Source organism: Desulfocicer vacuolatum DSM 3385 (assembly GCF_900176365.1).
GTDB lineage: Bacteria > Desulfobacterota > Desulfobacteria > Desulfobacterales > Desulfobacteraceae > Desulfocicer > Desulfocicer vacuolatum.
Genome location: NZ_FWXY01000028.1, coordinates 1 through 48,224 on the forward strand (window position 1 = coordinate 1; position 48,224 = coordinate 48,224).

30 protein-coding genes and 2 riboswitches are annotated in these 48,224 nt (G+C 47.8%); of the genes, 17 read left to right on the forward strand and 13 right to left on the reverse strand.

Annotated features, from left to right (window positions below; translation table 11 throughout):
• Positions 1 to 174 precede the first annotated feature (174 nt).
• Together B9A32_RS18335 and B9A32_RS18340 are read left to right on the forward strand one after the other, a co-directional pair.
• The gene (locus tag B9A32_RS18335) at positions 175 to 417 is read left to right on the forward strand and encodes a type II toxin-antitoxin system Phd/YefM family antitoxin (RefSeq protein ID WP_084071417.1); all 243 of its coding nucleotides are present in this window, start codon (positions 175 to 177) and stop codon (positions 415 to 417) included.
• Positions 414 to 677 carry a Txe/YoeB family addiction module toxin gene (locus B9A32_RS18340; RefSeq protein ID WP_084071418.1) on the forward strand — a complete coding sequence of 88 codons (264 nt, stop codon included), beginning with the start codon at positions 414 to 416 and terminating at the stop codon, positions 675 to 677. Before B9A32_RS18335 ends, B9A32_RS18340 begins: the two co-directional genes overlap by 4 nt.
• A 127-nt stretch (positions 678 to 804) precedes the next feature.
• Here B9A32_RS18340 and B9A32_RS18345 read toward each other — a convergent pair whose 3' ends face one another.
• Positions 805 to 2,178: an alanine/glycine:cation symporter family protein gene (locus B9A32_RS18345; RefSeq protein ID WP_084071419.1), complete on the reverse strand. Its 1,374-nt coding sequence runs from the start codon at positions 2,176 to 2,178 to the stop codon at positions 805 to 807.
• Between the two features lie 161 nt (positions 2,179 to 2,339).
• A riboswitch (glycine riboswitch) is annotated at positions 2,340 to 2,419 on the reverse strand.
• A 3-nt stretch (positions 2,420 to 2,422) separates the two neighbouring features.
• A riboswitch (glycine riboswitch) is annotated at positions 2,423 to 2,516 on the reverse strand.
• Between the two features lie 308 nt (positions 2,517 to 2,824).
• On the opposite strand from B9A32_RS18345, the gene aspS reads away from it, so the two are divergent.
• The 6 genes from aspS to zupT all read left to right on the forward strand — a co-directional run bounded on the left by aspS (position 2,825) and on the right by zupT (position 10,406).
• Entirely contained in the window at positions 2,825 to 4,945 is a 2,121-nt protein-coding gene (gene aspS, locus B9A32_RS18355; RefSeq protein WP_084071421.1) for an aspartate--tRNA ligase, read from the forward strand.
• 25 nt (positions 4,946 to 4,970) lie between these two features.
• Positions 4,971 to 6,215 (forward strand): amidase family protein, encoded by a 1,245-nt coding sequence (locus B9A32_RS18360; protein ID WP_084071422.1) that lies wholly within the window; start codon positions 4,971 to 4,973, stop codon positions 6,213 to 6,215.
• A gap of 2 nt (positions 6,216 to 6,217) precedes the next feature.
• Positions 6,218 to 7,645 (forward strand): Asp-tRNA(Asn)/Glu-tRNA(Gln) amidotransferase subunit GatB, encoded by a 1,428-nt coding sequence (gene gatB, locus B9A32_RS18365; RefSeq protein ID WP_084071423.1) that lies wholly within the window; start codon positions 6,218 to 6,220, stop codon positions 7,643 to 7,645.
• A 224-nt stretch (positions 7,646 to 7,869) separates the two neighbouring features.
• The gene (locus tag B9A32_RS18370) at positions 7,870 to 8,820 is read left to right on the forward strand and encodes a patatin-like phospholipase family protein (protein ID WP_084071424.1); all 951 of its coding nucleotides are present in this window, start codon (positions 7,870 to 7,872) and stop codon (positions 8,818 to 8,820) included.
• A 131-nt stretch (positions 8,821 to 8,951) separates the two neighbouring features.
• Positions 8,952 to 9,314, forward strand: coding sequence for a cytoplasmic protein (locus tag B9A32_RS18375; protein WP_084071425.1), 363 nt, complete (start codon positions 8,952 to 8,954; stop codon positions 9,312 to 9,314).
• A 267-nt stretch (positions 9,315 to 9,581) separates the two neighbouring features.
• Positions 9,582 to 10,406 (forward strand): zinc transporter ZupT, encoded by an 825-nt coding sequence (gene zupT, locus B9A32_RS18380; RefSeq protein WP_084071426.1) that lies wholly within the window; start codon positions 9,582 to 9,584, stop codon positions 10,404 to 10,406.
• Positions 10,407 to 10,702: 296 nt separating this feature from the next.
• Here zupT and B9A32_RS18385 read toward each other — a convergent pair whose 3' ends face one another.
• Positions 10,703 to 11,647 carry a ribose-phosphate diphosphokinase gene (locus tag B9A32_RS18385; RefSeq protein ID WP_084071427.1) on the reverse strand — a complete coding sequence of 315 codons (945 nt, stop codon included), beginning with the start codon at positions 11,645 to 11,647 and terminating at the stop codon, positions 10,703 to 10,705.
• Positions 11,648 to 11,854: 207 nt separating this feature from the next.
• Positions 11,855 to 12,358 (reverse strand): DUF2058 domain-containing protein, encoded by a 504-nt coding sequence (locus B9A32_RS18390; protein ID WP_084071428.1) that lies wholly within the window; start codon positions 12,356 to 12,358, stop codon positions 11,855 to 11,857.
• 509 nt (positions 12,359 to 12,867) lie between these two features.
• Between B9A32_RS18390 and B9A32_RS18395 the strand changes: the two genes are divergently transcribed.
• Together B9A32_RS18395 and B9A32_RS18400 are read left to right on the forward strand one after the other, a co-directional pair.
• Entirely contained in the window at positions 12,868 to 13,476 is a 609-nt protein-coding gene (locus tag B9A32_RS18395; RefSeq protein WP_084071429.1) for a DUF134 domain-containing protein, read from the forward strand.
• A gap of 190 nt (positions 13,477 to 13,666) precedes the next feature.
• The gene (locus tag B9A32_RS18400; RefSeq protein ID WP_084071430.1) at positions 13,667 to 13,999 is read left to right on the forward strand and encodes a DUF5320 domain-containing protein; all 333 of its coding nucleotides are present in this window, start codon (positions 13,667 to 13,669) and stop codon (positions 13,997 to 13,999) included.
• Between the two features lie 73 nt (positions 14,000 to 14,072).
• Here the strand turns inward: B9A32_RS18400 and B9A32_RS18405 are convergent, their stop codons facing one another.
• Positions 14,073 to 17,015, reverse strand: coding sequence for a PAS domain S-box protein (locus tag B9A32_RS18405; protein ID WP_084071431.1), 2,943 nt, complete (start codon positions 17,013 to 17,015; stop codon positions 14,073 to 14,075).
• An 883-nt stretch (positions 17,016 to 17,898) separates the two neighbouring features.
• On the opposite strand from B9A32_RS18405, the gene fdhF reads away from it, so the two are divergent.
• Positions 17,899 to 20,664 carry a formate dehydrogenase subunit alpha gene (fdhF, locus tag B9A32_RS18410; RefSeq protein ID WP_212638009.1) on the forward strand — a complete coding sequence of 922 codons (2,766 nt, stop codon included), beginning with the start codon at positions 17,899 to 17,901 and terminating at the stop codon, positions 20,662 to 20,664.
• A 244-nt stretch (positions 20,665 to 20,908) separates the two neighbouring features.
• On the opposite strand, the gene B9A32_RS18415 is transcribed toward fdhF, so the two are convergent.
• Both B9A32_RS18415 and B9A32_RS18420 read right to left on the reverse strand, forming a co-directional pair.
• Positions 20,909 to 21,817 carry an SDR family oxidoreductase gene (locus tag B9A32_RS18415; protein WP_084071433.1) on the reverse strand — a complete coding sequence of 303 codons (909 nt, stop codon included), beginning with the start codon at positions 21,815 to 21,817 and terminating at the stop codon, positions 20,909 to 20,911.
• 459 nt (positions 21,818 to 22,276) lie between these two features.
• Complete coding sequence (locus B9A32_RS18420) at positions 22,277 to 23,983, reverse strand: aldehyde ferredoxin oxidoreductase C-terminal domain-containing protein (RefSeq protein ID WP_084071434.1); 1,707 nt, start codon at positions 23,981 to 23,983, stop codon at positions 22,277 to 22,279.
• 422 nt (positions 23,984 to 24,405) lie between these two features.
• On the opposite strand from B9A32_RS18420, the gene B9A32_RS18430 reads away from it, so the two are divergent.
• The 4 genes from B9A32_RS18430 to B9A32_RS18445 are packed head-to-tail and all read left to right on the forward strand — an operon-like array spanning position 24,406 to position 31,564.
• The gene (locus B9A32_RS18430) at positions 24,406 to 25,674 is read left to right on the forward strand and encodes an ABC transporter substrate-binding protein (RefSeq protein WP_232367230.1); all 1,269 of its coding nucleotides are present in this window, start codon (positions 24,406 to 24,408) and stop codon (positions 25,672 to 25,674) included.
• Positions 25,671 to 27,560 (forward strand): ATP-binding protein, encoded by a 1,890-nt coding sequence (locus tag B9A32_RS18435; RefSeq protein ID WP_084071436.1) that lies wholly within the window; start codon positions 25,671 to 25,673, stop codon positions 27,558 to 27,560. The genes B9A32_RS18430 and B9A32_RS18435 overlap by 4 nt, the downstream gene beginning before the upstream one ends.
• Entirely contained in the window at positions 27,561 to 28,259 is a 699-nt protein-coding gene (locus tag B9A32_RS18440) for a response regulator (RefSeq protein ID WP_084071437.1), read from the forward strand. It abuts the gene before it with no gap.
• Between the two features lie 14 nt (positions 28,260 to 28,273).
• Positions 28,274 to 31,564 (forward strand): AfsR/SARP family transcriptional regulator, encoded by a 3,291-nt coding sequence (locus B9A32_RS18445; protein ID WP_084071438.1) that lies wholly within the window; start codon positions 28,274 to 28,276, stop codon positions 31,562 to 31,564.
• A 29-nt stretch (positions 31,565 to 31,593) separates the two neighbouring features.
• On the opposite strand, the gene B9A32_RS18450 is transcribed toward B9A32_RS18445, so the two are convergent.
• The 6 genes from B9A32_RS18450 to B9A32_RS21430 form a co-directional block, all read right to left on the reverse strand.
• The gene (locus tag B9A32_RS18450) at positions 31,594 to 32,454 is read right to left on the reverse strand and encodes a formate dehydrogenase accessory protein FdhE (RefSeq protein ID WP_212638010.1); all 861 of its coding nucleotides are present in this window, start codon (positions 32,452 to 32,454) and stop codon (positions 31,594 to 31,596) included.
• A 237-nt stretch (positions 32,455 to 32,691) separates the two neighbouring features.
• On the reverse strand, positions 32,692 to 33,408 hold the full coding sequence (locus B9A32_RS18455; protein WP_084071440.1) for a 4Fe-4S dicluster domain-containing protein: 717 nt from the start codon (positions 33,406 to 33,408) through the stop codon (positions 32,692 to 32,694).
• A 13-nt stretch (positions 33,409 to 33,421) separates the two neighbouring features.
• Positions 33,422 to 36,517, reverse strand: a complete 3,096-nt coding sequence (fdnG, locus tag B9A32_RS18460) for a formate dehydrogenase-N subunit alpha (RefSeq protein WP_084071441.1) — start codon at positions 36,515 to 36,517, stop codon at positions 33,422 to 33,424.
• Between the two features lie 506 nt (positions 36,518 to 37,023).
• Positions 37,024 to 38,637: a BCCT family transporter gene (locus B9A32_RS18470; protein WP_084071443.1), complete on the reverse strand. Its 1,614-nt coding sequence runs from the start codon at positions 38,635 to 38,637 to the stop codon at positions 37,024 to 37,026.
• An 876-nt stretch (positions 38,638 to 39,513) separates the two neighbouring features.
• Complete coding sequence (locus tag B9A32_RS18480) at positions 39,514 to 40,935, reverse strand: trimethylamine methyltransferase family protein (RefSeq protein WP_232367231.1); 1,422 nt, start codon at positions 40,933 to 40,935, stop codon at positions 39,514 to 39,516.
• A 157-nt stretch (positions 40,936 to 41,092) separates the two neighbouring features.
• A complete protein-coding gene (locus B9A32_RS21430) occupies positions 41,093 to 41,266 on the reverse strand; it encodes a hypothetical protein (protein ID WP_212638011.1) in 174 nt (57 codons plus the stop codon).
• Positions 41,267 to 41,454: 188 nt separating this feature from the next.
• On the opposite strand from B9A32_RS21430, the gene B9A32_RS18485 reads away from it, so the two are divergent.
• A complete protein-coding gene (locus tag B9A32_RS18485) occupies positions 41,455 to 45,651 on the forward strand; it encodes a PEP/pyruvate-binding domain-containing protein (protein WP_084071446.1) in 4,197 nt (1,398 codons plus the stop codon).
• Positions 45,652 to 45,796: 145 nt separating this feature from the next.
• Positions 45,797 to 47,065, forward strand: a complete 1,269-nt coding sequence (locus B9A32_RS18490; RefSeq protein WP_084071447.1) for a type I glyceraldehyde-3-phosphate dehydrogenase — start codon at positions 45,797 to 45,799, stop codon at positions 47,063 to 47,065.
• Positions 47,066 to 47,540: 475 nt separating this feature from the next.
• On the opposite strand, the gene B9A32_RS18495 is transcribed toward B9A32_RS18490, so the two are convergent.
• Positions 47,541 to 48,224: FumA C-terminus/TtdB family hydratase beta subunit (locus B9A32_RS18495; protein WP_170923902.1), on the reverse strand; the 684-nt coding region annotated here is incomplete at its 5' end.

A 48,224-nucleotide genomic window follows, 5' to 3' on the forward strand; every position in this document is an offset into this window, starting at 1 on the left:
CCATTGTTTAAGAGATTATTCAATCGTAAATCGACTGTTCCAACAATGCAAATGCAGCGGATCGCAAAAAGCCGCGCCCGCTGATTTGCGGCGTTTTCTCTCCTAAAATCACCACCTTGACAAAACGTACGCCATGACGTACTATTGTTTAAATTAAGATTCAAGGAGGTACCTATGACTATATTATCTGTTACAGAAGCCCGCTCCAATCTTTACAGGCTTATTGATCAGACATCCTCATCCCATGAACCAATTATTATTACAGGTAAAAGAGGAAACGCCGTCCTTCTTTCTGAAGAAGACTGGAAATCAATTCAAGAAACTATGTTTTTATTAAATATTCCTGGAATGCGAGAATCTATACAGAAAGGACTGTCAACTTCAGTAGAAGAATGCAGCGAGGATCTTGACTGGTGATTTGGAAGGTTGTTTACACAAAACAAGCGCAGAAGGATGCGAAGAAACTTTCTTCATCAGGGTTAAAGTTAAAAGCAAATGGAATCATAGAGATTTTAAAAGAAAATCCATATCAAACTCCACCGCCTTATGAAAAACTCATAGGGGATTTGTCAGGTGCATATTCAAGAAGAATAAATATTCAGCATAGAATCGTGTACCAAATTATAGATGCTGATAAAATTGTGAAAGTCCTTCGTCTGTGGACGCATTATGAATGACAGATCGGGATAGGACTCCCCATCACTGAGGAGCCCTCCACACCACCCCACAAGCCGGTCCGCATGGGGCGGTTCATTAAGATCACCTGGCCGTGGCCGGGAAAGAAACTTATTTCCACCCGTTGCCTCAGGCCGCCGGGTTCAAGGCTTTTTTACCTCCCAGCCCGGCAAAATACTCCCTGGTTTCACAGGAGACAACCCGGCTCAGGCCCAAAAGGCCGATGAGATTAGGTACGGCCATGAGTCCGTTAACAATATCTGCCAGGGTCCAGATCAGGTCCAGATGCAAAAAGGCCCCTGAGGCCACAAGGCAGATATAGATGATTTTATAGGGCTTGATTCCCTTGATTCCAAAAAGGTATTCAATGCACCGCTCCCCGTAATAATTCCATCCCAGGATCGTGGTAAAGGCAAAGAAAATCAGTCCGGTGGTCACCAGATACTGCCCAATGGCCGATCCCAGTCCCGAGTTGAAGGCGGCATTGGTCATGGCGGCTCCGGCAAGGACAGGGTCGTTCCAGGTACCGGTGAGAACAATAACAAGGCCGGTCATGGTGCAGATGATAATGGAATCAAAAAAGGTGCCGGTCATGGCAATGAGACCCTGGCGGACGCAGGAATCGGTTTTGGCTGCAGCAGCGGCAATGGGGGCGCTGCCCAGGCCGGATTCATTGGAAAACACCCCCCGGGCAATCCCGCTTCTCATGACCATGATGATGGAAATACCGGCAGCCCCGCCAAATGCGGCACCGGGGTTAAATGCACTCTCGATAATCAGAGCCGCAGCCCCGGGGATTTTTTCCAGGTTAAGCAAAACAACCGCAGCCGAGGCCAGGATGAAAAAAACCGCCATAAAAGGGACGATGCGCGAGGCCACCCTGGCAATACTCTTGATTCCACCCAGAGTAACCATGGCCACCAGAATGGTGATCACCGCCGCCGTGACCGGCACGGGGATGTGGAAGGTCAGCAGGGCGGCGTCCTTAATGGCGTTGACCTGGGCAAAGGTGCCGATGCCGAAAAAGGCCACCCCGACACCGAAGAAGGCGAACATCTTGGCCAGCCACTTGTTTTTCAGCCCCTTCTCTATGTAGTACATGGGGCCGCCGGACATCTGGCCGTTGTCATCCACCGTCCTGTATTTCACAGCCAGCAGGGCCTCGGCATACTTGGTGGCCATACCGAAAAAGGCTGCCACCCACATCCAGAAAATGGCGCCGGGTCCGCCGGCCTTAACGGCTGTTGCCACCCCCACAATATTACCGGTGCCGATGGTGGCGCTCAGGGCTGTACACAGGGCGGCAAAGCTTGAAACATCGCCCTTAAGGCCGTTATCGTCTTGTTTTGAAAAGACATATTTTAATGCCAGGGGAAGCCGGACCACCTGGATCAGTCCCAGGCTTAAGGTCAGATAGACCCCGGTTCCCACAAGAAGGATCAACAGGGGCGGGCCCCAGACAAAGGAATTCACCTGTGCCAGTATTGATGCTAAGGTTTCCAATCTATTCTCCTTTTTAAAAACACATTAAATAAAAAAAGGAAACCGGATAGGTTGCGGCCTGAAAGAGAAAAACGAGTTTTACGGGGGGGATGGGGGTCTTGCAAATAGACTACCGGGATATGGGAGAAAACTTAACCGGCATTCTCGTCATATCTTTTCCACTCTGTCCCTTGTACCTGAGAGTTTCACCGACCCTTGGCCGGTTTTCTCCTTCGGCGCTCATTACTGAGACTCTCCAGAGGCTCGTCCCATAGCAGTCCTGGTCCCTGAAAGATTTACTTCTTCGGTGCCTTTCCCATCGGTATCATCCATGGAAAGAACTCTCCTGCTATGTTCATCCGAGTTTCATCAAGACGGCATAGATATACCTTTGCCCTGAAAAATTCAACCCCCTTTTTTCTTAAGGCTGCAGATGAAATAAGACAAACAAAAAATAACCCGAACCCGGGTTCATTCATTAAAAGGCATTTGAAATGCCAAATTCTCCATCCTTAAATTCAATCTGTTACAACCAAAATCATACTAAAATCATAATGTTTACGGTTGCCTCGTTTTTTCTTTACAAAAAATGAGTTTTTTCCTATAGCAAGCTGGAACATATCGGTTTGAATAATTATTACTCCCACAGAAAAAGGAGTCTGGCGTTATGCAGTATAATGATAGATCCAATTGCGGCCGACTGGGACCGGCCGATATCGGTAAAACCGTTCACCTTGCGGGCTGGGTCGATGCGCTTCGTGACCACGGCGAAGTCCTTTTTGTCCATCTCAGGGACAAAAGCGGGATTGCCCAACTGGTTTTCAGCCCGGAATTTGCCCCGGAAGACGTCTACCGGCAATCCACGACACTTCGAAACGAATATTGCATAAATGCTGTCGGCCGGGTCGTAAAAAGGGACAAAGGAACGGAAAATCCAAACATTGAAACCGGAGACATTGAAGTTGTCATTACAGAGATGACAATCCTCAGCCGATCCAAAACCCTTCCGTTTCCCGTTTCTGAAAAAGCCATGGTGGACAATGAAGAGGAGACCATAAGCCGGGAAACGGTTTCCGAAGATTTAAGACTTCAGTACCGCTACCTTGACCTGAGACGTCCGGGCATGCAGCAATTTCTCATCAAGCGCCATAAAATCAACTCTTGTGTTCGCGCATTTCTGGAACAAAATGAATTTATTGAAGTTGAAACCCCTGTGTTAACCCGGAGCACCCCGGAAGGCGCAAGGGATTACCTGGTTCCCAGCAGGGTGAATCCAAAACATTTTTATGCGCTTCCCCAGTCTCCCCAGCTCTTTAAACAGCTCCTCATGGTGGCGGGGTTTGAACGGTACTACCAGATCACCCGGTGCTTCAGAGATGAAGACTTAAGAGCCAACCGCCAGCCCGAGTTTACCCAGCTGGACCTTGAAGCCTCCTTTATTGATGAATCGTTTATATTTGGGCTTATCGAAGAGTTGTTATGCCGGATGTTTGAAGTCGGCGGCACAACCCTGCCACGGCCCTTTCCCCACATGACCTGGCAGGAAGCCATGGACAAGACCGGTTCGGATCGGCCCGATCTTCGCTTTGAGATGTATTTTGTCGAGGCCACCGATATTTTTACCCACACCCAATATAGCATCTTTAAACAGATCCTTCAGCGGGGCGGTGTGATCAAGGGCATCAATGTTAAACAGGCCTCCGACAGCCTGAGTAAAAACGTTCTCCAGAACGAATATGCAAAACAGATCGTTCCCAGCTTCGGCGCCAAGGGTATGACCTGGATGCGCGTGACCGGAGACCGCCTTGATTCCAACATTGTCCAGTTTTTCAGCGACCGGGAACAGCGGGTCATTATTGACCGGTTCAATGCCGTGGATGGCGACGTGATTCTCATCATCGCCGATCCTTCCCTGGAAGTGGTCAATTCCGCCCTGGGGCGCCTCCGGCTTCATGTGGCGGATCGTCTTGATATGATCCCAAAAGACCTGTTTAAGCCGGTCTGGGTCACTGATTTTCCATTGTTTGAATATACAGAAAATGGGGTTACCTCCAGCCATCATCCATTTACAGCACCGGACCGGACCGACTTTGATCCTGCAGATACCGAAGACCTGTTGTCTCTTTTGTCCCGGTCATACGATATCGTTGTCAACGGGGAGGAGTTAGGCGGCGGCAGTATTCGTATCCATGATCCTGCCACCCAGCAAAAAGTATTCTCGGCCCTGGGGCTCTCACCTGAAGAGGCAAAAGAAAAATTCGGCTTTTTCCTCCAGGCCCTGGATTTTGGACCGCCTCCCCATGGCGGGCTTGCCCTTGGCATGGACCGGGTGGTGGCCATGATCCTTAAGACACCTTCCATCCGTGAGGTAACGGCCTTCCCCAAAAACAGGAGTGCTTTTTGCCCCCTTACCGAAGCACCTTCCCAGGTTGCCCAGGAACAACTGGAAGAGCTGGGCCTGCTGGACCTTGTAAAATCCGAGGCCCTGCCCGGCTCAAACCGGGAACAGGAAGATATTGATTATCTGTCCTGGGTTTCCAGACTGGGATTTGAGGAAGAAGAACGCCCCATGATTGAAAGCGCGCTTAAAAATGCGGCCCAAATGGCCCAAGCCGTTTCCGGCATTGCACCTGACTTTGAGCCTGCCATTTCCGTGGTCCAGGGCCAAAACTGTTTCAGACAAGGCACGTCAGCGGCAAGGTCTTCCTTTGTTAAAACCGGGGATCTGTTTAAAAATGCGCCTTCTGTAAAGGGTGATTACTTCAAGGTCGCAAGCATACTTGATTAATTGGGACACACAAAAGGATTTTCTTATGGAATCTGAAATTTTTACCTATATAAATGCCTCAGCCCGGCCTGGGACCGGCCCCATGGAAGATACCCGTGTGGCTGTGGAATCCGGCATATCTGTGGAGAACTGGCCCACCGATGCCCAGTCACGGGCCCTTGAAAATTATGTTGCGCTGGAAGATGCCACGTTGATCACGCGCCTGCGGGATGCAGGTGCCGCGCTCAAAGGAAGAACCGCCATGGGAGAGCTGGGCCTTGGCCTTGACGGGGATACCTGTGGAGATGCCCTGACCAAAGGGCTTTCCGATGTTGCACTGAAAATCGACACCACCGGGGAAGCAAGGATGGCAGCAGCAATTTCCGGCTGCTTCGGGTTTAAGCCGACCTACGGTCTTATCCCCCGTGCAGGCCTTATCAGCCTTATCCCCTCCATGGAATGCTGCGGCATTCTTTCCAACTCCCTTGAGGCAATTTCAACAACGACCCGAACCATGGGCGGGGTGGATGAACGGGATCCATCCATGGACCCTGACGGCATTGATCAGGCCATGGCCGGATTTGATCAGTCGGGCCCATCCCAGGACGACCCGCTCATCGTGGGCGTGATCCGGGATTGGCATACCGCCATGGGCCTTGAAGACAAAGAATTTAAAGCGGCTGTAAAAAAAATCAACACCGCCGCCGGGATTGAGATCAAGACCGTGGACATCAAAGATTTCTCCCTTGCCCGCACCGTTCACAACATCATCGGCACCGTGGAGGCATCCTCCAGTGCTGGCCGGTTCGACAGCGTCCGCTACGGCCACAGGACAGGCGCATCGGTAAAGAACTGGAACGAGATGTACATCCATTCCAGAGGCGAATCCTTTGGCCCGCTGGTCAAAGCCTATCTTTTCCAGGGGGGGTATTTCCAATACAGGGATTACAATGCGTTCCTGGATGCCTGCCGCATCCGGGCCCGGCTTATGGCCTCCCTTGAAAAAGCACTTGAAAGCGTGGACCTGATTGTCCTGCCCGTGGCTGCCGGGGCAGTGGTGGAATCGGAAGCTTCAAACACAGTATCCGGTTTTTACGACACGTTCTCATTGACACTTCTGGCAAATCTCACTGGAAATCCATCGGTGTCAATTCCCGGGGCTGTCAGTCCCGGAACCACCAATGGCGATGCTGCAAGAAAAGCCCTTCAGCTCATCGGCCCGCGGTTTGACGATGCTGGACTGCTTGCCCGGGCCAGCCGCATATCCGATATTCTTACAGGGGAGGTGTAACCATGAAATATGAAGCGGTAATCGGTCTTGAGATTCATATACAGCTGAACTCAGCCACCAAAATATTTTGCGACTGCGCCAACACCCCCGGTGATGATCCAAACACCAATGTCTGTCCTGTCTGCCTCTGGCTGCCGGGCGCCCTGCCCGTCCTGAGCCGGGAGGTTCTGGAAAAGGCCACCATTGCCTGTCTTTCCCTCAATTGCGAAATACAAAGTGAAAGTGCCTTTGACCAAAAGGTGTATTACTACCCGGATCTTCCCAAGGGATTCCAGCTCTCCCAGGCCCATAAGCCCCTTGCCAAAAAAGGATGGGTGGAAATCCAGGACGAACAGGGCCGGCCCAAAAGACTTCGGCTGCACCACGTTCATATGGAGGAAGATGTTGCAAAACTGGTCCATGAAACCGAAGGCCGGGTCCCCATAAGCCTGGTGGACTTCAACCGTGCCGGTACGCCCCTGATTGAAGTTGTTACAGAGCCCGATTTTCGAAGTCCCCACGATGCCATGGAGTTTTTAAAGGCCATCAGAAACCAGGTCCGGTATACCGGCTGTGCAGAGTGCAGCATGGAGTCAGGGACCATGCGGTGCGATGCCAATATTTCCATTCGGCCGGAGGGCAGCGACCAGCTCAATACCAAGGTGGAAGTCAAAAACATGAACTCCATCCACCATGTGGGTGATGCCATTGCCTATGAAATCAAACGACAGATCGATGCCGTGAACAATAATGAACCCATTATTTTGCACACCCGGCTGTGGGATCCTGAAAAACGCGTCACCACGGCCATGCGGGCCAAGTTCGAGGGACCCTGCATTCCCGATCCTTCTGTCCCGACCATCGTCCTGGACGACGCCTGGCTTGAAACAATGAAATCCCGACTTCCGGAAATGCCGGCCCAGAAAGTCAAACGGTTTGTCCAGGATTATTCATTGACCCACGACGAAGCCGTGCTCATGAGTTCAGAGCGGGGGCTTTCCGAGTTCTTTGAATCGGTTGTAACCCATGGCGCACCGCCCCGCATGACGGCCGGATGGATCGCGACCCAGTTGCTTCCCGCATTAAAGGCCCACCAACAGACCCTGGCAGAGACCCGTGTTACGCCCCAACGGTTTGCGAGCCTGATTCAACTGCTTGAAAAGGATGAAATCAATTCAAATTCGGCCAAGTCCGTACTGGAAAAACTTTTTGAAATGGACGGTACACCCGAAGAGATTGTTGAAAAATTCGGTTTCAGACAGGTGTCTGATGCGGCGGACCTTGCAAAACTTGTTGACCAAGTCCTTTCCGATAATGCATCTGCGGTGGAGAATTATAAAAACGGCAATAAAAAATCCATGGGCTTCCTTGTGGGGCAGGCCATGAAAGCCTCCCGGGGCAAGGCCAATCCAAAGCTTGTCCAGAAAATGATCAAGGACCTGCTGGCCTGATTAACATATTAAATTTTCCCATTTTGTCCCTTTCGGCACCCTGCATTTCATTCCAGAACGCCGGGTGCCGGAACCGGGGCAAACAAGACAGGAATAATCCAAAGGAAAGGAACTATTTATTTGGCAGGACCGGTTTCATAGACTTTTAGCATATTGGACCCTTTTATAAGCATATAAATAGATCCCTGATATAAGTACCTACGAGGAGGCTATATAATACAATCATGACCACCTGTAAAATAGGATTAGCCCTGGGAAGCGGTGCCTCCCGGGGATGGGCACATATCGGGGTGATTGAGGCCCTTCAGGATGCCAATATTCCCATCCATTTTGTCACCGGCTGCAGTGTTGGCGCATTTGTCGGAGCCATTTATGCCAGTGGCGGCCTGGAACATCTGAAACGTTTTGTCATAGACATGGACGGTGAAAGCATGTTTTCTTTTTCAGATCTCAGCCTGATCCGCTCAGGACTTTTAAATGGCGATAAAAAAGTCAAGGAACTTTTCTGCATGCACACGGATAAAAAGGAGTTTGAAGCCCTTGAAATTCCTTTAAAAGTGGTTGCCGCAGATATGCACTCCGGTGATCAGGTGGTCCTGGATACCGGAGATCTGCTCAAGGCCCTCCGGGCAAGCATGGCGTACCCCGGTCTTTTTGCCCCTGTTTTTCACAAGGGGAGATGGTTGATAGATGGCGGGGTGGTGGATCCGGTGCCCGTGGGGGTTACCCGGGCCATGGGGGCAGACATTGTCATTGCTGTTAACCTGGATTCCCAGTTGATTTCCCACAGGCGACAACAAAAATCATATAAAGATAAAACAAAATCAGAAATTACACCCCCCGGGGTGCGTAACGAGTTCCTAAAAAACCTGGCAAATCGTTATGAAGCTGCTGAAAAAATAATTCGGAAGCGCCTGGAGTTACAAAAAAAAGAAAAACAAAAGCCCCCCAGTACCCGCAAGGTGATAAATGGTGCCATACAACTCATGCAGGACAGGATCACAAGGGTTAATTTTGCGGTTAATCCTCCGGATATTCTCATTAACCCTCGTCTGGGGGATCTTAAAATGCTTGATTATGATCAGGTGGAACATTCCATTGAGGAGGGATACATTGCCACCCGTAATAAAATAAGCGATATTCAGATGCTCATGGCGCTGCAGGCATCAGATTAATTGGAAGCTGGGCGTTGATTTTGCATTTCTTAAAATTTTCATGGCTCTTATTCCCTGAACAGGGTAATAAAAGGGAACAGATCTGACATGTGGTCAGATCTTTTAAACACAAAATCAATGGAGACAAACGCATGGCTGATAACGGCGGAGCACCCAATAGCCTGGATTTTCAGGTGGACAAAACAAATCTTTATAGAGAAATATCAATAACAGATCTTAAAATTGCCAATATCCGGCAATTGATCCCGGTGAATGCCGATGGTTCCGACGACGCCAACAGGGAGACTATTTTCATTGGCAATACCCAACTTGGCACCCCCCAGGGACCCATCCCCATGCAGGCAGTGCTTGAAGCTGGCACCATAGAAGAAGCCATGGATCTTTTTCCCAAGGCCATGGAACTGGAAACCCAAAAGGTGATTGAAAATTTCAAACGCATGGAAGCCCAGCAGAAAAAAGAAAAATCCAATATTATTGTTCCGGGGATGAATTAATCATCAGTCTGATGAGCACCCGGGAAAACACCTAATTTTCCCGGTTTGCCTCAGGGGGTGTTTTTTACAGAGCAGTAAAACAGAAAACCGTCCCTGCTTTCCTGGACACCCTCCAAAACAACGATGGCTTTTTTTTTAACCAACAAACACCCATTGCTTCCCGGATAACAGATTCTGATCCATTTTTCGTCGTCTTGGTCCCAAGCTGATTTTGCACGACTGGGCCTATTATTTTACAGTTAACATTAAAATGAATAAGGCAGACCAATGACTTATACTTTAAACGAAATTTTGTTTGCTTTTTCCCTTACTTTGTTTGCCGGACTTGCAACAGGTGTCGGCAGTGCACTTGCTTTTTTTGCAAAACAGACCAACACCCGTTTTTTGACCGCTTCCCTGGGTTTTTCAGCCGGGGTGATGATTTATGTTTCAATGGTGGAAATCTTTGTCAAAGGTAGAGACGCTCTGGAGTCAGTAGCCGGGCCGTCCCTGGGATATTTATATACAACACTTGCGTTTTTCTGCGGTATTTTAATTATCGCACTTATTGACAAACTCGTCCCATCTTTTGAGAACCCCCACGAAATCCGTGATTCAAGTGAGATGCTGGCAGTTGATGATGAAGAATCAAAAAAACGGAGAAATCTTCACAGAATGGGATTGTTCTCTGCCCTGGCAATTGGCATACATAATTTTCCGGAAGGCTTGGCAACTTTTGTCGGTGGGCTACAGGACCCGGCACTTGGTATCAGCATTGCTGTTGCAATTGCCATACACAACATACCGGAAGGGATTGCCGTTTCCGTACCCCTTTATTACGCAACAGGCAGCAGAAAAAAAGCATTTTTCTACTCCTTTTTATCGGGGCTTTCGGAGCCCATAGGTGCATTGCTTGGCTATTTTTTTCTGTTACGCTACTTCAACGATTTTGTCTTTGGGCTGTTGTTTGCTTTTGTGGCCGGTATTATGGTTTTTATATCATTGGATGAACTCCTGCCAACAGCAGAAAAATATGGCGAACATCATGTGGCAATGTATGGCGTTATTGCAGGCATGGCTATCATGGCAACAAGCTTGTTGCTTTTTGTTTAAGTTCTTACTGCCTATTACATATTCGGTTCCATGATGGTAAAGGGTAAACTTAAAGGTATGGTCACCGTTATTCCGTTACAAGGCAGGATAGAAGTTCAACGGCTTAAAGAAACCCTGAGGGGGGCTCTGAGAGCTATGATCTACCATTCATTCTGGCAAAGGCTCTGCTAATCTAAGGCTATTTGAAGATAAGAATAGCCTTTAGATTAAAGTAGGGTGCTGTGGTCCAATCAGCCCCACCAACATCATACAACCAGATCCTTTGCCTCATATTTAGATTGGGTTTTACCCGTGAATCAGTCTGGAAAAAGCTCCCCAACACTTTCACCGGTGTGAATACGGCGGATGGCTTCGGCCAGAATCGGTGCCACAGAGAGACAGGAAATCATATCAATCTGTTTTTCCCGGGGGATATCAACAGTATTGGTCACCACCACCTCTTTAACAGACGATTTCCCAAGATTTTCAACTGCCTGTCCACACAGCACCGGGTGGGTGGCGCCCACATAGATATTACCCACCCCTGCCTCTTTAAGTGTATCAACGGTGGTTAAAAGGGTACCGCCGGTGGATATTTCATCGTCATAGATAATAACATCCTTTCCAACCACATCCCCCACCACCAGTCCCTGCTTTACCTCGGTGTCGCTGACCCTTCTTTTATCAATGATGGCCATGGGAACGTTGAGGCGGGTGGCAAAATGCCCCACCCGTTTGGCACCACCGGCATCCGTTGCCACAGCCACCACATTGTCAAGATCAAGATTTTTTCTGAAATAATCCATGATAAGAGGGCTGGCAGTGAGATGATCCACAGGCACACTGAAAAAACCGTGCACGGCAGCGGCATGGAGATCCATGGTCAAGACCCGATCGGCCCCGGCGGTTTTCAACAAGTCCGCCATGAGGCGGCCCACAATGGAAATACGGGAGGCATCCTTTTTATCTGACCTGGCATAGGAAAAATAGGGAATCACAGCAGTTACCCGCCTTGCAGATGCACTTCTCAGGGCATCCAGGGTGACCAGAAGCTCCATGATATGATCGCTCACCGGATGGGTAAAGGATTGAATGACAAACACATCCCTTTCCCGGACATTGTCCTGGACCTGGACATGCATATTATCATTGGAAAATTTAGATATGGCAAGATGGCTCAAAGGACGATCCATGGCATCACATATTTTTTGGGCAAGGGGGATATTGGAATTTCCTGAAAAAATTTTAAGATCATCTTTCATAGTTAGTTTCTCCTGAATTTTTGTAAATATTCGGCATGGTAATGCAAAGGTTTGGGCAGTGCTCCATATTTGCCTGTTTGGGAGTGCGTGGCATACTATTGTTCGGTGAACAAGCCAAAAGATGGGGTCCTGACCGAATATTTACAATTTTTTCCTGATAAGCACGAATATTCAAATAGATGCAAAATTGAAAACTTTCCTTTTCCTTTAGTACTCTTCCTTGTCTGGTCCCCCTTCATTAAAAACCAGTATAGTTTTTGGGTTACGCTCAAGAATCTGTTTTGCAGCATCTGCCGGCACAATCTCAAATTTACCTTCAAGCTTGACAATGGCCAGTTGCCCGGAAGTGAGCTGTTTAATGATCTTTTCAGATAAAAACAACTTTTTAATCCGCCTTCCCACAACAAAGTTATAAGGCTCATCATCATCACGTTCTTCCAGAGTCAAGCGGTTGGTCAAAATAAGCTGGCGTACCTGGGCTGCATTTTCGCGCCTTTTTCTCTCCTCATTGCGCTTTTTGTTCAGTTCCCGGTTACGTTCTTCATAGGCCAGACGTTCTTCCCTGGCAATGCTGCTTTCTTTTGATTCAGGGGAAGATTTTTTTCCCTTTTTCTTATGTTTGGTAATGCGTTGTTCATGTTTGACTTTTTTTACCTGTTTTTTGTTGACCAGTCCGGCCTTAAGAAGCTGGTCCCTAAGCGAGTCACCCATACAATTCCCTCATATAAACTGCCACAGGCAGACCGTATTCTGATCCGGATCTGCCCACAACGAAGATTCAAATACTCCCTTGATTTGCGGAGTATTCCATATAACTGCCACGGGTAGACCTTATTCTGATCCGGATCTGCCCACAACGAAGCATGAAATACGCCCCTGATCTGTAGAGTATTTCATATCAAAAAGCATCATGGCAACGCCATTGCCACAACACGGTTTTTAAACGCCATGATCACAATGTCTGAATCGACGTTTCATTTCAAATATCATTTTAATGTCATTTTCCCCAATTCCAATGCCTCTTCTTACACTATTTTATTTATTTTGTGAAATTGTATGTCCCAATGAAAGGGGAACGCTCCTGAGCACCCCATGAGAACATCCGGCAGGCCACATTATTTTTTTGGTCATTTGACCATTATTATCCTTGACACCCTCCTTCCCACCCCCTATATTATTAACAAATGCTCATTTAAATTTTAAAAAAAGGATTAATTATCATGCCGCGTCCCAAACATCCAAGAACCATCCATGCCCCCCCCGGTGTTGACGGATTTAAACCCAGGGGGGCAGGTCAAAACAAAGAAATTATTCTTTCTGTGGAAGAATTTGAAGCCATCCGGCTTGTTGACTTTGAAGGACTTGACCAAACAAGAGGCGCAGCTTTAATGGGAATCTCCCGCCAGACCTTTGGCCGTGTCCTTAAATCAGGTCGATTCATCCTTTCCAAGGCCCTTGTCAAGGGGCTTCACCTCAAAGTAGAGGGAGGATGCTATAAAATCAGGGGCAACAGGCATGGCAAGGGCAATGGACGGGGAAAGCAACGGCATCAAAAGGGTGCCATTGACCCCATAACCCCACAAGCAACATCATCAGGAGGTAATGTCATGGTTGAAAACAATAAAGCAAAAGGACAAAAAAATACAACGTCCCCCCGGGGAAGCGGTGCAGGACAAGGAACAGGCCAGGGCAGAGGCACCGGTCAGGGAATGGGCCGGGGTCGAGGCGTTGGTGGCGGAAAAGGTGACGGCAGCTGTCGCAGAAGAGACGGCGGCATGGGCCGGGGTCTTGGCGGTGGCAAACGGGACGGCAGCCGTGGTGGAAAATAGACATTAATAAACTGCCATGGGCAGGCCGTATTCTGATCCGGCTTTGCCCACAACAAAGCTTGAAATACACCCCTGATGTGAGGAGTATTTCATATAAAAAAAAGAAATAAAAAGGGTCAGGTATCACCATCGCCCCGGGATTGGCCGGGGAGAATGGGAGCCTGTCCCATCCAAGGAAAGGAGATATATCATGCCTGGATTTAATCAAAGAGGTCCCATGAATGAGGGTCCCATGACCGGACGCGGCATGGGCCAATGCAACACAGCTTACAACCGGGAAACAGGAACATCCGCCAAAACAACATGGAATACCCCGGGCTACGGTTATGGCCAGGGGCGTGGCATGGGCAGGGGAAGACGAGGATGTGAGGTCCCCCGATGGGGAATGGGAATGGGACGGCGTGCCCAGATGCCCCCCCAGCCTCCCCCGGTCACAAAAACGTCTCTGGCTGACAGGGCCCGGCAGCTGGAAGCGGAACTGGAAGCCATTCAAAATGAATTAAAACAGATGGAAGACCAATAACCCGATAAACGGACCGGGTATTGAGCACAACGCAATACCCGGTAACCGGGGTTCAAATCCATTTTGTGATTCCCTATGTCACCGAAACGTTATGGGCAGGTTCAGACGTATCCAAAACCTTACGAACCATTTCAGCAAGTTTTTTTTGATCCATGGGTTTCATGGCAAAACCGGTGGCCCCCAGCTCAAAGGCGGTTTTTTCATCCATTTTCTTGCTGTACCCTGTGCACAAAAGGGTTTTAACGTCCGGCCTGATTTCAATTAATCCCTCAATCAGTTGTGCCCCTGTCATGCGGGGCATGGCCATGTCCGTGATCACCAGATCAAATTTGCCGGGACGGGCCCGGAACATCTCCAATGCCGTCTCTGGAACTGTGGCACCCTCCACCTGATACCCCAATCTCTCCAGGCGCTGTTTGCCCATGCTCACCAATGCAGATTCATCGTCCACAAACAAAATAGATTCATTTCCTCCGGGCACAATATCATTGACTTCATCCGGTTCATTCACAAGCGCATTGGTAACAGGAAAGTAAATCAAAAAGGCGGTGCCTTTTCCCATCCGGGTTTCAACTTTGATAAACCCATCGTGCCCATGGACAATACCATGGACCACAGCCAGCCCCATGCCGGTCCCCTTATCCACCGCTTTTGTGGTGAAAAAAGGATCAAACAAATGCTCCATCACATGCTCAGGGATACCATGTCCGGTATCTGCCACTGACAGCTCTATATATTCACCCGGTTCCAGCACCTGATCCAAAAAAATCTGGCGTTTGCTCACGGTGGTATTCCGCAATCCTATTTCCAGCACCCCACCCCCATCTTCCATGGCATGGGCAGCATTGTTGCACAAATTAATCACCATCTGCTGCATCTGGGTCTGATCTGCCATAATGGTATGGCAGCGGGGGGATAAATTTTCCTTAAATTCAATCTGGGTGGGGATGGATACCCGTAATAATTTCATTGCCTCCTGTACGCAATTCACCATATCCAGGGGCGATTTCCTATGGGTGGTTTTGCGACTGAAGCTCAGTAATTGCCTGACCACATCCCGTCCTCGCAATGTTGCCTTGCGTATCTCGGACAAAAAACCGCGGGTGGGATTCCAGTCTGGAATATCATCCATGGCCAATTCAATATTTCCCAGAATGATGCCAAGGATATTATTAAACTCATGGGCAATGCCTCCGGAAAGGGTTCCCACAGCCTCCATTTTATGGGATTGACGAAGTTGATGCTCCAGTTTAATTTTTTCAGTGATATCTGTTGAAATATGAATCACCCTGTCAAGCTGCCCCTTTTCATCAAGTATCGGCGTACATGAAACAAGATAATGGCCATCCAGGGTCTCCATGTGCATCTCCACCGTCTCAAATTCGCCATTGTTCAGCAACGCTTTCATGGGACACTCTCCAGACGGTTCATGGCTTCCATGAAAAATCTTATGACAAGCTTCTCCCTTGATCTGATTCCGGCTCAATCCCGTTAATTTCAATGTGGCCAGATTGGCATTTTCTATGCGATGATTCTTATCAAGAATCATGGCAGGGTGACCAATGGCATTGAAAATATCTTCCCACTCCTTCCGGGAAGCAATCAATTGAGATTCATATTGTTTTCGATCAGCAATGTCGTGCATGATGGCCAACACAAAAGTTTTATTATCATGGGAGGTTAAAATGGAAGTGGAAATACTCATCGGTTTTTTACTACCGTCTCTGGTGACAATTTCCCACTCTTCATTGTTCAAGTTCTGCCCCTCCCGCATGGCATCCATGCGGGCAATGGCTTTTTTTCGGAGATTTTCATCAGGGTAAAGGCTCTGATACCACCCCAGACGATTAATCTCTTCCAGGGTGTACCCGGTCAGCTCCTCCATCTTTTTATTCCATTGGGAGAACCGAACAAAGGGGTATTCATCAATGGGAACACAGACACAGATACCCTCGGCTGCAGTTTCAAATATTGATGAAAGCATTTCATTGTGTTCTTTTAATTTATCCTGGCTTCGCATCAGCGCTTTTTCAGCATGGTCCCGTTTTCTGACTTCCCTTTTCAACCGTCGATTCCATAACAGCATCGTTCCAATGAACAACGCTGCAATGGATAAAAGCCCCAGAAACCACTTGATCACCATGGGTTTGGAAAACCCCACATCGCTTTTCACAGCCAACCATCTTTTTTGAATCTCCATGTGCTGCCGGGATGACATTGATCCCAATATTTTATTGGTGATGGAAACCAGCTGGGGCCAGTCTTTACGGATGGCCATATATAAATGATAATTTTCCGGAGAAATGGAGGCGGCAACCTTTAAATTACTCAACCCATTTTTCTGGATCAGGTAGGTTGCTGTTGCCAGATTGTCAATGTAAGCATGGGCCCGGCCAAAAGAAACTGCCTGCAATGCGTCAAGGGGGGTATCCACAAAATGGGAAAAAAGAGAGATTTTCTCCCGGGCAATCCATTCAACAGCGGCAGTTCCTTTCACAAAGGCAACTTTTTGCCCGCTCAGATCCTGAAATCCAGCCATGAACGGCGCATCGGTTTTGGTAATGATCACCAAGGGAAAGGAAAGATAGGGATCGGTAAAGGAAAGATAGGCCTGGCGATCAATGGTTTTTGCTGCACATGATATAAGGTCTATGTTCCTCTCCCGGGCACCATTGAGCACTTCGGGCCAGGGAATATCAGGTTGGATTTCCACCGTCACATCAAGCATATCAAACACAAAGGAAAGGTAATCCCCGGCCATGCCCTTTAAATTGCCGTCTTCATAATAACTAAAAGGTGGAAAGGCCATGGGGCCTGCCACACGAATGGTGTGGTGTTGTGAGAGCCATTCTTTTTCATGGGGGGTCAATAAGCTATAAACATCGGAATACTCCCCCTTATCCGTGGTGACTTCCCCGGCCAGAACAGCCACCTGGGAAAAAAGTATCAACAGACAAATCGTACAAATAATCCCCGAACACAACCACAGCGTTTTTAAAGAAAAATCTTTGAGCATACTTTCACCATTTGGTTTTACACTTGAAAATACCCACAACCCAATCACTCTGAAATCTATTCAAGGTGCCACAAATTCAAATTTAATATCTCAACTTTCGGGTTTCATTTCAAAGCCGGCATTTTTAAATGTACCGATGGGCTCAGTGTACCGACGGGGTCAGGCTTTTGTTATTGATGTTATCGACCAAGGCCTTTGCCAACGAAAAAAGCCTCGATAATGCCAATAACGAAAGCCTGACCCCACCACGAAATGCGAACACCGAAAGTTGAGTTAATATGAAATACTCCGCAAATAAGAGGCGTATCTCAAGCTTTGTTGAGGGCAGAACCAGGTCAGAATAAGGTCTATATACAATGCAGCCTTCAAGTTTACCCCGGCAGAGCCCCCCGATGGGCAATTGTCCCGGCCGAAACTGTAGACAGCTCAATTGGCCGGGACAATTGCCCATCGGGGGGGCATAATGCCATTTTCTATATTCGTTGTGTCCGCCAGGACATGTGGGCTATATATTTTTCAAAATATCATCAAATACTTCAGAAATACACCCTGAAAATCAATAAATTAAAGAACTGCCACCACCAAAGGGGAAACCTCATTCCAGAAGTCAAAAATAGTTATTTTTAGTAATTAAAAGATCTAAAATTCTTTTTTAAGTTATTTTTTGTTATTTTATTCAAGTGATTATTGACAACAATCTTTTAAATATCTAATATACACCAAAATAGACCCACGCAAGGAAAAGTCCATAGCCATTGCATACAAGGCATTTATCCATAAAATGGGGTTGAGGCATAAACACCAAGTAAATACCCGGTAGACCGAAGTCAGAATACGGTCCGCCCATGGCGGTTATTAAAAACAATAAGGGGAGTTGGCAGCAGTGGAACCACAAATGATTACCATAAATGGCAGGGACTGCATTTTTCAGCCCGGAGAAACCATTCTTGACATTGCAACCCGGAACAGAGTTGAAATCCCAACCATTTGTTATTTAAAAAGAACCACCCCCACAGGAAACTGTGGTATTTGCGTGGTGGAAATTGAGGGACATTCAGACCTTTCGCTGTCATGTTCCACATTGGCCAAAACCGGAATGATTGTACAAACCGATTCCCCCAGGGTTGTTTCCCAACGGAAAACAGTTCTGGAACAAATGTTATCATCAGGAAATCATAACTGCACCATCGGCTCTTCCGGGGACGACGCCTGGACCCAGTTTCAAATGGACGTTGAATCCAATGACGATTACGAAACCCTGTGTCCAGCCTGGGGGGAGTGTAAACTCCAGGAACTGGCGTATAAATACCAGGTCCAGGGGAAACACACCTCAGCCCCTGCAAGAAAGATTCCCCTGGAGCTGGACAACCCTATGATCATACGGGATACATCCCGGTGTATTATGTGTGGCAGGTGCGTGGCTGCCTGCAATGAAGTCCAAGTCAACCGGGCCATTGCCTTTGGTGACAATGGCAATGAAAAAAAAATCATCGCAGGCAAAGATGATTCTCTGATGACATCGGATTGTGTTTTTTGCGGAGAATGTGTACAGGCTTGCCCGGTGGGGGCTCTGGTGGAAAAAAAAGCCCTCAACGCCATCCGGCCATGGGAAACAAAAAAAATTCGGACAACCTGTCCCTATTGCGGTGTGGGCTGCCAGCAGTGGCTCCATGTAAAAGAGGGTAAAATCATTAAGGTCACTGGTGTGGAGGACGGAAAACCCAACCAGGGGCGTTTGTGTGTCAAGGGTCGATTCGGGTATGATTTTATTTATTCAAAAGAACGGCTGAGAACCCCCTTGATCCGGGAAAACAATGAACTTCGCAAAGCCACCTGGGATGAGGCTCTGGATCTTGTGGCAGAAAAATTTACCCGGATCATTAAAGAAGACGGCCCCCATGCACTGGCAGGTGTGAGCTGTGCCCGAAGCATCAACGAAGACTCATACCAGATGCAGAAATTGTTCAGATCGGTGTTTAAAACAAACAATATAGATCATTGTGCCCGCACCTGACATGCTCCCACCGTTGCCGGGCTGGCAACATCATTTGGTTCAGGCGCCATGACCAACTCCTTTGGGGAGTTTTCCAAGGCAAAAATGTTTCTTGTTATCGGGTCCAACATGACCGAGGCCCATCCAGTGGCAGCCACTTTTTTAAAAAATGCTGTGGAAAAAGGGGCTCGCCTCATTGTCATTGATCCCCGTCGTCATAAGCTGGTGGATTTTGCAGAGCTCCATCTGCCGTTAAAAGTGGGAAGCGACATTGCCCTTATCAACGGCATTATGCATGTACTCATTAAAGAAGGACTTTACGATAAGGCCTTTGTCTCTTCCTGTTGTGTGGGATTTGAAGAGTTAAAAGAGAAAGTGGAAAAGTATCCACCGGAAAAGGTTGCTCAAATATCGGGCATTGAGGCCGAAACCATCCGGAAAGCAGCCAGGATACTGGCATCTGTAAAACCGGTGATGTTGTGCTACACCCTTGGCATAACAGAACACACCTGCGGTAAAAACAATGTCATGGACACAGCCAATCTCCAGATGCTTCTGGGAAACATGGGTAAGGAGTGCGGTGGCGTTAATCCCCTCAGGGGCCAGAACAACGTCCAGGGGGCCTGTGACTGCGGCGCCCTTCCCAATGTTTTTCCCGGATACCAGGCAGTGACAGACAGTTTTGCCCGGAAAAAATTTGAAAAATCCTGGGGGGTCAGCGATCTTCCATCGGAAAACGGCTTAATGATTCCCCAGATGATGGATGGCCTTGTGAACGGCAAGGTAAGGGGATTTTACATCTTTGGGGAAAACCTTGCCAACACAGAACCGGACATAAAAAAAGTTGAACACGAACTTTCATCGGCGGAGTTCATTGTGTGCCAGGATATCTTTGAAACCGAAACCACCCGCTTTGCCCATGTGGTGTTCCCTGCTGCGGCCTGGAGTGAAAACGACGGTACCTTCACCAACAGTGAAAGACGGGTAAGCCGGGTGCGCACCGCCAGCAATCCGCCGGGATATGCAAAACCCAACTGGTGGATCTTTAAACAAATTGCCCAACGCATGGGACATCACTGGAAATCCAATAGTGCCCAAGAAATCTGGGACAATGAAATATCCATGCTGGCCCCCAATCTGGGGGGAATTAAATATAATCGCATTGAAAAGGACGGACTCCAGTGGCCCTGCCCTGATACAAACCATCCCGGCACCTGTGTGCTTCATCAAGATGGTGAATTTGCCTGTGGACTTGGGGTATTTAACCCCGTGGACTGGACCCCTCCTGCCGAGGTCCCCGATGAAACCTATCCCTTTGTGCTCAGCACGGGACGACGGCTTTACCACTACCATACCCGAACCCAGACCGGTCGCTGTGAAGGCTTAAATGAGCTTCTGGGGGAAGAAACCGCTGATATTTCACCGGAAGATGCCCGGGCAATGGGCATTTCATTCAATGATTTTGTCAAGGTAAAATCACGACGGGGGGAAGTGTGTATCAAGGCCAGGATTACCCCCGAGGTGCCCAAGGGCATGGTGTGGATGGCCTTTCATTTCCGTGAGGGCAATGCCAACTGGTTAACCAACCCGGCATTTGATCCCCAGACTTTAACCGCTGAATATAAAGCCTGTGCCGTGGCTTTGGAAAAAGTTTAATCCCTGCCAGATATATCTTCTGTTTTCTCCCCGCTTTGCATCTCCCACCACTTCCCGGGGAGCCTTCATGGCTCCCCGGCTTCCTTTTAACGATCTGTTCCCCGGTAAATCCACATGGGTACGATGCGGTCTGTTTTTTCAAACCCGCATTTAATATAAAATCCCACCGCATCCCCATGGCGATGGGCATTTGCCGGTGAAATCCACCATATTTATTATTTCTGATCAGAAAAAACCGATATGATCAGCTGAGCAGGGGCCCCATGTATTCAAACATGCCAAGCCCGCTGTCATGCTCTCTTTTATTGTCCATATTTGAAATCCCATGGAAATTATCCCGGATTTCTTCAACGCTGATGGAACGTTTGGCATCCCCAAGGCAGACCCCGTCACCGGAAACAATGGCGGTGCGGCCATACCAGCCGGCCCCTGTTGCAAAAATATTTCCAGACACCTTATTCTCTTCGGAACAAAGATAAAGCACCATGGGTTCATTGAACTGGGGATTCATTTTTTCTTCAAACTCCGGAGGAAACACATCGGCGGTCATGCGGGACCAGGCATTGGGGGCAACGGTGTTGACTTTTATATCGTACTTGGCCACCTCAAGCTTCAAAGAGTTCATGATGCCCACCAGTCCAAGCTTGGCTGCCCCATAATTGGTTTGACCGAAATTTCCATAAAGCCCGGATATGGATGCCGTAAAAACCACCCTGCCATAATTATTTGCTTTCATGATTTTAACCGCCGGCTGGGTAACACAAAAAGCCCCTTTAAGATGAACATTCATGACCAGGTCCCACTCTTCTTCGGTCATTTTTAAAAAGGATTTATCCCTTAAAATACCGGCATTATTAATCAGAATATCCAGTTTTCCATAGCTATCCATGGCAGTTTTTACAATATTTTCTCCCCCGGACATGGTGGCCACAGAATCATAATTGGCAACGGCCTTTCCCCCGGCTGAAATAATTTCTTCCACCACTTTATCCGCAGCAGAGGTGTCAGCCCCGGAACCATCCCGGGTGACACCAAGATCATTCACAACCACCCTGGCACCCCTGCGGGCAAGCGCCAGAGCATACATCCTGCCGATGCCCTGGCCTGCGCCGGTGACCACTGCCACCCTGTCGTTAAAATTTACACGTTCCATTGAATTCTCCATTACATTATCAAACGAATTTTTACTTCCTCAAAATAAAACCTCCGGTCAACCTCAGCAGAGCCGCCCCCCGACGGGCAATGGGAACCGGACAATTGAGCTGTCTACAGTTCCGGTCCGGGCCCATTGCCCGTCGGGGGGCGGCGGTATAATACCGTTTGGCTCCGCGTCTACGACCCTATATTTGCTGTGTCCCACAGGAGATGCCCATTATATCAAATGCCTCCCGGATCTGGGGTGTATTTCAATCTTTGTTGTGGGTGGAACCGGATCAGAATTTCGTGGTGGGGTCAGGCTTTCGTTATTGACATTATCGAGGCTTTTTTCGCTGGCAAAGGCCTTGGTCGATAACATCAATAACAAAAGCCTGACCCCATCGGCACACTGAGCCCATCGGTACATTTAAAAAGCTGGCTTTGAAATGAAGCCCGAAAGTTAAGTTATATGAAACTACCAGGACATGGCCTGGTTTACTTCTTCATCTGTGATATCCACAATTTCACCGGTTTCCGGCTGTTTTTCTTCATAAAATGTTTCAGAAAAACGGTGGTCCTTATCTGTTATACCCGCATCAATATTAAACTGATGCTCAAATTTCAGCGTTTCTTTAACAAAATCGTCAAATTCTTCCGCAGAAATGCTCACCCCGTACAATGCCTTCATCAAATCCAAAAGTGGGGTCATATCGTCCCGCACCGAGTACCGGACAAAATTACACATGCCCATGGCATCCATGCGGGAACCGATCACCTGAAATTTCTTGGACAAAGCAACTTTACCTTCTTTGTCCGTGGGCACATCTTCATCCCGCAGGGTAAACCCAAAGGTGTGATCCGCCCCCATGGGGGAGGACAAATAGGTCATGGCCATGCCTTTGGAACCCCGGGGTTCATAGGCAGGCAGGGCCTGTCCCAGCACATGGGGGGCATGTCGAACCCCCAGCACCTTGGCCGCGATTTTAACCCCCGAGGCCAGAATACGTCCCAGGGGGGTGAGACTTCGAATCTCTTCCATCATTTGAATGGCTGCGTCTCCATCGCCAAACTCGGCAAGCCCCGCCTCCATGGCAACCCCAATGGCAGCCCCGCAATCCAATGTATCCACCCCGGCATCATTGGCAATGCGATTCATGGTACCAATGACATCAAGACTGTCCACGCAAAGATTTGAGCCCATGAGGGCCATGGTTTCATACTCAATGGGAGAACAAAGCAAAGACCCATCCTTTCTGGGGTAAACATTGGAACACTGTATGGCACAGGGCTGCATGCAGGCGTGCTGGGTCAAGCCCTCCCCTCCCCGCTCTTTAATGATATCGTACATGGTCTGGGCATTTATTTTTTCCGCTCCCTCCATGGTGCCCCGGGTGAAATTTCTGGTGGGCAGTACATTCAAAGACTGGCAGATATCCACCATGGCAGCCGTGCCGTATTTGGTGAACAACGAAGACACAGGATTTTCCCTTAACAATTGAACAATCTTTTTGGAGCCTGCTTTAAACATCTCCTTATCAGCGAAATCAGGCTTAACCTCTCCGTCATTTAAAAGAACAAGTGCAATGATCCGTTTTGACCCCATCACCGCTCCCAGCCCCCCCCGTCCGGCATACCGGGAACAGACACCATGGGGGTCAGAACAGGCGATGCCTGTGGCCAGCAGCAATTTTTCCCCGGCCGGGCCAATGGTCATGCAGCCTGCTTTTTTGCCAAATTTTTCACACAGCAGATCGGATTTTTCATACACCCCCTTTCCCACCAGAAAAGAGCCGTCCACCAATTCACATTTATCTTTTCCAATCACAATGATCTGCCAGGGGGCATCACCTGCCGGGGCATCCTCAATGACAATGGCCCGCAACCCATGACTTGCCATGCGGGTGCCCACAATGCCGCCAGCATTGCTCTCCTTGGCCCCCCCGGTGAGGGGACTTTTGGACCCGATACTCAACCGATTACAACTGGAAACGGTGGTGCCGCTCAGGGCACCGTTGCATAGAAATAATTTATTTTTTTTACCAAGGGCATCACAATCTGCCGGAATTTCCCGGCTGATGAGCCGGGAAGACAAGGTACGCCCACCCAGCAGATATTCCTTGGAATTTTCCTGTTCCCGTTTAATTTCACCGGTTGCCGCATTGATTCTTAATATGGAAAACATTACTCCCCCCTAATAGTTGTGTGGTGTGTTTTTACATCCGCCACGGACCATGCGAACTTAATGCCGGAGTCATCTTTATATGAAATACGCCTCAAATCAGGGGTGTATTTCAAGCTTTGTTGTGGGCAGGACCGGATAAAATAAGGCCTGCCCGTGGTAGTTATATACAATGCACCCTTCAAATTTGCCCCGGCAAAGTCCCCCCAATGGGCAATAGAAACCGGCCAATTGAGCTGTCTACGATTCCAGGCCGGACCGCCCATTGCCCCTCGGGGGGCGGCATGATACCATTGTAATATCCGTTGTATCCGACAGGACATGCCCGTTATATGACCATTTGATTGCAAAAATATTAACATTCTACTATAAATTATGAAAGAGATAAAAGTTCATAATGAAAACTGACAAAAGTGGTGATATCAATGAAACTCCAGCCATGGGCAGAACTTATTATGATTCAATTTTCCCCGCAACAAGTTATAAAAACAAAAATAAACCTTCTTTATTATCTGCTTGCTGCTGCTTTGCCCTGGGCGATGTCAATACTGCTGTTATCTGCCTGCACACCTCCCCAGCCACTTGAAATAACATCTGAAAACAGAAATGGTATCTCCGACAATGAGATTCTCATCGGCTCTTCCCTGGCATTGGGAGGACATGCCGGATACCTTGGCACCCAAATGCTCCAGGGGGCCAGATCCTATATTCGTCACATCAATGACATGGGTGGCATTCACAATAGAAAAATCCGTCTCATCACCCTGGATGATCGGTATAATCCCACCCAATGCCTGTACAATACCCAGCAGTTAATTCTGGAAAAAAAGGTATTTGCCCTGTTCTGCTATGTGGGTACCCCCACCACGGTGCGAATTATCCCCCTTATCAATGAGGCAAGAATCCCCCTGGTGGGCATATTCACCGGTGCCAACCGTTTGCGACAACCGGTGAACCGCTATTTAATCAACATCCGGGCCTCCTATTACCAGGAAACCCGGGCTGCAGTTGATTTTATTGTGAAAAAAAAACAATTGAACCAAGTGGCGGTGTTTTATCAATATGATGAATATGGGTTTGACGGTCTCAGGGGTACTGAAATCGCTCTTAAAAAATATGGACTCATCCCCGTTGCCAAGGGATCTTATGTCCGGGGCACCCTGGATATTGAGGCGGGTCTTGACAAAATCATTGCATCCAATGCAAAGGCCGTGGTCATGATCGGTACCTATGACTCCTGCGCTAAATTTATTAAACTTGCAAGGGAACGCAATTTTTCGCCCCTGTTCCACAATGTATCCTTTGTGGGCTCCAAAGAACTTGCCAGAAGACTTGGACCCAATGGGCAAGGCGTAATGGTCACCCAGGTGGTGCCCCCCCCCACGCTTTCCCCGGACACCCCGCCCCTTCCCGGAGTAAAAGAGTACATATCTCTTTTGAATACCGCCTATCCCAGGAGAAAGCCCAGCTTTGTGGGACTTGAGGGATATCTCAATGCCAGAATCCTGGTGGAAGGTATTAAACGGGCCGGACCGGACATCACCCGGGAAAAATTCATCAACGCCATTGAATCCATTGATCAATTTGATCTTGGCATACAAAATCCCCTCACCTTTGGCAAAAATGACAACCAGGGACTGAATGATGTTTACTATACCATTATCCAGGACGGTAAACCGGTGCTGCTTAAATGAATTATTTTAACCAACTCAGCCTTAAAAACAAAATATTCATCTCCTGCCTGGGAATTATTCTACTGGTGAGTTTTTTCATTGCTCTATTCACAAGATCTCTTTTAATTACAGGTCTCACCGGTGAATTAAAAAAAAGAGGCATTGGTATTGCCCAGGGGGTTGCCGACAGTGCCAGGGTCTATATGCTCACAAAAAACCGGGCAGAATTAACTGCCATAGCCTATGATGCAAAACTTGGGAATCGTAAGGACATTATCAAATATCTGATGATCAGCGATAACCGTGGTAACATTCTGGCGCATACCTTTACCACCGGCTTTCCGCCCAATATCGAAACCCTGGTTAAAAACCAGAATATTGAAACAGCCAACATCACCGGTGCAGAGGTTAACGGGCATTTGTTTTTTCATGTGGTGGTGCCGGTAAAGGAAGGTATTTACACCATTGGATCAGTGCAGGCAGGGTTAAACAAACGTCACATTGAACGGCTAATATCGGATTTACGCCTGCTTTTTTTAAGCTTTTTGTCCATGGTGAGTATTATCTTCTTTTTTTTAAGTCACCGCCTGGCCCTGCACATCACCAAACCCATATCGTCACTGATTCGCTACACCGACCAGATTACCCGGGGAAATTTTAACATCTTTTTTGAGGACAATCGCATAAAAACCCATTGGAAGCCCGGAGCCAGAAACGATGAAATTACCAAACTGACCAATTCATTTATCAAAATGACCTCCCGCTTAAAGGTGTCCACCAATCGATTAAAAGAGTCCCAGAAAAAATATCATGCCTTGTTCAGAAGTGGACCCAACCCCATTTTTGTGGTAAAGGAAAAAACCTTTGATATCCTGGATGCCAACCCCAATGCCATGGAAATGTTAGGGTATGAACGAAGAGAGCTGCTCCGGATGAACCTTTTTTCCATTGGTAATCTCAATGAAATTGACTTTATCCATAAATACCCCGACCATGACACCATGGTAATCAGTTCAAAAGTTAAATTTTTCAAAAAAAACGGAGAATTTATATTTGTCAACATCCATGCCAACCCATCTGAATATCGGAACAAAAAAGTTCTCATTGTGGCGGCAACGGACATCACCGAGCTTGTGGAAAAAGATTCCCAGTTGATCCAGGCCAGCAAAATGACCAACCTTGAAAAAATGTCCGCAGGCATTGCCCATGAAATAAACCAGCCCCTTAATGCCATTAAAATGGGCAGTGAATATCTTTGTATGATGAAAGAAAAAAAACAAACCGTTAAAGATGACGATCTTGACATGGTTCTAAGCCAGATCAGCAGTCAGGTCACCAGGGCTGCTGAAATCGTGGGACGTTTAAAAACCTTTTCGCGAAAGGCGAATTTTTCCAGGGAGGTGATCCAAATCAATAATTGTGTCCGGGCGGTGAATAAAATCATCGGCAGGCAGATTACCCTTCAAAACATTGACCTTGTCATGGATCTTACCCCATTACTGCCCACGGTTCTGGCCCATAATAACCGCATGGAACAGGTGATTTTCAATCTGGTCACCAATGCCAAGGACGCCATCAACGAAAGGATTGAAGATAGAAACGATATTGAAAAGGGGATTATCACCATCACCACTTTTTTTGATGATGACATTGTGGGCATAAGTATTGCTGACAACGGCACCGGCATTGACCCCGGGCAGGTGGATCTTATATTTGATTCCTTTTACACCACCAAAGAGATGGGAGAAGGTATGGGGCTTGGGCTTTCCATTATCCAGGGAATCATAAAAGACTACAACGGCACCATCTGCGTGGGCAGCACACCGGGCCATGGTGCGATTTTTAAAATTACTTTTCCGGCACATGTTCAAAAAACAGGGGAAATGAAAGCAAAAAGGAACATATAGATGAAAATTTTAGTCATAGATGATGAAAAACCCACCCTTTCCATGTTTAAACTCTTTTTAACCGCCTATGGGTATGATGTTTATACGGCAGAGAATGGAGAAAAGGGTTTGGTGATTTTTAAGGAAATTGCCCCGGAGATTGTTTTCACAGATATTAAAATGCCGGGCATGGACGGCCTGGAAGTCCTTGCCTGCATCAAAAAAACAGATATCCCGTCACAGGTTGTTATCATCACCGGTCACGGGGACATGGAAAGGGCCATGGAGGCCCTGGATTTAAACGCCTCGGATTTCATCAACAAGCCCGTTGAACGCCGGGCATTGAATGCAGCCCTTTTCCGGGCGGAAAAAAGAATGGCATTGCCCCGAAAATTACCGGCAAAATTTTGTGCAACAACAAAAAATGGTACTTTGACCATAGAGATAAAAGGTCGATTAACGGCATCGGCGGAACAGGCGCTTTCGTCTCTTTCATCCCCGGCCTTATCACAGAACATTAACCGCCTCTGCCTTGTAATGGATGACAGTTTTTCCATTGATCGCCGGGGAATCGCTATTTTGATGAAACTCATGGGTCCATTAAAACACCGGGGAATATCCATTGTCATGGAAAACATCACCTGTAATTACGCCCGTGTCTTTAAAATGGCAGGCATGGATAAAATGGCAACTTTACAAGAAACTATACACGATGACTGACAAAGGGTGTCACAATGAACCAATACCGCCCGCCCCATATTTCCAATATTGTTCATCGACAGCGCCTGTTTACGCTTCTGGACACCCATTTTCATAAACAGACCGTTATCATCAGCGGCCAGGCAGCCCAGGGCAAATCCACCCTTGTGGCCTCATATCTTGCCTTGTCCCGGGAAAAAGTGTTGTGGTTCCATCTTTCCCCAAATCATGGAGACCATTCCAAGCTGTTTGATCTGCTCTTCCAGGGAATAAAAAAAACAGGGATGGAGGCGCAGTCGGGCACGGTGCATGGCGATATTCCCCACACCACCCTTGGAACGGACAAGGCCTTTCTCCGACATTTTGAAGGCATCAGCGTCATGCTAAGGCACATTCCCCGGCCGTTAATCCTGGTTCTGGATGATTTTGAATCCCTGGAGGAATCCTCTTCCGGATTTCAATTGATCAAGGAACTTCTCAATCAACGCTTTGACAAGTTAAAAATTTTTATTCTTTCACGCACCATCCCCCCCTTGCCCATGCCCCGGTTCAAGATGGAACAGAACATCGCAATGTTAACCAATGAAGATCTGGCCTTTACCATTGGAGAAACCCGGCAGTTTTTTTCCCAAAAAAACAACATGGACACAGGGGACATTGAAAAAATACAGAAAATCACACAGGGATGGGCCGGGGGGCTAACTCTGGTCTTCCAGTGCATGGATCGGTTTAAGAATATTGACAACCTGCCGGACCGATTATCATGGGAGGTATTCAGCTTTTTTTCCCAGGAGATCTACCAGACCCTTACCCGGGACATGCAATCTTTTTTAATGAAAACCGCTGTACTTGACACCATTGATCCCGGGGCCGCACTTTATATTTCACACGCCCCCGGTGCCTTTGATGTATTAAAAGCGCTTGAGAAAAAAAATCTTTTCATACAACGCATTGATTTTGGAGGTAAAGGACCGGCATTTAAATATCATAAACTGTTCCGGGAATTTTTATTGCAGGATCTTTTAAAAACAAAAGGCGCTCAAACCGTTGAAAAGCTCAATCGCAGGGCAGGACAATTTTACTGGAACAAAAGGGATCACGAACAGGCCATGGATTATTTCATTAAAGCCCATGCCTTTTGTGAAATTGCCGACATCATCAAAATTAAGGGAACAGATTATCTCATTAAACAAAAAATGTCGCGGTTGAAAAAACGGATGGATGCTCTGCCCCGGGAAATGACCCAAAATGATCCCTGGCTGTTGTTTTTTCTCACCATGACCCGGCGTATCCAGGGGGGAAAAAAAAATATACGGGACCTTAAAAGAGCCATTGGAATTTTTGAAGAGAATAAAGATACACGGGGGATATTGCTTGGTGTCGGATATCTCATTGAAGCGGCGGTGTTTATCCGCCAGCCCTCCAGAAACATACTGGAATGGATAAAAAAAGGAGAAAAACAGCTCCGGGGGATGGATCAAAAAAACAGATATCCCTGGGCCCGCTCCCTTTTGTGGCAGCAGATGGGGCTGGGATACATTGCCGGAAACGGCAACATTCCCAAAGGTATTTCTGCCTGTAAAAATGCTATGTTGTTAGGGCGGCAGATAAATAATGAAGACCTGGTTCTCAATGCATCCATTACCCTGACATTTGGCTATGTCCAGGCAGGGGATTTTGCCAATGCCCGGAAAATGCTATCAAAAATAAAGAATCTCACCAGTGAAGGCAGGCACCCGGAATACCGGGCCTTAAAGGCAATTGTGGGCATTGATTTTGCCCTTAAAAACGGACAATTTGATGCAGCCAGGGAACTTTTGAAACGCTCCGAAGCTGACATTGAAAAATTCGGTTTGATTTTTCTTTATCCCGGGTTTGTTGAGGCAAAGGCGCTATATCTTTTATACACCGGACAATTTAATGATGCCCGGCAGATGGCAGACCATCTCAATGATTTTTCACTTCTGGAAGGGAACACCTTTTACAAAGGCATCTCCCATCGCATCAAGGCTTTGAGCCACCTGCGGGAAAAAGCATGCACACCGGCAGAACAGGAGATTAACCTGGCACTGGACGCCCTGGCCCAGGTTCCCAAGGGGGATATTCATTATTTTCTTACCCGGCAACTGGCAGGAATCATTCTTTTTCATAACAAAGCCCATGCCCGGGCCCGGGAACTTCTGGAACCTGTTTTAAACTATTTTCAAAGTATATCCTCGGATCTATGTGCCTGTGAAACCCAGTTGATTTTGGGATTGAGCGCCTGGGAGCTGGATGATCCGGAGACTGCTTTTTTTCATCTGAAAAATGGCTATGACAAAGCCTGCCGGGAAAATTACGATTTTTTCCCTTTGATTGGTGAAACCTTGCTGATCAAGGCCATTGTTCTTCTCACAGCCCATGGCCAAATCCAGCCATTGGCACCCTACCCCCTTTCCCTTATGCAAAACACTCCCCCGGAAAAGGTGTTCCTCTCCATGGAACAGATGTCAGCGCCATGCAGCAAAACAGAAAAAAACAAGCGCCTGGAAAACCTGCATCCATTATATAAACAGCTGTTACCCAAGATCAGAATCAAAACATTGGGACAATTTACCATTCAATGTAATGATAAAACAGTGGATCATAAAACCCTTGGGGGCTCAAAACCCCTTTTGCTGCTCAAGGCCATTGTGTGCCATGGTTCCAGGGAGATTCCCAAAGAGATCCTCATAGATAACCTGTGGCCGGAAGCCACGGCAAAGGCCGGTGAAAAAAATTTTAAAATTAACCTCCACCGCCTGAGAAAGGCCCTGGAACCCCAGCCCATAAAAGAGTTCGGTCATTCCTATATTATCCAGAAATCAGGGCTGATTTCCCTGGATGGAGAACTTGTGAGTCTTGATGTGGACGAATTTATGGCGGCCGGTACCAGGGCCATGGAAGAAGAACGAAAAGAGCAGTTTAAGGCGGCCCTGGGGTATTATGATCATGCCATGAAATTATACAAAGGGGATTATTTCAATGAAGAGCCCTATGTGGAGTGGATGGCTCGGAAACGAGACCTTTTTAAAGCCAGGTTCATGGAATGGATGCAGAAAAAAGCAAGGCTCCATGAAGAGCTGGATCAAAGGGACAGCGCCATCAGCACCTGGCACCGGATTCTCGGAATGGATGCCTGCTTTGAAAGCGCATACCGGAATCTGATGATCCTCCATGCCGATGGCGGAGAAAAGAACAAGGCCATGGAAATTTTCAAACGGTGCCGTGATACCTTGCAAAAAGAGCTGTCCACCCAACCCGGCCCCCAAACCATGGGACTTTATGATCAGATTATCTCCAGGTAAAAGTCTGCCCGTGGCATTTATTCACAACATCAGGCGTCACTTGCCATGGAAGAGCCATTCCTATAGCCTTTTTTCCGGGCCTTGATGTCAAGATGAAGGGAGGAGACCAGCTCAAGGGCCGGAAAAAACGCGCGGTCCATTTTTCTTAAATCCACCACCTTTATATATTGACGGCAATGATCGCAGAGGTTAACCCGGTACTCTTTTTCTTCATCACTGAAAAAATAAAGCTGTTGATCCTTGTCGTTATTCTCACAAAACACACACCCCATTCTGCCCACATTCCATCTGTGGCTGCAAAAGGAGCATTTTAAATGCCGTTTTCCATCCTCATCAAAAAAGGCCATGTCCGGTGGATTACCACAAATGGGGCAATATCCTTTTTTTATTTCCGCCAGGGGGGGCAGGTAGGTTTCAAGCTGTTCTGAACAGGCCTGAAGGCTTGGTACCATGCTGGAATAAGTGAAAAAAATCAATTCTGAAACCGGCACGTCTGATTTTCCTGCCTGCTGCTCCAGAACAGCGTCCTGATTGTTCAAAATGGCGGTTATTACGGTTTCCAGTTCAAACGTCTTTTCCTGCAATGCCCCTTTTAACACCTGGGCACCCCTGGATAATTCCGGAGCCAAATCCCGGGCCAGATCACAAATTTTTACGAACAGCACACCGGTTTCATCCATATCAATTAAAAATTCCGACGGATCGATTAAAGGCAGTTGACTTTCCTGCTTCATGGCAAGAAGATCGGAACTGATGATAATGGAAGAAAGCTCAATGTGAGATCGACTCTCCTCCTGGGCCAGAAATACCTGGCTGTAAAAATCCAGGATGGGCTGGTAAACAGGCCTGATCTTTTTAATCACATCTGCGGTCTTTTTTATCTGGTCCATGGTGTTCATAGAAAAATTCCTTATCGTTTTAATCATGAGATGTTTTTATTAGAAAATAAAATTTCCGGGCAAGCTAAGGCAGAGCCGCCCCCCCGAGGGGTAATAGGAACCGGCCAATTGAGCTGTCTACAGTTCCGGTCCGGGTCCCTTACCCGTCGGGGGGGCGGCATATTACCATTTTCCATATTGAATTCCCCATTCCCGGGAGAATCCAACATGGCATGGTATTGCAACCTGTTATACGCGCATCAACCGGGCAAGGGGAGAAACCATCCTCCTGAGGGCCACACTGCGGCTGATACCGCCCTTACGGGTGGCACCGGCAACAGCATATTCCGAATAAAGCTCAGGCTCAAACCCCACAAGATAAATCACATTTACTTCGTCGGGATTCAAAAGACGGGCCTTGGGGAACTTCTCCCTGGCCATCTTAAGTTTTTTCTCGGCAAGGCCCAGCATTTCATCCCGCTCCCCAAAATTCATGGCACCGGTGGGGCAGGCTGTGACACAGGCCGGTTTCAATCCATTGTGCACCCTGTCATTGCACATGTCACACTTGGCCAAGGTGCCGTCGGCGGCTTTTCTGGGAACATCGTAGGGACAGGCTGCAATGATATCATCGGCATCCAGTTTTCTGGTTTCCCGGGTATAAATGATGGCACCTGTGGCATCATCCCGGTAAATGGCAGACTCATCATAGGCAGCTTCAAGGCAGGGGGCTTCCTCACAATGGCGGCATTGATCCGGAAAAAACAGCCACTCCAGCTTTCCATTAATGATTTCTTCCTTCATGCGCACAAGCTTATAGGTTTCAAAGGAGAGATCCCGGGGATTTTGATGACTCCCCACATTGATTGTCTCTTCAGCAGGAAGATCATGCCATTGCTTGCATGCCACCTGACACGCCCTGCAGGCAGTACAGATGGTTGTATCTATAAAAATTGATTTAGACATGGTGTCATCCTCCTTAAAGCTTTGTCACATTGACCATAAAGGCTTTGGTTTCAGGAATCCGGGTGTTGGGATCACCTGCAGGCGGGGTCAAAAGATTGGCGCTCTCTTCGGTGCCGGTGGCAGGCCATCTCCAGCCATAATGCCAGGGGATACCCACCTGATGCACGGTGGCATACCCAATGGTAAAGGGCTTGAATCGTTTGGTAACAATGGCGGTGCACTCCAGATTGGCCCTTGCACTGGATACCAAAACCCGCTCTCCATTTTTAATGCCCCGAAGTTTTGCAAGTTCCTCACTCATCTCCACAAACACATTGGGCTGCAGCTCCATGAGCCATTTCTGGGGCCGGGTCATGAGACCTGTCTGCCAATGCTCAGACACCCGGTAGGTGGTGCCCACAAAGGGAAATCTGGGATCACAGCTGGCATGCCCGTCCTCTTTGGTGGAATACACCACCGCCGTGGGATTGACCATGCGGGAGCTGAAGTAATTTTTTTCCACAGGACACTCCAAAGGCTCATAATGCTCTGGAAAGGGGCCGTCTGCCCTGCCCGGTCCAAAAATCTGCCCAAATCCGTGTTTTCGCATGATAAAGGGCTGTTTGGCATCGCTTCTCCGGGTTCCATCGGGATTTTCCAGGGGATACCATCCGCCGTCGGGGACATCGCCCAGCCATTTTTTGGAGGTATATTTGCCGTCCTTTGACTCTCCGGCAAATTTAATGACCCATTGCTTGTCATCCCAGGGATGGCCCTTGGGGTCCACCGATGCGCGATTGTAAAGAATCCGTCGATTCACCGGCCAGCACCAGGCAAATTCAGGATACAGCCCGATGTTGTTTGCAGCATCTTTTTTACTCCTCCTGGCGGACATGTTTCCCTTTTCCGTATAGGAGTTGCAATAGAGCCAGTTACCCGAAGAGGTTGACCCGTCAGCCTGGAGCCAGGCAAAACTGGGCACCAGGGTTCCCTTTTTGCAAAGTTTTCCTTTTACTGTAACATCTTTTACAAAGTAACCGTTAATTTCTTTGGCAGCCTTGTGGGGATCATAGGCTCCGTTGGTCTCATAATCCCATTTCAAATTCAAAATGGGATGTTTAAAAACCCCGTCAGAAGCTTTGTATTTTTCTTTGATCCTGTGGCCGAGTTCCATGATAATATCGCCGTCGGGACGGCTGTTACCAAGGGGTTTAGGCCCCTGATACCGCCATTGCATCCACCGGCCGGAATTGGTGATGCTGCCCTCTTTTTCCACAGAAACCGATGCCGGAAGCATGAACACTTCAGTTCCGATTTTAGACGGCTCTGCCCCGGGTCCCCGCCAGAAAGAACCGGTCTCATTGTCAAAAATATTCACATTGACCATCCAATCGAGCTTTTCCAGGGCTTTTCTGATCTTTGATGCATTGGAACCGGAGCAGGCAGGATTTTGTCCCCAGGCAAAAAACCCCTCCAGATTTCCCTTATACATGGCATCAAACAGATCAAACCAGGAGTACACGGCCCCGTCATCCACCTTGGGCAGCCAGGTGTATCCAAATTGATTTTCAGGGATGGCCTTGTCACCAAAAAAGGATTTTAAAAGACTCACAGAATATTTAGGATAATTTTGCCACCAGTTGGCAGAAAGAGGGTCATTGCTTTTGGGGGTATATTTTTTATTATAAGCCTCAAGGGTGTCATTGGAGGCCCTGGCTGTTTTAAGATAACCCGGCCAGATATGCCATAAAAGACAATGATCCGTGGAACCCTGGACATTGGATTCACCCCGAAGGGCGTTGACACCGCCACCGGCAACCCCCATGTTGCCAAGGAGCAGCTGAATCATGGCCATGGTACGAATCATCTGGGTTCCCACTGTGTGCTGGGTCCAGCCCATGGCGTACATGATGGTACCGGCCTTTCCCGTTTTTCCTGTTGCGGTATAGGTTTCATACACCTTTAATAAATCTTTTCCGGCCGTACCTGTAACCTTGACCACTGTGTCGATATCATATCGCTCATAATGCTTTTTCATGAGTTGAAAAACACAATGTTTATCCTTAAGGGTTTTGTCCATCCTGGGGATGCCCTTGTCATCCATTTGAAAGGCCCAGGAAGATTTGTCATACCCGCCCATGGAGGGACCGTCTCCGCTGTTCTTGCGATATCCGGAAAAAAGCCCGTCTTTAAATCCAAAAGATTCATCCACAAGAAAGGAGGCATTGGTGTAAGCGGCGGTGTACTCCTTGTTATAGAGATTATTGTCCAGAATGTATTTAATCATGCCCCCGAGAAAGGCAATGTCCGTTCCGGACCGTAAGGCTGCATAGATATCTGCCTTGGCTGAGGTTCTTGTGAACCGCGGGTCCACATTGATCAAGGGTGCACCCTTTTCCATGGCTTTTGTAACGTATTTAAAAGAGATGGGATGATTTTCAGCAGCATTGCTTCCCATGATGAGAATGCAATCACTGTTTTGAATATCAATCCAATGATTTGTCATGGCACCGCGTCCAAACGACTCTGCCAGAGCCGCTACAGTTGCGCTGTGTCAGATACGGGCCTGGTGTTCCACATAGACAAGTCCAAGGGAACGCATCAATGCCTGGTAAATCCAGCACTCCTCATTGTCCATGGCTGCGGACCCCACAGATGCCATGCGGGTGGTGCGGTTGACGGTCTGCCCCTTGGCATTGGTGGTTTCAAAACTTGTGTCCCTGGTTTTTTTAACCCTTTCGGCAATTTTATCCAAGGCCCAGTCCCAGGACACCGTCTGCCATTTATCCGAATAGGGTGCCCGGTACATGGGTTCGGTGAGGCGATTTTCATTTTCTGTGAGCTGTTTTAAAGAAGAGCCCTTGGAACATAAGGCCCCCCGGTTGATGACGTGATCGGGATCACCTTCTATGTTGATCACCCTGCCGTCACCGCGCTTGCTGGTGTGTACAATGGCACCACAACCCACGGCACAATAGCAGCAGATGGTGGTGGTTTCCTTTGCATACCGGGTTTTCAGCATGCCTGCATGGGATTTCACCGGCTTAAGGTCAAATCCCAGACCGCTGACAGCAATACCGGCAGCGGCGGCACCGGAAAACTTCATAAAATCTCTTCTATCAAGTTTCATGTAACAATATCTCCCTTTGTTATGGTCCATGCCTGGGTGGTTCTATCCATTATTGATTTTTTTATATCTCAACTTTCGGTGTTCGCATTTCGTGGTGGAGTCAGGCTTTCGTTATTGACATTATCGAGGCTTTTTTCGTTGGCAAAGGCCTTGGTCGATAACATCAATAACAAAAGCCTGACCCCGTCGGCATTTAAAAATGCCGACTTTGAAATGAAGCCCGAAAGTTGAGTTTATATGAAACACTCTGTAAATCAGGGATGTATTTCAAGCCTTGTTGTGGGCAGATCCAGATCAGAATACGGTCTGCCCGTGGCAGTTATATGGCAATAACACAGGGAGGTTACAGAAAGGTTACACACAACGGTTATAAAAACAAAAACGCCCTTTTCCGGCAATCTGACCCACCGGAAAAGGACGTCTTTTAAATGAAATCGCATGGCAGTAATAAATCACTTGCCACGAACAAAATTAAAACTCAAACAATTAAAATCCTGAAAGCATGATCAATGATCGGGCTGTAGATCTTGTTTGGAAAAGGATTGGGACACTGTGGCATTTGCAGCAGGGGCAGGTTTAATTTCACCGGTGGCAAGTTTCATATTTTTCACAAACCCCACACACATGACCAATCCCAAAAGAAGGATGGGCAATCCACACACAACCACCGCCGTCTGCAACGATTTAAGGCCTCCGCTCATGAGCAGCACAAAGGCCATACCGGCCATCATGGCCCCCCAGAAAATTTTCAATAAATTGGGAGCATCCTGTTCATCTGTGGTGGATTCATAGGACGAAGAGGTCATGTTAGCAAGGGTCAGGGTCATGGATTCAGCCAATGTCACAAAAGAAAACACAATGGCCAGAAAGCCCATGATATTAAGAATTCCGGGCAGGGGCAGATTCTTTAAGAAAGCAAATAATGCCACTTCAGTTCCAAATTTGCTGATCTCTTCGGAAATGGCAATTCCCTGGAAATGTTCCATAAAAATACCGGCACTGCCAAACACACCAAACCACACCACAGCAAACAGTGACGGAGCAAAAAAGTTAACCATAACAAACTCTTTAATGGTTCTGCCCTTGGCAAGTTTCACCAGAAACAGCCCCACCATGGGGGCAAAGGCCAGCCACCATGACCAGTAAAAGATGGTCCATCCACCCACCCAGCCCGTTTGAAGGGCGGGTTCCAGATAAAGAGACTGCCGGGTAAGGGAACTTAAATAGTCACCCAGGGCAGAGCTGGTGTTGTTCAATATATAAAGGGTGGGACCAAACAAAAACACCCAGAGAAGCAGGGCAAAATAGATATAAACATTGAGATTACTGATTATTTTGATACCCTTGTGCAACCCTGTGCAGGCGGCCACAGTATAAAAAACAGCCATGGAGGCAATAATGGCAAACCACAGGAGCAGGACAGAATCCATGGTTGAACCCATGACATATCCCATGCCAGCTCCCAGCTGCATGGCACCAATACCAAGGGAGGTACCAATACCGGCAACAATGCTGAAAATACAAAGTGCGTCAATGAGATTACCCGCAAGACCATTGACTTTTTCGCCCAAAAGGGGATAAAGGCCTGTGCTGATCTTAAATGATTTTCCCTGGTTGTGATATAAAAAAGCAATGAACAGTCCAAATGCCGTATAGGTGGCATAGGGATGTAAACCCCAGTGAAGGAACACAGTGCGCAAAGCACCTTCGGCAGCCTCGGCAGACCGGGGTTCAAGCCCTGTGAATCCTGCGGGGTTGGTGTAATTACCCAGGGGTTCTGCCACACCGTAAAACACAATACCAATGGCAATACCCGAAGTCAGGGCAATGGCAAACCATGAAAAAAAAGACATTTCAGGCTGGGCATCTGCTCCGCCCAGGCGAATGTCACCATACCGGCCCAAACCGGCCCACAGCACAAATACAAACAAAGCGCCCACACCCATGGCATAGAACCAGCTGAAGTATTTAATACAAAAGCTAAATGCCCCATTGGCAGCCACCCCCAGTTGATCCGGCAATATGGCTCCAAACACAACAACGGCCACCAGCAGCAATGCCGGTGGATAAAACACCTGTTTATTAACAAGTCCGCTTATTCCCTTTTTACTTTGCGTCATCACTTTCACCTTTTTTTACCCAAACAATCCAGCCGGAAAATTGACCGGAAACAGTTAACGATTCATCCCGCATGTTTACGGAAAAATTAAAACTGTGGTTCTGACAGCAATAAACATACCATAAATGAAAACACCCCTCTGATTTGTGGCATATTTCATATAACGGGCATATCCCGGCGGACACAACAAATATATAAAATGGCATTATACCGCCCATTTTTTTAACCGTCGGGAGTATAAAATTTTTTTACACACCCCTGTTTGGTTTTATTTTTTATAAAAACTTTTTTAGTCCTTTTTTATAATTGCCACGGGCAGACCATATTCTGATCCGGTTCCCATTGCCCATCGGGGGACGGCCCTGCCTTAGCTTGTCCGGAAATTTTACTTTCTAACTCAACTTTCGGTGTTTGCATTTCGTGGTGGGGTCAGGCTTTCGTTATTGACATTATCGAGGCTTTTTTCGTTGGCAAAGGCCTTGGTCGATAACATCAATAACAAAAGCCTGACCCCGTCGGTACATTTAAAAATGCCAGCTTTGAAATGAAGCCCGAAAGTTGAGTTTCTAATAAACGGGTATCTCCCGGCGGACACAACAAATACAGAAAGTGGTATGATGACATGATATCAATAAACGCAAAAAGCCTTTTTCCATGAAGTGAGTCATGGAAAAAGGCTTTTAAAATTAACGGTTTCATCTTATCAAGTACTGTTCAACCCAAATATGCGAAATTTCCATGGCTGATGAACCTTGATAAAAGAGTTAGAGCTTATTGATTTACCATTTTCAAAACTCAGACCGCCATATTTTATGGGTGTCATATTGGATAAACGGTAAATTGAAAGCTGCTGACTCCCTAAAAAATTCAAAAACAATTATTCACCTTTACGATGATTGACATAGTCCACAAGGGCTTTTTCAATTTCAGGGTCAATGGCCGGTCGCTGATAACTTTCCAGCCGGGATGCCAATGCCTTTTTTGCCCGCTGTTCCATGGTCATGCCACCGTTTCTCTGCCAGGCATCATAAGATTCATGGGAAAATAACTGGGACTGAAAATACTCGCTGCGGCACAATTTAAATGTCCTGGGCTGGGTAAGGTATTGTCCACCGATACCTGCTTCATCTATGGCTTTAATTTCCAGTTCCAGGTCTTCTTCATTCACATCCATGGGCTTCATAAGCTTTCTGAGCATGCCGCAATACTCTTCATCCATGAGAAATTTTTCATAACTCTGGGAAATATGTCCCGCCATCTGCCCACAGGCGTGGAGAATGAAATTCACGCCGTTGCGAACAGAGGTTTGAAGCTGCATACTTGCCTCGTATCCGGCCTGGGCATCAGACACATGTGCATCACAAAGCCCACCACCGCTACGGCTGGGAAGATTGTAGAATCGCGCCATCTGGGCTGTGGCAGAAATCAAAACAGACTGCTCTGGAACCCCCACTGCCGCAGCACCGGTCTTAAAATTGGTGGCTGTGGATGTGGAGCCGTAAATCACAGGCGTACCGGGGTTCACCAGTTGAGCCAGGGCAATTCCTGCCAGCACCTCAGCGTTGATCAGGGTCATCATCCCCGGCATGGTCACAGGACCGGATGTCCCGCCAATGACCATGTTGGCAATGACAAGGGCCTGACCATGGGCCGCAAGCTCCATCAATGCGCCTGTCATTTCGTCGGAAAATTGTAAAGGGGTCAGTGCATTGATCAGGGAAACCGAGCGGGCCTTGTCCTTTACCTTTGATTTATCCCCGTTGCAAAAGGCAATGGCCAGCATCTCAACCAGATCCCCGGCAATCTCCCGGTTGGTCTGGCAGCCCATGAATGCTTTATCACAATAAAGAATATTGGACAGTACCATATCAAGCCCCTGGGTTTCCGGGGGCACATCTTCGGGATCAATCATGAGATACCCGTTCATGTCAACGGTATCTGAGGTCTGCACCAGTTTGCAAAAGTTATTATAATCTTCCATGGTACCGGTGCGCTGTTGTCCGCCTTCAGTTGCCATGAACGGTGCGCCATAGGCAGGAAGAAAAACAAAATCATCGCCGCCGATGGTAACGGTGTGCTCAGGATTCCTGGCGTGGACCTTAAAGGTTGAAGGCGCGGTTTCCAAAGCTTTTTTAATATCGCTCCTGTCAAAAAAAACCGTCTCACCCACCACCTTGAAACCATTTTCCTTAAAAAGAGCAAGGGCCTTTTCATCATTAAAGGCAACCCCTGTCTGTTCTAAAACAGTCATGGAAGCATTGTGAATTTTCTGCAACATCTCATCTGTTAACGTCTGCATTCTGTCATACATTTTAAGCACACCTCAAAATATGTTCAGCCCGCCGGGCAGGCCTTTGTTAAATTAAATCACATCAACTCCAATGTGGAGCGCACAAAATAATTATCAAATTTCAAACTGGGGAATGCAACCTGCATGCCATCATTTATTTTTTACGTCAGGTATTACAAAAACTGCCATCACGGGAGGCCTTTTCCGTGCCCCTGGATATCCATTGCAAAAACCGATTAAAAAACCCTTTCTGCTTTTGCTCTTTTCCATCATGTGACATCTTGATCTCTTTCTTAATATTTTTTTCCATGATTTTTCCCTCTTCTTTTTTTTTGTTCAAATTGTCATCACCGACTGATTGCGTTCGTGCAGGTCAGAAACGAGTATAAACAGTCACACTCTTGACTTTGTGCCATTTTACCACTAATAAAGAATATTAACATAAGGATTTTCAACAGATGCTTGACCCGAAAAAAAGATGCATGACAAAAAAATGGTACAACAGGGATTGACCGGACAGGAGCGGCAGTGGAGATAAAATCAAAGGCATGGCAGCAGAACATGATTGAAACCCGGGTTCACATCGAAATTGAAGCCCGTTATCTCTTTTTTCTGGAAATTTTCAAAGACTATCCCGCCCTTGGGCAGGAGCTGACTTTATTTTTAAAAGAGCTGTGCAACCCCCTGAGAAACTGGCATTTTCTGGTGACCGAAGGACGGAAATATTGTCTGGACAATTTAAATATTCTCCGATCCCACCCCTTTGGAACAAGGGCCGTGGCCGGCTTCATTGATATCTTCCACCGGGCAGTGGAGTCTGCTGATATCCGGGAAACCCGCCAGGAAGCCGTGGATCAGCTGCTACAGTTTCTCCAGCGAATTTTAAGGGAATACGGCACAGATGCCCCCACCATACTACCGGAAATAAATCGATCCCTGGTGCGCATGCATCAATATGATGATGATCGATTTTTGATGTTTGTAAAAAGTTACTACCGCCTGAACCGCCTGGCAGCCCTGTTGTTAAAACTGCCCTTTCCCGAAAAAAACCAATGGCAACCACTGAATCGCGTGCTGTTTCGCTACCATGAGATGAACTGCCGCATGTGGTGCCGGGAAGATGATCCTTTGACAGCCTTTGAAAGAGAAGCCCGGGAGCCGGAACTGCCGGAACAGGTGAAATCGCTTTTTTCTCCCATCTCCCATAACACCATGAACCAGGTGGCCGGACAATTGGAAAAAATGGCACAGAAAACGGATTTCAGGAATAATGCCGCCACAATCCAGTTGATGAAGTTTCCCGAATTCAATCACATCACATCCATTTATAAGGACCTTCCCAGACAACTTTTAAAGGCCGGTGATTCCAGCAGGCAGGGCAACCACTGGAAGGTGATTTTTTTATTTCAAATCATTAATATCCCCGACCTTGCCATGATCCATGACACCACATTAAAGGATATCAATGCCACGTTAAGGTGGCTCATCGGCCATGAGAGCAGCCCCTATATCCGACAATTGATCCTGCACACCTTTACCATTTTAAAACTCCGGTCCCAGGCGTTTCCAGATGCAACCCTCAATGCCATTTTAAATATGGGAAAAGGGGTTTACAACACAGGGGACAGTGATCTTGTAAAATTTTTCATCCAATGTGTTATTAAAACCGGATTTCAATTCCCGGACATACAGGGGGTTGGCACCAACTGGCAGGTGAAATCCAACCATACCCATCTGTTGAATATCCGAGTGTGGCTGGAACTTATTTCGTTAAACCCCCACTGGTCCATGAGTCTCATGTCCCGTCTGACCATCTATCTTTCCATCTGCGGGGTATTTATCAAAGACACCGATCTTTTCCCCCGGGACATCACCAACCTGTTAAACAGCCCCATTGAGCCTGTGTACCATCTGTTAAAACAACTCACCCGGCTTTTTCCTGTTTATTACAATGAAATCGGTGCCGAAGGGGCCATCCGGGATTTTTCCACCCGCATTGATGAACTCACCCAGCGCCGGGACAGTTTGATTCATTTTTATCGTAAAAGAATCCATGTGGAGAGCAGCAACCGTATCATCACCATGACAGAGGCTATCTTTGCTTTTTGGAAAACCCGGGACATCAAGGGACTTTTGCCCTATGTTCCCCGTGACTTCACAGCCCAGATATCCAGCGATGCCGCCCACCTTGACGGGGTTCATGAAATTTTAAAGATACTGGTGGCCCATGGCATGGACATCCCCGGGGATCTGCTCACCACCCCCCGGGAGGAGCTGGAGGGTATTATTTATCACAGCACCATGCCCAAAGGCAGTGAAACAGACCGGGAAAGGGTCATGCTCCTCATCCGCCTGTATCGCCTGCTTTACCAGAAATACACCCCTTCGTGCACGGAGATCGATCAATACCTGGCCCATGTCAATACTGCCCGGATTCCCCGGTTCAATCTGTTGCAGGAGGTCCTGGATGCCCAGAAAAATCCCCAGATGAAAATCAAGGCCCGGCTCCAGAAACTGTTAAGTTATCTGGGGGTACTTAAAAAAGAACTGTTATCAAAAAACAGGTTTAAAGCCCGGGAAGACATCTTTAAAAAACGTCATTTCACCGCCGATATCCCCTCCCTGTACGGCAGCTACCATGAGCCAAAATTTGATGCACTGGGACTCACCTTTCGTCTGGAATCCATGGTCAATCCCCTGTTTGAAAGCCTCATCGAAGACCTGGATCTCACGTTGATTGCCAAGGTAACGGTGCACAAAATTAGAAATCGTCTGCGCATGTTCTACACGGCCCTGAAACTGGACGGCATATCTTCATCGGAATATGAATTCCAGATGATTTTGTTGACCCACTCCCTGGAAGTCCAGGGATTTTCCTTTACCCAGTACCTGGATATTTTCCAGAGCCTGGCCAAAGCCGTTCAAAATATCATGAATGACTATTTCCACACCGTCCACCAGGAGCACCTGGAAGATGCTCTGGAACGTATTCCCCTGGATCTTTTAAAGGAAAAATATGACACCGGCGATGGATTAACCAATCCCAAAGAACAGGTGGCAGAGCTTTTCTTCAGAGAACGCATGGCCACCTCCCTGGGGCTCCAGCAGCTGGATCTTTTTTTAAGTAAAATTCTCACCACCCTGCACCAGCAGGCCCAGGAACTGCCCCAGGAACATCTGCGAAAATTATTAATGTATGATCCCAAACGCATTATCACCTCGTTAACGGCTCCCAAATCGTGGATACTGGGGGCCATGGACCTTGGCAACAAGGGCAACAATCTTGTCACTTTAAGTGGGTACAACCTTCCGGTACCGCCCGGCTTTATCATCACCACCGAAGCCTTTCGCCACCGGGATCTCATTGATTCCTATCCTCCTGCCCTGGCCAATTTCCGGGAACAGGTTTTATCGTCACTTAGGGACTTGGAAAAAATCTCAGGAAAAACCTTTGGGGATCCCCAAAATCCCTTGCTCTTATCTGTGCGTAGCGGGTCAGTGATCTCCCAGCCGGGCATGATGGACACCCTCATTGATATCGGCATAAACGAAGAGATCGCCCAGGGCATTGCCGAGCACACAGGAAACGGATGGCTTGCCTGGGATAATTATCGCCGATTCCTCCAGTGCACAGGCATGATCCAGGGTATGAAACGGGATGATTTCGATGCGGTGATACTCAAATTTAAAAAAAGATGGAAACTTCCCTACAAAAGCCTGTTCAGCGGCCAGCAAATGAAAACCGTGGCACTGGCCTACCGGGACAAACTCAAAGAGGCAGATATTTATTTCAGCACTGATCCCTTTCAACAGCTGTTCCAGGCCATTTTCATGGTGTTTGACTCCTGGAACGCTCCCCGGGCCAAGGCTTACCGCCAGATCATAGGACTTTCCCAGGACTGGGGAACCTCGGTGACCGTGCAGCAGATGGTGTTCGGAAATATTTCCCATGAGGCCGGCACCGGTGTTATTATCACCCATGATCCCCGATCCCCCCGGAATCAGATTCGACTGTGGGGAGATTTTACACAGCAAACACAGGGAGAAGACGTGGTGGCAGGACTTGTGAATACCTTTCCCATCTCCATTGCCCAGCAGGAACGGGAAATGAGAAACACCGACACCACATTGGAAAGCCATTTCCCTGAAATATACAACGGACTTTTAACCTGGGCCGATACCCTGGTCAACAAACAGGGCTGGAGCCCCCAGGAAATTGAATTCACCTTTGAGGGGCCCCAGCTCAAAGATCTTTATATTCTGCAATCCCGGGATCTGGGTATCCGGGAACGCAAAACACGTCCCATGTTTGAACAGGTCTCATGGATAAAGGCAAAAGAACAATACCTGGGACACGGTATCGGCGTCAGCGGGGGAGCCATGTCCGGTCGCCTGGTCTTCACCCTCCGGGAGATTGAAAAATGGCGCAGGCAGGAACCGGAAACCTCCCTCATACTGGTCAGAAATGACACGGTTCCCGATGATATCCGGGAAATCCACGCCGCTGACGGACTTCTCACGGCCCGGGGGGGCATGACCTCCCATGCCTCAATTGTGGCCTATCGTTTGAATAAGACATGCGTGGTGGGATATCGTAACATGGTGTGCAATGAACGTAAAAAAGAGTGCCGTTTTGACACTATCATTCTAACCTCTGGTGAATTTATCAGCATTGACGGCCATAAAGGTACTGTTTTCAAAGGAAAAATCAACATTGAGGCTTAACTGTCAATATTAAAATATTTTATTACTTATTTAACACATAGCCACCACGGGCGGACCGTATTCTGATACGGCTCTGCCCACAACAAAGTTTGAAATACACCCCCGGTTTGCGGAGTATTTCATATATAACAAACAAGGACATTTCATGGATTTAAATCAAAACAATGGAAAAATTGGAATTAACGGTTTTGGTCGCATTGGCAAACTCACTGTCTGGCACCACATCAGCAGAAAATATTTTAACGAAATTGTTGTCAATGTGGGTCGACAAGTGGGCAAAGGCATGGAAGATCTGGCCCATTACATGGAAAGGGATTCCACTTATGGTCTTTTAAGTTCATATCTCTATGGATTTAAGGGCAAACCCGTGATCACCGACATTGATGAAGAAAACGGCACCATGGTGGTGGACGGAATTAAAATCACCTTTCTTCGATCTGCCAGAAATCCCTGTGACATTGCCTGGATGGACAATGATGTTAAGCTGGTGGTGGATACCACCGGACAATTTCTGGACCCCATTGCCCAGGCCGATGACCCCAAAGGCGCTTTGCGGGGACATCTTGCTGCAGGCGCGGAAAAGGTTATTGCGTCGGCCCCCTTCAAGTTCAAAGATAAAGGTCTGGATCTTAAAAACGCCATGCCCGAAGATGCCGTAACAACGGTGATGGGCATCAATGACCATGTTTATGATCCCCGGAAGCATTCACTGATATCCAATGCCTCCTGCACCACCACCTGTCTTGCCCACATGATGAAGCCGGTGCTGGATGTCATGGGATCCCAAAAGATTTTATCCGCCTCCATGGCCACCATCCATGCCGCCACCGGCTCCCAGCAGGTGCTGGACCGTCTTCCCGGGGCCGGGGCCAAAGATCTGAGAAAAAACCGCAGCATTCTCAACAATATTATCCTCACCTCCACCGGAGCTGCCAATGCCCTTCGCCTGGTGATTCCAGAGATGGAACGCATCGGATTCATCGCCGAATCTGTGCGCATCCCCACCGGTACCGGCTCCCTGGTTATTCTGGTGTTGAATCTCCAGGAAAATCCGGGGGGAGGAGAGCCCATCCGCAGGGACGTCATCAACAATATATACCGGCAGGCAGCCCACAATGATGCCAAGGAGTATCTGCATTACACTGACAAACAAAACGTCTCCGGTGATATCATTGGAATGCCAAGGGCCGCCGCCACCATTGAAGGCCATGAAACCCACACCCGCACGGCTGAAATCAATATCAATCTTTCCAACGTTCCCGGACTGGATCAAAGTATTATCTCCACCCTGGAAAATAAAAACATCCATGTTCCTGTCACCCAGACAGTTATTTATGGCTGGTATGACAACGAGCTTGGCAGCTATGTCAATATGCTGGGGGATCGCACCGTCACCATTGCCGAGGATATGTAAAAAACATTTTTCAACATCCCAAGTTTCATCATAAATTAAAACAACCGATGTGAACAAACAAAAATACCAGCTCCAAAAAGAAGCTGGTATTTTTATTTTTTATATGAAACTCCAGCCAAAAGCCTGTAATGATTAGAGTTTCATTTTTCGTTGTGGGCAGGTTAAACCCCAATATGATCTGCCCGTGGCAGTTTATATGAAAAGGCAGCCTTCAAGGCAACCTCAGCAGAGCCGCCCCCCCCGATGGGTAATAGGAACCGGACAATTGAGCTGTCTACAGTTCCGTCCGGGCCCATTGCCCATCGGGGGGGCGGCGGTATAATACCGTTTGGCTCCGCGTCTACGACCCTACATTTGTTGTGTCCGACAGGAGATGCCCGTTATATCAAATGCCTCCCAGATCTGGGGCGTATTTCATGCTTTGTTGTGGGCAAAGCCGGACCGGAATACGGTCCGACTCTCTAAAATATACAGATTACAGAAGATCACTGTAAAAATCATTACCCTTGTCATCCACGATGATAAAGGCGGGAAAATCCTCCACCGTCATCATGAACACGGCTTCCATACCCAGTTCTTCGTATTCCACCAGTTCCACTTTTTTGATGAAATCCTTACCCAGACGGGCCGCAGGACCACCTGGAGAACCCAGATAAAATCCACCATATTCCTTACACGCATCGGTGACCTGCCGGGACCGGTTACCCTTGGCCAGCATGATCATGGAACCACCCTCTTTCTGGAAAATGGGGACATAGGGATCCATGCGACCGGCGGTGGTGGGACCAAAGGAGCCAGAGGCTTGGCCTTCCGGTGTTTTGGCAGGCCCGGCATAATAGATGATATGATTTTTGATGTAATCGGGTAATCCTTGACCACTGTCCAGTCTCTCTTTGAACTTGGAATGGGCAATGTCCCGTCCCACAATGATCTTGCCGGTGAGTAACAAGCGTGTGGACACAGGATATTGACTCAGCTGGGCCCGGATTTCATCCATGGGCCGGTTAAGATCCACCCGCACAGCCTCGGCCATCTCAGGCTCTCCCTTGGGAAGATATTTTGCTGGATTTTCTTCCATCTGCTCCAGAAAAATCCCATCCCGGGTGATCTTGCCCTTGATTTGACGATCGGCACTGCAACTGACACCAATGCCCACAGG

What these genes read in the sequence shown, in the direction of transcription:
- gatB (WP_084071423.1), top strand. Translation starts at nt 6,218, where the DNA reads ATGAAATATGAAGCGGTAATCGGTCTTGAGATTCATATACAGCTGAAC.
- B9A32_RS18400 (WP_084071430.1), top strand. Translation starts at nt 13,667, where the DNA reads ATGCCTGGATTTAATCAAAGAGGTCCCATGAATGAGGGTCCCATGACC.
- B9A32_RS18395 (WP_084071429.1), top strand. Translation starts at nt 12,868, where the DNA reads ATGCCGCGTCCCAAACATCCAAGAACCATCCATGCCCCCCCCGGTGTT.
- aspS (WP_084071421.1), top strand. Translation starts at nt 2,825, where the DNA reads ATGCAGTATAATGATAGATCCAATTGCGGCCGACTGGGACCGGCCGAT.
- B9A32_RS18435 (WP_084071436.1), top strand. Translation starts at nt 25,671, where the DNA reads ATGAATTATTTTAACCAACTCAGCCTTAAAAACAAAATATTCATCTCC.
- B9A32_RS18415 (WP_084071433.1), bottom strand. Translation starts at nt 21,817, where the DNA reads ATGGAACGTGTAAATTTTAACGACAGGGTGGCAGTGGTCACCGGCGCA.
- B9A32_RS18405 (WP_084071431.1), bottom strand. Translation starts at nt 17,015, where the DNA reads ATGCTCAAAGATTTTTCTTTAAAAACGCTGTGGTTGTGTTCGGGGATT.
- B9A32_RS18450 (WP_212638010.1), bottom strand. Translation starts at nt 32,454, where the DNA reads ATGGACCAGATAAAAAAGACCGCAGATGTGATTAAAAAGATCAGGCCT.
- B9A32_RS18370 (WP_084071424.1), top strand. Translation starts at nt 7,870, where the DNA reads ATGACCACCTGTAAAATAGGATTAGCCCTGGGAAGCGGTGCCTCCCGG.
- B9A32_RS18390 (WP_084071428.1), bottom strand. Translation starts at nt 12,358, where the DNA reads ATGGGTGACTCGCTTAGGGACCAGCTTCTTAAGGCCGGACTGGTCAAC.
- B9A32_RS18420 (WP_084071434.1), bottom strand. Translation starts at nt 23,983, where the DNA reads ATGTTTTCCATATTAAGAATCAATGCGGCAACCGGTGAAATTAAACGG.
- B9A32_RS18490 (WP_084071447.1), top strand. Translation starts at nt 45,797, where the DNA reads ATGGATTTAAATCAAAACAATGGAAAAATTGGAATTAACGGTTTTGGT.
- B9A32_RS18375 (WP_084071425.1), top strand. Translation starts at nt 8,952, where the DNA reads ATGGCTGATAACGGCGGAGCACCCAATAGCCTGGATTTTCAGGTGGAC.
- B9A32_RS18335 (WP_084071417.1), top strand. Translation starts at nt 175, where the DNA reads ATGACTATATTATCTGTTACAGAAGCCCGCTCCAATCTTTACAGGCTT.
- B9A32_RS18440 (WP_084071437.1), top strand. Translation starts at nt 27,561, where the DNA reads ATGAAAATTTTAGTCATAGATGATGAAAAACCCACCCTTTCCATGTTT.
- B9A32_RS18385 (WP_084071427.1), bottom strand. Translation starts at nt 11,647, where the DNA reads ATGAAAGATGATCTTAAAATTTTTTCAGGAAATTCCAATATCCCCCTT.
- B9A32_RS18430 (WP_232367230.1), top strand. Translation starts at nt 24,406, where the DNA reads ATGAAACTCCAGCCATGGGCAGAACTTATTATGATTCAATTTTCCCCG.
- B9A32_RS18455 (WP_084071440.1), bottom strand. Translation starts at nt 33,408, where the DNA reads ATGTCTAAATCAATTTTTATAGATACAACCATCTGTACTGCCTGCAGG.
- B9A32_RS18480 (WP_232367231.1), bottom strand. Translation starts at nt 40,935, where the DNA reads ATGCAGACGTTAACAGATGAGATGTTGCAGAAAATTCACAATGCTTCC.
- B9A32_RS18360 (WP_084071422.1), top strand. Translation starts at nt 4,971, where the DNA reads ATGGAATCTGAAATTTTTACCTATATAAATGCCTCAGCCCGGCCTGGG.
- B9A32_RS18445 (WP_084071438.1), top strand. Translation starts at nt 28,274, where the DNA reads ATGAACCAATACCGCCCGCCCCATATTTCCAATATTGTTCATCGACAG.
- zupT (WP_084071426.1), top strand. Translation starts at nt 9,582, where the DNA reads ATGACTTATACTTTAAACGAAATTTTGTTTGCTTTTTCCCTTACTTTG.
- B9A32_RS18470 (WP_084071443.1), bottom strand. Translation starts at nt 38,637, where the DNA reads ATGACGCAAAGTAAAAAGGGAATAAGCGGACTTGTTAATAAACAGGTG.